Source organism: Methylomonas rhizoryzae (assembly GCF_008632455.1).
In the GTDB taxonomy this organism is placed as follows: domain Bacteria; phylum Pseudomonadota; class Gammaproteobacteria; order Methylococcales; family Methylomonadaceae; genus Methylomonas; species Methylomonas rhizoryzae.
Genome location: NZ_CP043929.1, coordinates 1,556,131 through 1,612,720, shown reverse-complemented (window position 1 = coordinate 1,612,720; position 56,590 = coordinate 1,556,131). Strand labels below are relative to the sequence as shown.

57 protein-coding genes, 2 tRNA genes and 1 CRISPR repeat array (2 of these 60 running past the window's edge) are annotated in these 56,590 nt (G+C 54.8%); of the genes, 33 read left to right on the top strand and 26 right to left on the bottom strand.

Annotated features, from left to right (window positions below):
* Window positions 1-934: direct repeats of the CRISPR family, unit length 37 nt; unit sequence ATTTAAATAACAGACCTTATAAAGAAGGGATTAAGAC (it extends 1,697 nt beyond the left edge of the window).
* Window positions 935-1,067: 133 nt separating this feature from the next.
* From cas2 (F1E05_RS07460) to cas2 (F1E05_RS07445), 4 genes are read left to right on the top strand one after another with little or no spacing between them, the layout of a single operon-like run.
* A complete protein-coding gene (gene cas2 / locus F1E05_RS07460; RefSeq protein ID WP_150047698.1) occupies window positions 1,068-1,352 on the top strand; it encodes a CRISPR-associated endonuclease Cas2 in 285 nt (94 codons plus the stop codon).
* Between the two features lie 3 nt (window positions 1,353-1,355).
* Window positions 1,356-2,312 (top strand): CRISPR-associated endonuclease Cas1, encoded by a 957-nt coding sequence (cas1, locus tag F1E05_RS07455; RefSeq protein ID WP_150047697.1) that lies wholly within the window; start codon window positions 1,356-1,358, stop codon window positions 2,310-2,312.
* The gene (locus tag F1E05_RS07450; RefSeq protein WP_150047696.1) at window positions 2,312-3,055 is read left to right on the top strand and encodes a CRISPR-associated endonuclease Cas1; all 744 of its coding nucleotides are present in this window, start codon (window positions 2,312-2,314) and stop codon (window positions 3,053-3,055) included. Before cas1 ends, F1E05_RS07450 begins: the two co-directional genes overlap by 1 nt.
* The gene (gene cas2 / locus F1E05_RS07445) at window positions 3,055-3,366 is read left to right on the top strand and encodes a CRISPR-associated endonuclease Cas2 (RefSeq protein ID WP_150047695.1); all 312 of its coding nucleotides are present in this window, start codon (window positions 3,055-3,057) and stop codon (window positions 3,364-3,366) included. The genes F1E05_RS07450 and cas2 (F1E05_RS07445) overlap by 1 nt, the downstream gene beginning before the upstream one ends.
* A 59-nt stretch (window positions 3,367-3,425) precedes the next feature.
* On the opposite strand, the gene F1E05_RS07440 is transcribed toward cas2 (F1E05_RS07445), so the two are convergent.
* From F1E05_RS07440 to F1E05_RS07380, 13 genes are all read right to left on the bottom strand, one after another.
* Window positions 3,426-3,502 (bottom strand) — tRNA-Arg (locus F1E05_RS07440).
* A 687-nt stretch (window positions 3,503-4,189) separates the two neighbouring features.
* Window positions 4,190-6,535: a type II secretion system secretin GspD gene (gene gspD / locus F1E05_RS07435; protein ID WP_150047694.1), complete on the bottom strand. Its 2,346-nt coding sequence runs from the start codon at window positions 6,533-6,535 to the stop codon at window positions 4,190-4,192.
* Window positions 6,525-7,133, bottom strand: coding sequence for a hypothetical protein (locus F1E05_RS07430; RefSeq protein WP_150047693.1), 609 nt, complete (start codon window positions 7,131-7,133; stop codon window positions 6,525-6,527). The genes gspD and F1E05_RS07430 overlap by 11 nt, the downstream gene beginning before the upstream one ends.
* Entirely contained in the window at window positions 7,130-7,708 is a 579-nt protein-coding gene (gene gspM, locus F1E05_RS07425) for a type II secretion system protein GspM (RefSeq protein ID WP_150047692.1), read from the bottom strand. The genes F1E05_RS07430 and gspM overlap by 4 nt, the downstream gene beginning before the upstream one ends.
* Window positions 7,701-8,882 carry a PilN domain-containing protein gene (locus F1E05_RS07420; RefSeq protein ID WP_150047691.1) on the bottom strand — a complete coding sequence of 394 codons (1,182 nt, stop codon included), beginning with the start codon at window positions 8,880-8,882 and terminating at the stop codon, window positions 7,701-7,703. Before F1E05_RS07420 ends, gspM begins: the two co-directional genes overlap by 8 nt.
* Window positions 8,860-9,864: a type II secretion system minor pseudopilin gene (locus tag F1E05_RS07415; RefSeq protein ID WP_150047690.1), complete on the bottom strand. Its 1,005-nt coding sequence runs from the start codon at window positions 9,862-9,864 to the stop codon at window positions 8,860-8,862. Before F1E05_RS07415 ends, F1E05_RS07420 begins: the two co-directional genes overlap by 23 nt.
* Entirely contained in the window at window positions 9,851-10,549 is a 699-nt protein-coding gene (locus F1E05_RS07410; RefSeq protein ID WP_150047689.1) for a prepilin-type N-terminal cleavage/methylation domain-containing protein, read from the bottom strand. The genes F1E05_RS07415 and F1E05_RS07410 overlap by 14 nt, the downstream gene beginning before the upstream one ends.
* The gene (locus tag F1E05_RS07405; RefSeq protein ID WP_150047688.1) at window positions 10,546-10,971 is read right to left on the bottom strand and encodes a type IV pilus modification PilV family protein; all 426 of its coding nucleotides are present in this window, start codon (window positions 10,969-10,971) and stop codon (window positions 10,546-10,548) included. Before F1E05_RS07405 ends, F1E05_RS07410 begins: the two co-directional genes overlap by 4 nt.
* Window positions 10,958-11,440 (bottom strand): GspH/FimT family pseudopilin, encoded by a 483-nt coding sequence (locus F1E05_RS07400; protein WP_150047687.1) that lies wholly within the window; start codon window positions 11,438-11,440, stop codon window positions 10,958-10,960. The genes F1E05_RS07405 and F1E05_RS07400 overlap by 14 nt, the downstream gene beginning before the upstream one ends.
* A gap of 6 nt (window positions 11,441-11,446) precedes the next feature.
* Entirely contained in the window at window positions 11,447-11,890 is a 444-nt protein-coding gene (gspG, locus tag F1E05_RS07395; protein ID WP_150047686.1) for a type II secretion system major pseudopilin GspG, read from the bottom strand.
* Between the two features lie 20 nt (window positions 11,891-11,910).
* Window positions 11,911-13,128, bottom strand: coding sequence for a type II secretion system F family protein (locus tag F1E05_RS07390; RefSeq protein WP_150047685.1), 1,218 nt, complete (start codon window positions 13,126-13,128; stop codon window positions 11,911-11,913).
* 200 nt (window positions 13,129-13,328) lie between these two features.
* On the bottom strand, window positions 13,329-13,871 hold the full coding sequence (locus F1E05_RS07385) for an Lcl C-terminal domain-containing protein (protein ID WP_150047684.1): 543 nt from the start codon (window positions 13,869-13,871) through the stop codon (window positions 13,329-13,331).
* 201 nt (window positions 13,872-14,072) lie between these two features.
* Entirely contained in the window at window positions 14,073-15,467 is a 1,395-nt protein-coding gene (locus F1E05_RS07380; protein ID WP_190303274.1) for an Ig-like domain-containing protein, read from the bottom strand.
* A 644-nt stretch (window positions 15,468-16,111) separates the two neighbouring features.
* On the opposite strand from F1E05_RS07380, the gene lnt reads away from it, so the two are divergent.
* From lnt to F1E05_RS07360, 4 genes are all read left to right on the top strand, one after another.
* Window positions 16,112-17,623, top strand: a complete 1,512-nt coding sequence (gene lnt, locus F1E05_RS07375) for an apolipoprotein N-acyltransferase (RefSeq protein WP_232056810.1) — start codon at window positions 16,112-16,114, stop codon at window positions 17,621-17,623.
* Window positions 17,624-17,717: 94 nt separating this feature from the next.
* A complete protein-coding gene (locus tag F1E05_RS07370; protein ID WP_150047682.1) occupies window positions 17,718-19,211 on the top strand; it encodes a hypothetical protein in 1,494 nt (497 codons plus the stop codon).
* 118 nt (window positions 19,212-19,329) lie between these two features.
* Entirely contained in the window at window positions 19,330-19,863 is a 534-nt protein-coding gene (locus tag F1E05_RS07365; RefSeq protein WP_150047681.1) for an SRPBCC family protein, read from the top strand.
* 22 nt (window positions 19,864-19,885) lie between these two features.
* Window positions 19,886-20,458, top strand: coding sequence for a hypothetical protein (locus tag F1E05_RS07360; protein WP_150047680.1), 573 nt, complete (start codon window positions 19,886-19,888; stop codon window positions 20,456-20,458).
* A 116-nt stretch (window positions 20,459-20,574) separates the two neighbouring features.
* Here the strand turns inward: F1E05_RS07360 and F1E05_RS07355 are convergent, their stop codons facing one another.
* The gene (locus tag F1E05_RS07355; protein ID WP_150047679.1) at window positions 20,575-21,231 is read right to left on the bottom strand and encodes a response regulator; all 657 of its coding nucleotides are present in this window, start codon (window positions 21,229-21,231) and stop codon (window positions 20,575-20,577) included.
* Between the two features lie 327 nt (window positions 21,232-21,558).
* Here F1E05_RS07355 and F1E05_RS07350 point away from each other — a divergent pair, with 327 nt between their 5' ends.
* The 13 genes from F1E05_RS07350 to F1E05_RS07285 all read left to right on the top strand — a co-directional run bounded on the left by F1E05_RS07350 (window position 21,559) and on the right by F1E05_RS07285 (window position 33,500).
* Entirely contained in the window at window positions 21,559-23,367 is a 1,809-nt protein-coding gene (locus tag F1E05_RS07350) for a methanol/ethanol family PQQ-dependent dehydrogenase (protein WP_150047678.1), read from the top strand.
* Window positions 23,368-23,500: 133 nt separating this feature from the next.
* Window positions 23,501-24,346 (top strand): methanol oxidation system protein MoxJ, encoded by an 846-nt coding sequence (moxJ, locus tag F1E05_RS07345; RefSeq protein WP_150047677.1) that lies wholly within the window; start codon window positions 23,501-23,503, stop codon window positions 24,344-24,346.
* Window positions 24,347-24,359: 13 nt separating this feature from the next.
* Entirely contained in the window at window positions 24,360-24,836 is a 477-nt protein-coding gene (gene moxG, locus F1E05_RS07340; RefSeq protein ID WP_150047676.1) for a cytochrome c(L), periplasmic, read from the top strand.
* A 162-nt stretch (window positions 24,837-24,998) separates the two neighbouring features.
* On the top strand, window positions 24,999-25,277 hold the full coding sequence (locus tag F1E05_RS07335) for a methanol dehydrogenase [cytochrome c] subunit (RefSeq protein ID WP_150047675.1): 279 nt from the start codon (window positions 24,999-25,001) through the stop codon (window positions 25,275-25,277).
* A gap of 201 nt (window positions 25,278-25,478) precedes the next feature.
* Window positions 25,479-26,498 carry an AAA family ATPase gene (locus tag F1E05_RS07330; protein WP_150047674.1) on the top strand — a complete coding sequence of 340 codons (1,020 nt, stop codon included), beginning with the start codon at window positions 25,479-25,481 and terminating at the stop codon, window positions 26,496-26,498.
* A gap of 308 nt (window positions 26,499-26,806) precedes the next feature.
* On the top strand, window positions 26,807-27,433 hold the full coding sequence (locus tag F1E05_RS07320; protein ID WP_150047672.1) for an MxaP protein: 627 nt from the start codon (window positions 26,807-26,809) through the stop codon (window positions 27,431-27,433).
* A 4-nt stretch (window positions 27,434-27,437) separates the two neighbouring features.
* Complete coding sequence (locus F1E05_RS07315; RefSeq protein ID WP_232056809.1) at window positions 27,438-28,277, top strand: DUF58 domain-containing protein; 840 nt, start codon at window positions 27,438-27,440, stop codon at window positions 28,275-28,277.
* On the top strand, window positions 28,274-29,209 hold the full coding sequence (locus F1E05_RS07310; protein WP_150047671.1) for a nonribosomal peptide synthetase MxaA: 936 nt from the start codon (window positions 28,274-28,276) through the stop codon (window positions 29,207-29,209). Before F1E05_RS07315 ends, F1E05_RS07310 begins: the two co-directional genes overlap by 4 nt.
* A complete protein-coding gene (locus F1E05_RS07305; RefSeq protein WP_408631329.1) occupies window positions 29,179-30,192 on the top strand; it encodes a vWA domain-containing protein in 1,014 nt (337 codons plus the stop codon). The genes F1E05_RS07310 and F1E05_RS07305 overlap by 31 nt, the downstream gene beginning before the upstream one ends.
* On the top strand, window positions 30,189-30,779 hold the full coding sequence (locus F1E05_RS07300) for an MxaK protein (protein ID WP_150047669.1): 591 nt from the start codon (window positions 30,189-30,191) through the stop codon (window positions 30,777-30,779). Before F1E05_RS07305 ends, F1E05_RS07300 begins: the two co-directional genes overlap by 4 nt.
* A gap of 54 nt (window positions 30,780-30,833) precedes the next feature.
* Window positions 30,834-31,757 (top strand): vWA domain-containing protein, encoded by a 924-nt coding sequence (locus F1E05_RS07295; RefSeq protein WP_150047668.1) that lies wholly within the window; start codon window positions 30,834-30,836, stop codon window positions 31,755-31,757.
* A 331-nt stretch (window positions 31,758-32,088) separates the two neighbouring features.
* Window positions 32,089-33,024 (top strand): response regulator, encoded by a 936-nt coding sequence (locus F1E05_RS07290; RefSeq protein ID WP_150047667.1) that lies wholly within the window; start codon window positions 32,089-32,091, stop codon window positions 33,022-33,024.
* A complete protein-coding gene (locus F1E05_RS07285; RefSeq protein WP_232056808.1) occupies window positions 33,021-33,500 on the top strand; it encodes a GNAT family N-acetyltransferase in 480 nt (159 codons plus the stop codon). Before F1E05_RS07290 ends, F1E05_RS07285 begins: the two co-directional genes overlap by 4 nt.
* 8 nt (window positions 33,501-33,508) lie before the next feature.
* Here the strand turns inward: F1E05_RS07285 and F1E05_RS07280 are convergent, their stop codons facing one another.
* From F1E05_RS07280 to glgB, 5 genes are read right to left on the bottom strand one after another with little or no spacing between them, the layout of a single operon-like run.
* Window positions 33,509-34,312, bottom strand: coding sequence for a spermine/spermidine synthase domain-containing protein (locus F1E05_RS07280; RefSeq protein WP_150047666.1), 804 nt, complete (start codon window positions 34,310-34,312; stop codon window positions 33,509-33,511).
* A 27-nt stretch (window positions 34,313-34,339) separates the two neighbouring features.
* Window positions 34,340-35,449 (bottom strand): alkene reductase, encoded by a 1,110-nt coding sequence (locus F1E05_RS07275; protein WP_150047665.1) that lies wholly within the window; start codon window positions 35,447-35,449, stop codon window positions 34,340-34,342.
* Window positions 35,450-35,480: 31 nt separating this feature from the next.
* Window positions 35,481-36,305, bottom strand: a complete 825-nt coding sequence (locus F1E05_RS07270; RefSeq protein ID WP_150047664.1) for a type II and III secretion system protein — start codon at window positions 36,303-36,305, stop codon at window positions 35,481-35,483.
* A 15-nt stretch (window positions 36,306-36,320) separates the two neighbouring features.
* On the bottom strand, window positions 36,321-37,754 hold the full coding sequence (gene glgA, locus F1E05_RS07265; protein ID WP_150047663.1) for a glycogen synthase GlgA: 1,434 nt from the start codon (window positions 37,752-37,754) through the stop codon (window positions 36,321-36,323).
* A gap of 4 nt (window positions 37,755-37,758) precedes the next feature.
* The gene (glgB, locus tag F1E05_RS07260) at window positions 37,759-39,948 is read right to left on the bottom strand and encodes a 1,4-alpha-glucan branching protein GlgB (protein ID WP_150047662.1); all 2,190 of its coding nucleotides are present in this window, start codon (window positions 39,946-39,948) and stop codon (window positions 37,759-37,761) included.
* 215 nt (window positions 39,949-40,163) lie between these two features.
* Here glgB and glgC point away from each other — a divergent pair, with 215 nt between their 5' ends.
* The 3 genes from glgC to malQ are packed head-to-tail and all read left to right on the top strand — an operon-like array spanning window position 40,164 to window position 44,612.
* Window positions 40,164-41,444 carry a glucose-1-phosphate adenylyltransferase gene (glgC, locus tag F1E05_RS07255; protein WP_150047661.1) on the top strand — a complete coding sequence of 427 codons (1,281 nt, stop codon included), beginning with the start codon at window positions 40,164-40,166 and terminating at the stop codon, window positions 41,442-41,444.
* A complete protein-coding gene (locus F1E05_RS07250) occupies window positions 41,434-43,119 on the top strand; it encodes a glycoside hydrolase family 57 protein (protein WP_150047660.1) in 1,686 nt (561 codons plus the stop codon). The genes glgC and F1E05_RS07250 overlap by 11 nt, the downstream gene beginning before the upstream one ends.
* 14 nt (window positions 43,120-43,133) lie before the next feature.
* Window positions 43,134-44,612: a 4-alpha-glucanotransferase gene (malQ, locus tag F1E05_RS07245; protein WP_150047659.1), complete on the top strand. Its 1,479-nt coding sequence runs from the start codon at window positions 43,134-43,136 to the stop codon at window positions 44,610-44,612.
* 126 nt (window positions 44,613-44,738) lie between these two features.
* Here malQ and F1E05_RS07240 read toward each other — a convergent pair whose 3' ends face one another.
* The gene (locus F1E05_RS07240; RefSeq protein ID WP_150051842.1) at window positions 44,739-45,515 is read right to left on the bottom strand and encodes a hypothetical protein; all 777 of its coding nucleotides are present in this window, start codon (window positions 45,513-45,515) and stop codon (window positions 44,739-44,741) included.
* A gap of 7 nt (window positions 45,516-45,522) precedes the next feature.
* Window positions 45,523-46,398: an Hsp33 family molecular chaperone HslO gene (gene hslO / locus F1E05_RS07235; RefSeq protein ID WP_150047658.1), complete on the bottom strand. Its 876-nt coding sequence runs from the start codon at window positions 46,396-46,398 to the stop codon at window positions 45,523-45,525.
* 75 nt (window positions 46,399-46,473) lie between these two features.
* On the opposite strand from hslO, the gene msrA reads away from it, so the two are divergent.
* The 5 genes from msrA to F1E05_RS07210 all read left to right on the top strand — a co-directional run bounded on the left by msrA (window position 46,474) and on the right by F1E05_RS07210 (window position 51,010).
* On the top strand, window positions 46,474-47,106 hold the full coding sequence (gene msrA / locus F1E05_RS07230) for a peptide-methionine (S)-S-oxide reductase MsrA (RefSeq protein WP_150047657.1): 633 nt from the start codon (window positions 46,474-46,476) through the stop codon (window positions 47,104-47,106).
* A 323-nt stretch (window positions 47,107-47,429) separates the two neighbouring features.
* Entirely contained in the window at window positions 47,430-49,280 is a 1,851-nt protein-coding gene (locus F1E05_RS07225; RefSeq protein ID WP_150047656.1) for a methanol/ethanol family PQQ-dependent dehydrogenase, read from the top strand.
* Between the two features lie 176 nt (window positions 49,281-49,456).
* Window positions 49,457-50,308, top strand: coding sequence for a quinoprotein dehydrogenase-associated putative ABC transporter substrate-binding protein (locus F1E05_RS07220; protein ID WP_150047655.1), 852 nt, complete (start codon window positions 49,457-49,459; stop codon window positions 50,306-50,308).
* A gap of 88 nt (window positions 50,309-50,396) precedes the next feature.
* A tRNA-Asp gene (locus tag F1E05_RS07215) sits at window positions 50,397-50,473 on the top strand.
* Between the two features lie 108 nt (window positions 50,474-50,581).
* Entirely contained in the window at window positions 50,582-51,010 is a 429-nt protein-coding gene (locus tag F1E05_RS07210; RefSeq protein ID WP_150047654.1) for an Hsp20/alpha crystallin family protein, read from the top strand.
* Window positions 51,011-51,030: 20 nt separating this feature from the next.
* On the opposite strand, the gene F1E05_RS07205 is transcribed toward F1E05_RS07210, so the two are convergent.
* Complete coding sequence (locus tag F1E05_RS07205) at window positions 51,031-51,546, bottom strand: NUDIX hydrolase (RefSeq protein WP_150047653.1); 516 nt, start codon at window positions 51,544-51,546, stop codon at window positions 51,031-51,033.
* A 68-nt stretch (window positions 51,547-51,614) separates the two neighbouring features.
* Between F1E05_RS07205 and F1E05_RS07200 the strand changes: the two genes are divergently transcribed.
* A complete protein-coding gene (locus F1E05_RS07200) occupies window positions 51,615-52,229 on the top strand; it encodes a TetR/AcrR family transcriptional regulator (RefSeq protein ID WP_150047652.1) in 615 nt (204 codons plus the stop codon).
* Here the strand turns inward: F1E05_RS07200 and lplT are convergent.
* From lplT to F1E05_RS07180, 4 genes are all read right to left on the bottom strand, one after another.
* The gene (gene lplT / locus F1E05_RS07195) at window positions 52,186-53,358 is read right to left on the bottom strand and encodes a lysophospholipid transporter LplT (RefSeq protein ID WP_150047651.1); all 1,173 of its coding nucleotides are present in this window, start codon (window positions 53,356-53,358) and stop codon (window positions 52,186-52,188) included. The two genes, F1E05_RS07200 and lplT, sit on opposite strands and share 44 nt — an antisense overlap.
* Before the next feature lie 113 nt (window positions 53,359-53,471).
* A complete protein-coding gene (locus F1E05_RS07190) occupies window positions 53,472-53,990 on the bottom strand; it encodes a 3'-5' exonuclease (RefSeq protein WP_150047650.1) in 519 nt (172 codons plus the stop codon).
* Window positions 53,991-54,219: 229 nt separating this feature from the next.
* On the bottom strand, window positions 54,220-54,537 hold the full coding sequence (locus F1E05_RS07185; protein ID WP_150047649.1) for a hypothetical protein: 318 nt from the start codon (window positions 54,535-54,537) through the stop codon (window positions 54,220-54,222).
* Between the two features lie 193 nt (window positions 54,538-54,730).
* The gene (locus tag F1E05_RS07180) at window positions 54,731-54,985 is read right to left on the bottom strand and encodes a nitrogen fixation protein NifZ (RefSeq protein WP_150047648.1); all 255 of its coding nucleotides are present in this window, start codon (window positions 54,983-54,985) and stop codon (window positions 54,731-54,733) included.
* Window positions 54,986-55,182: 197 nt separating this feature from the next.
* On the opposite strand from F1E05_RS07180, the gene F1E05_RS07175 reads away from it, so the two are divergent.
* The 3 genes in view from F1E05_RS07175 to nifS are tightly spaced (at most 18 nt apart) and all read left to right on the top strand, a layout consistent with a single transcriptional unit that may run on beyond the window.
* Window positions 55,183-55,539, top strand: a complete 357-nt coding sequence (locus F1E05_RS07175; protein WP_150047647.1) for a HesB/IscA family protein — start codon at window positions 55,183-55,185, stop codon at window positions 55,537-55,539.
* Between the two features lie 18 nt (window positions 55,540-55,557).
* The gene (gene nifU, locus F1E05_RS07170) at window positions 55,558-56,469 is read left to right on the top strand and encodes a Fe-S cluster assembly protein NifU (protein ID WP_150047646.1); all 912 of its coding nucleotides are present in this window, start codon (window positions 55,558-55,560) and stop codon (window positions 56,467-56,469) included.
* On the top strand, window positions 56,462-56,590 hold the start of the coding sequence (nifS, locus tag F1E05_RS07165) for a cysteine desulfurase NifS (RefSeq protein ID WP_150047645.1). The gene runs 1,086 nt beyond the window's last position; the window shows 129 of its 1,215 coding nt (coding positions 1-129); its start codon is at window positions 56,462-56,464; the stop codon falls past the right edge of the window. The genes nifU and nifS overlap by 8 nt, the downstream gene beginning before the upstream one ends.

Sequence of the window (56,590 nt, the reverse complement as noted above, 5' to 3'; positions counted from 1 at the left end):
CAGACCTTATAAAGAAGGGATTAAGACCAACGCGAGCGTTAATCCGAGTGTCTGTGTAACATTTAAATAACAGACCTTATAAAGAAGGGATTAAGACCGTGGTTGTTAATCAATGTGTCACCCGGAACAAAATTTAAATAACAGACCTTATAAAGAAGGGATTAAGACCGTCGGGAGTGGCTACCGTGTCGCGTTATGTGACATTTAAATAACAGACCTTATAAAGAAGGGATTAAGACGTCTCTCATCTTTCGTGCAGTTTCTAAAATCTCAATTTAAATAACAGACCTTATAAAGAAGGGATTAAGACATCGAATAAATCATCAGGGCAATTAACCGCGGATTTAAATAACAGACCTTATAAAGAAGGGATTAAGACGTAGTCCGACGACTTGACGCTCGTGCCCCAAACATTTAAATAACAGACCTTATAAAGAAGGGATTAAGACAGGTCAGCTGCAGACCTGGAGTTTGGCACATTTAAATAACAGACCTTATAAAGAAGGGATTAAGACACAACGGTGCTACGCAGTCCATGGTGTTGTTTATTTAAATAACAGACCTTATAAAGAAGGGATTAAGACTTTTGATTGAATTAAAAATCCGGCTAGGTCGTAATTTAAATAACAGACCTTATAAAGAAGGGATTAAGACGCATTTTTGGCAGCAATTTCAGCGGCTTGACGATTTAAATAACAGACCTTATAAAGAAGGGATTAAGACGCGTTAACTCAAAAGACATCGACTTAACGTATTATTTAAATAACAGACCTTATAAAGAAGGGATTAAGACTCGACACCGCAGACTTACCGTTAAGGCCGAGCATATTTAAATAACAGACCTTATAAAGAAGGGATTAAGACAAGGCATTTCGTTAATTGTTGGTTCACAGCGCCATTTAAATAACAGACCCTATAAAGAAGGGATTAAGATGGAAAAAGCTGTCGTAGGAGCGACGCGTCGTCGCGATTGAAACCCTGCAAATCGCGACTGGCGTCGCCCCTACCTCAATCCTCGCAAGCTTGCCAATGCCGGCCGACGGCTCGGTTCCGGGTATATTGCGGCCATGACTCAACGGCATCTCTATCTGGCGGCTTACGACATTTCCTGCAACCGGCGCCTGCGCAAGGCGCTGTATGTCTTGCGCGCTTATGCGTCGGGCGGACAAAAGTCGGTGTTCGAGTGCTTTTTGACCGATGCGGAAAAGCGCCAACTGCTGGAAGAGATAGCCTTCGTCATAAACCCTGAAGAAGACCGCTTTATCGTGTTGCGCCTGGCGGGCGCCAAACACGTGCGCACCTTGGGCAAGGCGGTTCCGCCTCAGGATGGATCGTTTTATTACGTGGGGTAATGGATGAGCAGTTTGTATCTGGATCGCAAGAATCTGGGCATCAAGTTGGATGGTCAGGCGTTGGCTTTGTATGAGGATGGTGCGCGCAAGGGCTCGGTGCCGTTGCATTTACTGGACCGGGTGGTGCTGCGTGGCAACGTGCAACTGGAAAGCCGGGTGTTGGGTGCTTTGAGCGAGCGAAATATCGGTTTGCTGGTGCTGTCCGGGCGCAATACCGAAGCCACGGCGATGCTGGCCGGGCGGGGCCACAGCGACAGTAGCCGGCGTTTGGGGCAATATCGCACCAGTATGGATGAGGATTGTCGGATGCCGCTGGCGCGCTGGCTGGTGTTGGTCAAAGTGCGTGCGCAACTGCGCCTGATTAAACGGGCACTGGCGGAGCGGCCTGATTTGCGCCACCCGTTGACCAGCGCTAGCCAAACCCTGGCCGGTATCCTTGGTCGGTTACGCGATGAACAGTCGGCTTTTACGCTGGACAGTTTGCGCGGTTACGAAGGTGCTGCCGCAGCTGCGTATTTTGGCGGTTTTACCCAATTGTTTGCACCGTCGCTCAATGTTAACGGCCGTCATAAGCGTCCGCCGCCCGATCCGGTTAATGCCTGTTTGTCGCTAGGCTATACGCTGTTGCATTACGATGCGGTGAGAGCCTGTCATATCGTCGGCTTGGACAGTATGTTGGGGTTTTACCACGACGTCAGTTTCGGCCGCGAGTCGCTGGCTTGCGATTTGATGGAACCGTTGCGGCCGCTGCTGGACGGCTGGGTATGGCAGATGTTTCGGGAGCGAACCCTGCGCTTGGAGCATTTCAGCGACGACAATGGTCGCTGTTTGCTGAACAAAACCGGCCGATCACATTTTTATGCGTTTTATGAATCGCATGCGGCGGCAGCCCGGCGTTTGCTGCGTCGTTATGGGCATGCATTGAGCAAGCGTTATCAACTGGCCTATGAGTCACGCTGATGCGGCCGCTATACATTGACGGCTCGACGGGTTGCCGCGTGGTGCTGGATGAGCCTGCGCTACGGGTGTCCTTGGCGGATAAGGCCGATCAGTTGTTCCCGCTATCCAGAGTGTCGCGCGTGGTGTGCAAGGGTTTGGTGGATTGGTCGATGTCGGCATTATTGGCTTGCGCCGATGCCGGAATTACGGTGTTGTTTTTGGAGAAAAACGGCGAAATGCGTGCCCGCTGGTTGGGACGTGCCAGCGAACGCCAATCCTTGACGCAGCGTTTAGTCGATTTACTGGCCCGCGCCGATGGTCCGGGGCTGTTTGAAAACTGGACCTTGGCCATGGAAAAAATGGCTGCCCGCAGTTTTGCCCGGCGCGTCGGTTTGTTGGATTGGCGGGAAGTGCCGGTGCCGACATTACGTCGGCAACTGTTGGTTAGTTTGGGCAGCGAGGGGCGGTACCGTGCCAATCTGCTGGAAAATATCTTGCACGCCGAGTTGCTGGTTTGGCTGCCGGAAGCCGGATTTTGCGCAGACGATGAAGCATTAATGGTCAACGATCCGGATTTATCCGGGTTTATAAGCCGTTTGCTGTTGTGGGATTTTTATCCGCTGTTGTTGGCTTCTAGTACCGAGCCGGATGCCTCGTCGATGCGGGCCATGGCGGAACTGTTTCAGCAGCGTGCCGATCGTGGTTATTTATTGTTCCGCAGTACCATCAACAAATTGCAGCAGTTTTTGTTGTCGGTGAGCTGATGGCCGATAGCCAGCTGGGTTTGTATTTGATTGCCTATGATATTGCCGATCCACGACGATTGGGCAAAGTCCATCGGATTTTGAAGAAACAAGGCTTGCCGGTGCAGTATTCGGTGTTTACCGTGGTAATGAAGCGCCCAAAACTGCGTCGCTTGTTGGAACGGATTGAACAAAAAATCAAAGCCAACGAGGACGATGTGCGTTGTTACCGCTTACCCATCAATACGCAGGCTGTGACGCTGGGACAGCAGTATTTTCCCGAGGATGTGCTGCTGTTTACCGGCGGCGTTAACCGAATTTTTGGCAGTTAGGCAAAGAGGCACATCCAGGGCACAGAGCCAAAATGCGGCTTGGGGGGTAGATGTCAAAATGGCGCGCCCTAGAGGATTCGAACCTCTGGCCTCGGCCTCCGGAGGGCCGCGCTCTATCCAGCTGAGCTAAGGGCGCAATATGGAACGGAATATGTAGGCCGCAAATTGCATCGATAAAGTATAGGCACGGTTGATTGCCTCATCGTTGCTTGCGAACCTGATCCCTGCTTAAGCAAGAGAGGGGATTATACGCGGTTGCGAGGAAGTTTTCAGCTTGTTTGTAGAGAACAAATGGGATCATGGCCGATGGGGATGGTGAACGGCATTCCCTACGACGCGGGTTCGAGGCGATATTTGCCCATCGCTCAAACCCGATCTTCCATCCAATCCCCTTGTTTCATACCCCCCTGCGACGCTAGCCAATCTCGTCGGAATAGGAGGGTAGCGATAAAATCGCTCCTTGCGCGTTCATCAATCCCGCGTATTTCTAACCCAATCGTGTTTGCAAAATTCATCGCGGAAGCGATGCCAACCGGCCTCGGATATTAACGCCGTTTATCCGTCATAAAAAGGCATAGTAAATTGTCTCTACACATAGTTGGGCACTATACATAGGGGTCTGGACAAGACGATCATGCCTTGCCCTGCCAAACGGTGAATTTTCCGAGCACTGAAATCCAACCAAATAACCGGACTCAACATTACATCCCAGTGGCTTTCATTCCAACCTCAGAATGCAAATAGCCGTTATTCGCTTGTCAGAAAATCCGGCCTATTGCAATTATCGCCGACGAAACCCGCGCCGGGCCGGATGCCTTTTCACTTACTGCACCACCGGCTGTGCCGATTCCCTAGGCACGTCGTATATTGCCGACAATTTACGGCGGAATTCGTCGGTAATCAATTGCGCATCCACCCGGCTGTTGACCACCCGCGGGGTGATCATCACCACCAGTTCTTTTTTGTCTTTGTTGCGCGTGGTAGCGCCGAACAGCGGTCCCAGCAGCGGAATCTCGTGCAACAACGGCACGCCGGACTTGTTATAGGTGTTGTCTTCTTTAATCAAGCCCCCCAATACCAAAGTTTCCCCGCTTTGTACTGCCACCTGGGTTTGAATTTCGCGTTTTTGGATGGTGGGAGAATCGATGCTTTCGCTGGTATCGGTTTTTACCGCCTGATCGACGCTTTGCAACACATCCATCAGCACCAAGCCGCCGGCGTTAACCCTTGGCCGCACTTGCAAATTGACCCCGGTATCTATCATTTGTATCGAGCTGGTCTGCACGATGCCGTTTGTGGTCGTGGTGCTGCTGGTATTACTGGTCACGGAAGAACGAATCGGCACCGAGTCGCCGACCCGTATCGACGCTTCCTGGTTATTCAATACCATCAGCGACGGCGACGAAATCACGTTGACGTTGTTTTTACTGGCGGCGGCGTTCAACACCGCCTTGATGTCGCCGGTATTGCTGGCGAAAGCGTAGGAAAACCCGCTAGTCGCTGCAGCGGTACCGATGTCGCTCAAACTGATGCCGCCGCTGTCTTTACCGGGCGAACCGCCGGAAACTTCGTTGATGCCGCCGTTCTGGTGACTGAAAAACCACTCGATACCGTATTGCAAGTCGTTGTTCAGCGTGACTTCGACGATGGTCGCGTCGATCAACACTTGCAACGGCAGTACGTCCAACTGTTTGATGACTTTTTCGATTTTGGCGTACTCTTGCGAACCGGCCACAATAATTAAAGCATTGTTGGTTTCGTCCGGAATAATCCGCACGTTGGCCATTTCCGGATTGAGGTTGTTGAAACCGGTACCGCCCAGGGTATTCACGTTGGAACCGGCGATTGTGCTGCCGCCGAACCCGCTGTTGTTGCGCTCGTTGTTGCGGTCCGCCAAGGCCCGGTTGTCCGTGCCCGACGTCGTGCGAGCCGAGGAACTGCCGGTGCCGCTACCGGAACTGCCGATAGTGGAACCGGAACTTGCGCTTGAACCGGAGCCGGAGCTGCTGAATCCGGAACTGCCGCTACGATTGCTGGCCGATGTGGAACGCCGCCCGGAGGCGATGGATGCCGAGTTGGAACCGCGAACACCGCCGGTACCGAAGATGTTGCCCAAGGTATTGGCCAAATCCACCGCGTTGACGTGCTGCGCGCGATAGACGTTAACGCCGTTATTGGCGTCGTTATTGGTGCGGTCCAGGCGGTACACCCAGGTTTCGATGTCGCGCAAGTATTTGGGGTTGTGGGTAATCGCCAAAATCGCGTTCAGCCTTTCGATTTCGAAAAACCGGAAAAAACCGTTGCCGCCGGCATTATTTGCCGCGGGTTTGTCGCCTTCCGCCGCGATGCCCTGCCGCCCGAAGATTTGATCCAGTTCTTCGATGATTTTGGTCGCGTCGACGTGGGCCGGAGTAAACAGCGCAAACGAGCGGCCTTTCAGCATGTCGATATCGAAGGTTTGCACCACGTCCAAAATTCTGTCCAATTCGTTGGCGGAACCGGACACCACCAGGATGTTACGGTTCGGATCGGCAACCACCAGCGATTTTTCCGGCAACAACGGTTTCAATATATCGGCAATTTCATTGGCCGATACGTTGCGGACCGGAATGACCCGCGTCTGGTAACCGGACGGCAAACGCGAACTGCCCAGGGTTTTGAAAGAACTGCTGAACACCGCTTCGTTGGTGGGCTTAATCAAATAAATGCCGTTTTGGTCTACCAACGCCGCGTTGTTCAAGCTGAGTATCATCTCCAGCGTCGGGATCAAGTCCTGCTTGCTGAGCATTTGCGTGGTTTGCAGCGTGACCTTGCCGGTCACTTGCGGGCTGAGCGTATAATTTTTGCCCAAAATATCGCTCAAAATCACTTTCGCGACTTCGCCAAGATCGGCATCGTCGAAATTCAGGCTGTACTCGCCTTTTCCGCCGCTAAGTTTAGGGGCGAATGCCGAAGACCCCGAGCCTATGCTGGCTTCCTCGTTCGGAAACACTTCGACCTTGGTCACTTTTTGCTCGACTTTCGGCTGCTCCGGCGCGGGATCGTCCGGCAACGGCGTTACCACGGGCAACGGCATTTTTTGGTGCAACTGCGGGCCGAGAAATTCACAGCCCGTCATCGTCAGCGCTAACGCCAACAACGGCGTTATTCGACTTGTGTTACGTTTCATCGTCTTTGTTCTCGGGGGGTGGGGTTCGTGCCGGAACCGGCGGTTTCCCTGGCGCAGGGGCCGGCGCATTTTTCTTGGGCGGTTGTGCGGCGGGCAATTGCGGACGCGGTTTTCTGAGCATCAGCGATTTTTGCTGCTCGTTCTGCTGCAATATCACCCGGTCGGATTGGATGTTTTGCAACTGCCAACCGGAAATCGCTTGGTTTTCGTACAATTTGACAAATTTTTTGGCCTCGTTCTGCTTACGAAACAAGGCGTATTTACGTATTTTGGTTTGATAAATGCCGATCAACTGCCAGTCGTCGATTTCGCCGGTTTCGGCCGCCTGCGGCGCGTCCTGCGGATCGGGTTCCGGCGGCAACGGTTTGCGGCCCTCTAAAAACAGCGGACGCTCGATGACTGCCAAGTAATTTTCCGCGCTACGTTGAGGTAACTTCAATGCCGGCAATTCGCTGGTATCGTATTCGCTAGCCAGTTTACGGTTGAGCATGGCCGCCAGGTCTTCTTGAGCCATCACTCCCAAGCGCCATTCTACCGCCAATACCACGCTCAGCAAGCCGCAAGCCGACAACTGCCATTTCAGTAATCTGCTGTTCACGATCCCGGGCTCCGCATGAAACTGACCACCTGAAAACTGACATTCAGCTGCTCGCTGGCTTCGACTTTATTGGTTTTGCGGTTACGGGTGCCGCGTACCGGGTTGATGTCCAACTGATCGACCACCAACACCGGAATTTCGGATTCGATTCGCAACAACACGTTGACCAAGGCCTCCATGGTCGCGGTCATCCGCACCTTGACCGCGACCCGGAAAAAACCGTCGGACAATTTGCCCGGCAAGCCCTGAGTGCTGGTCAGCTGGCCGCCGGCTTCCGACACCGCGGTCTTGACGATGTTTTGCAGCTCGGCGGAGGCCAAAGCCTCGGTGTTGCTGGTGCTGAAATAGCCTTGAGCGGTAAAGGCCTGTTTGATGGCCTTTAAATTTTCCGCCACGCCGGCCTCGCGGCCGGCGATGGTCTGCTGCCGGTGCAAGCGGAACATCAAATCGTTTTTTTCGTCGTTGTACGCGATGCCGGCCGACAACACCGGAACAATGATTGCGAACACTAACACCGCCACCACAGTCAGCAACAAGCCCACCGCCAACCAGCGCTGAAACCGCACTTTACTCATCGGCCGTCTCCGCATTGTCGAGGCCGACGGCCGAATCCGGCTTGAGCTCAGCCTCGCCCGCATCCTCCGCGTCGGGACTCGCACCGTCCGCCGCCGGCATGGCGACGTCCATGCTGATCTGGAACCGTTCACGGCCGGTGTTCTTGTCCTGGGTCAACGGCGATACGAAGCTGACATTGTTGAAATAGGTCGAGTCTTCCAGCAAGCCGATCAGAGTCGAGGCGGCAGGCGATTGCCCCTGAATTTGCAAATGATTGTCGGCGAAATTCAGGTGGGTGAGCCAGGTATCGTCGTTCAGTAAGCGGCTCAACTCGTCCAACACGCTCAGCAACGCCGGAGACCGGCGTTTGATGTCGATTAATTTTTGGGTTTCCGCATGCAAGGCGTCGATTTCGGTTTGTTGCGCATCGACCGCACGGTTTTGCTTTTCCAATTGTTTGACTTTTTCCTTCAAAGTATCGACCGCTTGCGCTTGCAGCCATACCGGCCAGATCAACACGGCCAGAGACAACAACAAGATCGCGGCCCACGCCAGCCAATGTACGGATTGACTCAACGCGCTGGGGTGTTGCCGATACTGCTCGGGTAACAGATTGAAGCCGGCGCAAGCCTCGCCGTATTCTTCCACGGCGGCTTGATATTCCACTTTGTGCGGACGTAAACCGAACAAATCCAGTTGCCTAAGCGGTTCGTCCAAGTTGGCTTTCGGTATCGCCACCAGCAATACCTGAATCTGACCGAATTCGGTCTTACCCAAAGGCATGGCGGAAAAATATACCTGATCGGCGCTAAACGGCGTGTAACGGTCCAGTTCGAAACCGACCACTTGTTGCAGGTTTTCCTGGGCGGCCAGCGGCAAATAAACCGTTTTAGCCAGAGCTTGCCCACTAGCCAATCGAAACACCAATTCGGCCTTGTCCAAAGCCGGGTATTGGCTTTTGAATGCTTGAAACGCCTCCGGCGCCGCGAATTCGAAACGCTGTCTGACCAGCGAAACGCCGTCTTCGTCAGCGTAATCCAGTTCGAATCCGTTCGCCGCCGACCGCAACAGCACGCTGCCGTAGCGGTCGCTCAAGCGGCGGCGCAAAGACTTGGGCACCAAGAATGCCAGCTCGCGCGCCCACCACCGGAAAAACCCTTTCAGGTCGATTTCAATCGCTGTATCTAAATTCATCTTGAACGTTAATTACCGCGTAATCCATTGCCTCGTCGAACAACGATTGACCTTGAAGATTCGCCCTCCAATCGAGCACCGCAAAAGCGCTCTCGCCGTCGTCTATATCTTGGGTTTGCGCAACCGTTTCCAGTGCCGCCGAAGCCCGGTCGGGCAACAGCGCTTCGGCAATAATAGTATAAGTTTGGTTCTCGCCTAAAGGCGCGGCCTCGGCTTCGTCCCCGTCCTCTTCTTCGTCGAGCCGATTTTCCAGGGCTTGATCGCGAATATTCTGCTGCTTTAAACCGCTAGCCAAAATATCCAGCAATTCCGGAGCCGCGTTGCGCACGTCGAGTTCCGCGGCGCCGGAATACACCGTGAGGTAAGGACGCATACGCTCGAATAGAGCCGGATGCATGCCCAGTACCAGTTGCAGTTCTTCCAGGGTTTGAAACGCGGTATTGCTCGGCCCGTAGGACCGGCCGGCCAAGCGATATTGACGCCGCTCGGCCCCTTGCATCCGCGTTTCGTCGTCCGCGTCGCGCCAATCCAATATAGCGTTCAGCAAGCGTTGTTGCTCGAAACCGTCGTTACCTATCGCCCATTGCAACAAGGCTGACAATTGAGCCTCGCCGGCGGTATTGATATCGACTTTGCCGCTTTCGGCGAAAATTCTAATCCTGATCGCCTCGTCGCCGCGCAGAATTTGATAAACAGTCCCGTTCGCCAGCCAACGCCGGCGGGCGTCCGGTTGCTGCAGATGAAACTCGGCCAGGATTATACCGCTTTCCGCCAGAGCCAACGCTCTGGCATTAGCTTGAATCGCATTGCTGACGCTGCTTTCCCGCCGCATGGTCATCGCAAAACTGCCGGCCATCAAGGTCAGCAAGGTCAAAATCCAAATCACGATCACCAAAGCCAAACCGGATTGCCGCCGATAACGCCCCGGCAGCAGATCGGCTCTCGGCGCCCGTAGCGCCACTGTCCTTTTATTCGTCGCCATCGTCCGCATCGGCGCCGTCATTCTCGTCGTTATCCGTATCGTCGTCCGCCACTTCGTCCGGATTGGCGGCTTGGGTAATTTTCAAGGCAAAAATCATGTCCGGCCAATAGCTGCCGTCTTGCAACAAAATCGATACTTTAATCAGCTTGGGCAAGCGGTCGGCCGCATCCCATTTATCCCGCCAGACGCGTTCGGCGACGTCTTCGGTTTGGCCGAAATAGGCGAATTTGAAATCCGCGACCCCGTCCAGCAACACTTCCGGCGGTTCCGGCGGCGGTAATTCGTCGCTGTCCCGGTAGGGAGTCAGCGTGACCAGCAGCGCCCCCGGCCGCTGCGGATCGGCAAAAATATCGAAGATTTGCAAACCTTTACGCGCGGAACTGGCCGGCAGTGCCCCTACGAAACGCATGCGTTGCGGCAAGCCAAGAAAGGCATGGTCGGTTTCCGATGCAAAAGCATCATTGTTTTCCGGCGCTTGCACCGGCCTGACCGCGGTTAAATGCCGTTTGAAAAACTGGTAGACCACGGCTTTTTGATTGACCTGCTCGATACGCCGCTCGCCGGCCGACCAGCTTTGCGCGGCGATGCGTAAACTGCCGAACAGCAATACCACGATGACGCCCAACAAGGTCATCGCAATCAGCACTTCAATTAAGGTAAAACCGCGGCTGCCCGGTGTCCTCACAGCGGCGCCTGCTCCCTGAACAACTTCAGATTATCCAATTCCAGCCAGCGTTGCCGCAACGCGTCCTCTCCCCAATTGACCCGCACGTTGACCGCCAGCAATTCCAACCCCGGCGGCGTTTCCTGCTGCTGCGATTTGAACCGGGCCTGATTGACCGGCGGACCGGCGACCCGGGTAATCCGAATGCGCCAATAAAACCGGTTGCCTTCGACGCCGTTGGTTTCGCCTACTTGCAACGGGGTTTCCACGCCGGTTCTGGCCATCAGGGATTCGGCGATTTGCGTCGCCAGCATGTACTCTTCCGATACGACCGCCGCATTGACCCCGGAGCCGAAAATACGCAACACGATGGTCAAGGCAATCGCCATCACCGCGAACGCGACCAGAATTTCCAGCAAGGAAAAGCCTTTATGCCGCCGCATGCCACACAGGCCAAACCGACAAGTTGACCGCGCCGGTAATCCAATTGACGTCGATTTGCCGGCTTAGCTTGCCCGACTCCAATACGATACGCCCGCCGGTCGACGAGCCGTCGCCGAAAAACAAAATCGCGCCTTCTTGGCCTTCACGGAACTGGTCTTCGGCGACGGTCAGCGAAATTTCTATTCCTTCGTCCAACCAATAGATTTTGCCGGCGTTGCCGATGCGGTAACTGTTGTTTTCCAGGTTGACCGCGACGGCGACCGGGCGCCGGGTCATCAAAGCCAGACCGTGAGCGTAACGCAAAGCGGAAGCAATATCCCTGGCCGCAGCCTGCAAGCGGGTGTTTTGCCCACCGTTGTTGATATTACTGGCGACCACGCCGAAACCGACTACCATCACGAACAACACGATAATCAGCTCCAGCAAGGTAAAACCCCGCTCGGATTTAACGGCCGAACGTAGCGGCACGGCGGCTTATTCCCAGCTGTTGATGTCCTGGTCTTCGCCTTCGCCGCCCTCTTTTTCGTCGGCACCGTAGCTAAACAAGTCGAAACTGCCGTGCTGGCCGGGGTAAACGTAGTGGTAATCGCTCAACCAAGGGTCTTGCGGCACTTTTTCCTTACGCAAATAAGGACCGTTCCAGCGTTTGGCGTCGGTCGGTTTTTCGATTAAAGCGTCCAGACCTTGTTGCTGGGTGGGATAGCGGCCCACGTCCAATTTATACATATCCAGTGCCGACGCCAAATCCTCGATCTGCACCTTGGCGGCCTTGGTTTTGGACGCGCCCATGTGTTTCATGACCTGCGGCCCAACGATACCCGCCAGCACAGCAAGGATGCCCAACACCACTAACATTTCCAGCAGGGTGAAACCGAACGAACGGCGCGGATGGTATTGCGGGGTAAACCTGTTTTTCATGTAATTCCTCCTGATTATGGTTATACGGCAAGATCGTTGACGCTCAAAATAGCCAACAATATCGATACGATGATGCCGGCTATCATTAGCCCCAAGGATATGATCAACGCCGGTTCCAACAGAGCCAGCATGCGCTGAATGGTCGTCTTCAGTTGCTTATCGTAAATCACGGCTACGCGCATCAACATTTCTTCGAGCCGGCCGGTTTCCTCGCCCATTTTAATCATTTGCACCGCCAATTTGGGAAACAGCGCTTGTTTACCCAAGGCTTCGGACATGGTGCGGCCTTGTTTCAGCTGCTCTTCGGCTACTGCCAGCAAATCCGCCAACACGCCGTTGGTCACGGTCTCCCGCACGATGCCCAGGGATTTCAAGATAGACACGCCGTTGCCGAGCAAGGTACCGAAGGTCCGGCTGAAATTGGCGGTTTCCATGCAGATGACAATATCGCCGAACAAGGGCATGCGTAAAAAGCGCCCGTCCCACTGTTTGCGGCTAACGGGATCGGTCAATTGCGCTTTGGCGAATTGCACGCCGGCCGCTGCCAGCAAGGCCAACAGCCACCAATAGCCCTGTAAAAACTCGGCCAAGCCCACCACGATCTGGGTCGGTATCGGCAAAGCCTGGCCGGCGCTGTCGAACATTTCCTTGAATTGCGGTACTACGAAAGTCAGCATCACGAACAAGGACACCAAGGACATCAGCAACAAAATGGCGGGATAAATCAAGGCGGTGCTGACCGTATCTTTCAGTTCCTGGCTGCGCTCCAGATAGTCGCCCAAACGCTGCAGCACCCCGCCTAAATTGCCGCCCATTTCCCCGGCCCGTATCATATTCAAGTAAAACTTGGAGAACACGCCGGTCTGGCTTTCCAAAGCGTCGGCCAAGGCCTTGCCGGCTTTGACTTTTTCCAATACGTCGGCCACCAGTTTGTTCAGTTTGGGGTTTTCTTCGGTCAATTGCAGCAAGATGGTCAGCGAGCGGTCCAGCGGCAAGCCGGACTCCAGCAAGGTTGCCAGCTCGCCGGTCAGCATGCCTATTTCCTTGTGTTTCAACCGCAACGCCGAGGATTTCAGCCGAAATCCGAGAAAGGTTCGGTCTTTAGCCGGTACTATCCGTATCGGTATCAAGCCCTGCCGCTGCAATTCCAACAGCAAGGCTTGCTCGTCCCGGGCGTCGCGCACGCCTTCTTCGCTCAACCCTTGGTTGTTAACGGCTTTATAAGAAAATAACGGCATTCCGGTAGTGTATCGTTTGCGGGTTTAAGGTGCGGAAGGGATTAACCGGATTTTACATGCAGCGCGCCCGTTAGCGGGAGAATTTCGCCGCCGCCCGGCAAAGGCCTGAATCCAAGCCATAAAAAATCCGGATCGAGTCCGGATTTTTTATGGCTATGCCGGCCCGCAACCATCCGCGCGCCGGCACACAAAGCGGGATATCACTCTCTGTCGCGCACCAACAAGACCGCACCGCGCAACGGCGAATCAACCGCCGCGGTTTTCGGGCTGGCCCCGTCGCTGCCGTCGCTGAAGCGCACGCCCCAGGCTTGTCCGCCGTCGTTCGCCACCGTGGTGGAAGACCAATAAAACAGCGAAGCAAACGCCGGAAACGCTTCCAGATTGATGGCCGGGTTGGAGCATTGCACTTCCACTAAACTGCGGAGTTCTTTCAAGTTGGGCAAGCGCCAGTTGGTTTTGCCGACGAAGCCGCCGGCGTCGTTCAAGGTTTTAACCTTTGTTAATGCTTCTTCCCAGGTAAAAGTTTCGGCACTGTCGGTTTGGCAAGCGTCGCCGCTTTGCCCTTCGCTGCAGCGTTTCCACATCAAACCGGTTTTCATGTCGGTCAGGGTTCCGTCACCGTGTTCGGTGAATCGCTCGTTGGGGAAAGAGGCGCTAATCGAGTCCGTTTTGCACGTTTGAGCCTGCACGTTCAAGGCCAATCCCAAGGACAGGCATAACAGGCTGTTACTAAGCTTTGACATAATTTTGTTTACTCCAAATTTGAAATTGAATCGACCTTGGGCGCTTGAAACCACTTCTGAACCTTCAGCAGACTATGAAAGTATTCCATTGCCGCAGCTATCGTATAACGACTAAGCTTAAGCGGCAATCACCCCGGCCGGTCTCGTGGTAGTCAAAAAATAAGCTGACTTAAGGCCGCGACTGAAAATTTCCGGCCGAATTTAGTGAGCACCGCGCACCAGACGCACCCGTCCGGGGAACAACTTGGCACCAGCCGCGACGTAGCCTTGGCCGAAATCCACCGACCATGCGTAATCGCCGCTTGGCGCATAAGGATTATTCGACCAGTACATCCCGCCGACGCTGTTGGCAAAAAAACCGCCGTCTATCGCCGGTTTTTTGCCGTCCAATGCCGCCAACCCGGCCAATTCTTCGACATTGGGCATGCGCCAATCTTCGAATCCGCACAAGGCTTGAGCATTGACCGCTTGTACATAGGCTTGGGTATCGCAAGTCGAACCGTCGCAGGCACCGCCGTCGGCCTTACCGGCAAAACCGGCGTTGTTGCCGGTATCGGTTTGATACCAGGTATAGGTGTTGTCTTTGTCGTGCAAGCCGCTTTCGGTTTTGTTTTCCCAAACCAACCCGGTCACCTCGTCGCGCACGCAAGCCCATTGGCTGCCTGCCGCTTCGCTGCCGGCTGCATCCCAGGCGGCGTTTTGCGTGGCCAACGCTTGGCCGTTGCCACCCAATTTGGTGAAGCTGAAACCGGCGTAACCGTCGGTATTGCTATTGCTCAACACATCGGCGCCGTATTCGGCATCCTGGCCGGGGAAACCGGCTTGCGGGCAGTCCAAACCGTTGTCGGTGGCGTTAGCGCATGTCACGACCCCGGTATCGTTGAGTTTCACTTGCGCGACCTCATCCACTGTGTCGGTCACGTTTAAATCGATTCTGGCCACTTTAGAGACTTTTTTACCGTCTCTAACCCGGAAGGTAAAAAAATCCGCGCCTTGGTAATCGGCTTTTTTAGGCGTATAGGTGACCGTATCGCCGTCCAAAACAATTTTGCCTTTTTTGGGCTTGCGGACTATGCGAAAAGTCAAGGGATCGCCCTCGACGTCGCTGCCGTGCAAATCGAAACTATAAGCAGCCCCCATCAGCACATTTTGCGAGGCGGCTGTGGCCACTGGACGGTCGTTGACCGCCTTTACGGTCAAACTTACCGTAGCCGCCGCCGAATCCGTCGTACCGTCGTTGGCCAGGTATTGAAAGCTGTCGCTGCCGTTATAGTTCGCTTGCGGGGTATATTTGGCGACTTTACCGTTCAAGCTTACCGTGCCGTGCTGCGGATTTTGGCTGATGCTGTAGGTCAGCTTGTCTTTATCCGCGTCGCTCGCTTTCAATACGATGCGCGCGGTTTTATCTTCCCTCAAGGTTTTGCTTCTGTCCAAAGCCACCGGCGCTTCATTGGCATAACCGGACAGTGGGGCCGTCAGCAACAGCGTCAGCAAACCCAGCGGTACGCCGGCGGTTTTAATTCGCCGCTCAACAACAGCAACGCAAGAGCCGGTTTTCGACTCCGCATTTTTCGGTCTATCAAAAAGTGTGTTCATGCTCGTCAGTTCAAAATAAGTTGTGGATTTTCGCCGCCCTTCCCGCGGGAAAGGCTGACAGCCGGTTGTATCCATCCCGCCGGGCCTAAGCCCTGCGGGCGCGGATTAATGTCGCCGCCGACCAGGTGCGTTGACATGAGATTGGGTTTGCGAAGCAGCCGCTGTTTCCCCGCCGGGTCTTTCTAACCACATCAGTGGCCGGCATTGCGCATGCCTGACCGATTGCCGTTAGCGCACCAGACAAACGCTCGATGACCCGGTTTTGCCAGTCTATCCATGGCCATGGCAATCGCGTTCGGAATTGTAGGAAGCGTAAACGTCGGTTCCGTGAAGGCTGCGTTAAGGTTGCGTGAATTGCATTACATTGCGCTGACAAACAATCCTCCCTGCGTTATGCCGGGGCGAATGCGGACCAACGCGACCGGCCGGCGTTTCGAATAAGCGCAAGCGCCAAAGTTTTGGCCTATCGAGAATTCCGGCGATAATGCCCGGTTGGAGCGGCCGGCTGACTTCGCAAACATGTCCGATAGACTAAGACGACGATGCGTTCGCAATACCCCAGCCCGATTAGCCCCGTTCCCGGCGAAAGCAACAAAACCCGAAGCCGATAAGACTTGGAATTAGCCCGATACTGATCGAATCGCATGCTCAAAATACGCACCTGGAAACGGGAACTGGCGGCACTGTTGGCCGGAACCTGGATGACCTTTAGCTTTGCCCCCTATGATTTTTACTATTTGCCGCTATTGTCGTTAGCGGTGTATTACCGTTGCTGCCGCACACTCCGGCCCGGCAGCGCCGCCTGGCTGGGATTTGTATACGGTTTGGGCTATTTCGGCAGCGGGCTTTGGTGGTCTTACATCAGCATCCACGATTTCGGCGGCGCACCCGCCGGCGTAGGCGTGTTGTTGACGACCTTGGTCGTAGCGACCTGGTCGCTGTTTCCGGCGCTTAACGCCTTCATTTGCGCCCGCCTGTTCAAACTGCCGGGGGCCTATTTTCAAATCTTGGCCGGAGCGCTGACCTGGGCGGCGAGCGAATATTTACGCGGAACTTGGGCTTTCAACGGTTTTCCGTGGCTGCTGTCCGGTTATAGCCAACTCGAAAGCCCTTTGGCCGGCTACGCGCCGCTAACCGGCGTGTTCGGTCTAGGTTTTTTGCTAAGCGTCTCGGCGATTTCGCTGGAAAAGGCGGCGCGCCGCGAACTACCGGCGATTTCCGCAATCGTCCTGCTCGGCGTAATCTGGAGCGGCGGTTGGGCTTTGCGCGGTATAGAGTGGACACAGGCGATAGGCGGCCCGATCCGGGTAGCGTTAATCCAGGGCAACGTCTCCCAGGATCAAAAATGGCAAGCCGATCAACGCACCCGCACACTCAATCTATATCGGCAAGCAACCGAACAACTCTGGGGTAAGACGGATGTCGTCGTTTGGCCGGAAACGGCGGTACCGGCCTTTTTGCACGAAGTGGAAGCCGATTTTCTGCTGCCTCTACATAATGCCGCCCGCGAACACGGCACGGACATCGTGTTGGGCTTGCCGACTCAGGACGGCAGCAAACGCTATTACAACAGCATCCTGACCCTGGGCAACACCGCCGCGCTGTACCACAAGATCCATTTATTGCCGTTCGGCGAATACCTGCCCTTACAACCCTTGTCCGGCTGGTTGCTATTACAAATGGATATTCCGCTCGGCGATTTCGCCGCCGGCAGCGAAAACCAAGCCTTGCTCCGGGCCGGCGGCTTTCCGTTTGTTGCGACCATCTGCTACGAAGACACGTTCGGCGAGTTGGTCGGCCGCCAAATCGAAGCCGCCGCTTATTTGCTCAACGTCACCAACGATGCCTGGTTCGGCGATAGCGAGCAACCGCACCAACACATGCAGATGGCGCAAATGCGGGCGCTGGAATACGGCCGCTATTTGCTGCGCGCCACCAATACCGGTTTGACCGGCATCGTAGCACCGAACGGCACACTGATCGCACAAGCACCGATGTTCAGTCCCACAGTGGTCAGCGGGGAAATTTTGCCCATGGGCGGCTTGACTCCTTATGCCCGTTTGGGCGATAAGCGCTTGTTTGCGGGGTTGCTACTATTGACGCTCGCGGCATACGCGGCCGCAGCGCGTTTATCCGCCAAGCGGCGGCGCGATTAAGCATTGAAGGCGTTCGCGAATGTAAGCAATCGCTGACATCGAATCCTGCATAATGCATTAGACTTGAACTTATTGAAAAGCAAACGCTAAACCGATGGCCGACAACATGTTTCCCGCCGATGTGAATGCCAATGCAATAGCCGCTTGGCTCAGCGAATTAGGCGGCCTGCCGCAAGTACAGGCCGCTCATCAACTGCACCATGCCTTAAAGGAATTGAAATCGGCGCCTATCGCTCCCGAGCAGTTGCTGCAAACTTTGCAGCAACTCAGTCCGCTCACCCTGCATTTTTGTCACAACTTGCCGGCTGCCGCCCTTGCCGAACCGCTGCAAAACGGCAAAGCCCTCAAATTGGCCAAGTTAATCCTGCAGTTGCCCAAACAAATGAGTTTATTGCTCTGTCAACTGATAGAGAGCAAATCGCTAAGCGCTGCCACTAGCGGTCAGGCGGTTTATTACGCACTGCAAATGATAGGACACGCACTGCGCTGCCATGCGTTGTGCCGAGAAACGCCGTCCACGACCTTGTGGAAAAAAACCGCCTTTCTTTATCGTCACAGCGTTGCCGACCCGGTGTTCAAGCAGATTCAAACCAGCAAGATTCCGGAATTTAAACCGCAAAGCACGATAGAGTCGGTTCTGAAACGCAACCTGCTGTTCAGTTTATTTACTCATCAAGCACTCTGCGCCGAGGAAACCGAAGCGGCGTTCGGGTTAGCCGGCCAGTTGGCCGAGCTGTTGCAGATCAGCCCGCAACGGCAAAACGACACGATTTTTTATTGGGAAGTGGACAAAATTTATGCGCCTATGCTGCTCCCGCACCCGCGCAAACCGGTATCCTTCAGTGCGGTGTTTTTAGAGGTACAACGCCTGGGACAGGAGTTGCAACTCGGCACCATGCACACTCGCTTGAGTACGGCCAGCCTGAACCGGTTGGCGCTAGCCTTTACCGGCCACCGCAAAGTATTTAACGCCATCGTGCCCGGCCCGCCGCTGCCTTCGAGACTGATAGGCGGTTTCGCCGACATCTGCAACTTCGTGCAAGAATTGAACAAGCTATTGCGCATCATGGACTTAAGTGCACAATTGCGAAACGACGACGCCCGAAGCTACGGATATTCGCTGGTACCGTTGGAACACCAACGCAGCACCTTCGCCATGCCGCCCAACTTATTGCAAAAACAGCAGGGTGGCCGGCAAGTCAACGTGATGAAAACCACTTCCGGCGCATACCTCATTGCCGAAAACCGCAACCTGGATTTTCGCACCGGCGATTTAGGCCTGCTATACCGCGAACAGCACCCGTTGACGCTATCCATCATCCGCCAACAAGTCGACAATCAAAACGCCTGTCAACTGCTGTTGGAACCCATTCCGGGCACCTGCACCTGTTACCCTATCGCCGGAAACAGCCACGCCTTGTTAATCGGCGAACAAGGCCCCAACCCGCAAGTATTTTTGCACGGCGGCAAATACGCGGTCGGCGACGAAATTCAATTCAGCTTGGGTCCCAAAATCCGCCTGACCGCCTGCCTGGAATCTACCCCGTACTACAGCCGGTTCAACTGCCAATTTCCTGCCCCGGGCTAATCGGGCCGTCTGCGCCGCCGGCGAAAAAGACAATATCCCGGACCAACTCGGGAGCTTTTCCCAAGGCTGCCGCATCCCGGCAACCGATAATATCGGCTCTCATCAACACGGAGCCATCATGCAAGCATTGTTCGCGTTTTTAAGCCTTATCGCCATCGGTTTTTCGGCACACGCCCACGGCCCTACTCCGCAAAAAGCCAAGCAATCGGTCACCATAGCGGCGTCTGCCGACAAGGTCTGGCAAACCGTCAAACAGTTCGACGCGATAGCCTCCTGGCACCCCGGCGTCAAAAGCAGCGAAGGCGACGGCAACAACCAATCCGGCGGCAAGCGCACCTTGGTGTTCGCCAACGGCGGGAGTATCGTCGAGGAGCTGGATTATTACAACGAAGCCGAACGCGAATACAGCTACCGGCTGAAAACGGAAAATCCGGCCGCTTTTCCGACCAGCTCCCACAGCGTGGAGCTCAAAGTCGCCGCGGGAGAAGCCCCCAACACCAGCGTAGTCACGTTGAAAAGCCGCTTTTATCGCGGCGACACCGGCAACACCCCGCCGGATAACCTGAACGATGCCGCGGCAGTACAAGCCATGACCGAATTTTTCGAGCAGGGATTAAACGGCTTGAAAAGCCGGGTCGAATCTAAACAATAACCTAACCCCAGGGGAGGAATCCATGCGCTCAATCATACCAATTCGCTTTACGCTCGGTTGCGCGGCAACCTTATGCGCCGTGACAGCCCTAGCCGCCGACGGCTACGAGCCGGAACCCTATCACCCTCAGGTCAGATATTCCGCGCCACCGGAAACAGAGAATTCAAGCACTGCCGAACCTGAAAGCGCGAATTCAACCGTCTCCGCTTTGCCGGCTCAAACGCCGGCCGAGCCACAGGCAGGAGCCGCGCTTCCTGCCGCCGCGCAAGCCGCCCAGCGCCTGCCGCCCGAAACGCAAGCCGACAGTCGCGAAGTTCAACCACAAAACCAATCCGCAAGCAGCCCGCTCTCGCTTGAATGGCTGATAGCCGGCTTGGCAGGCATAGGTCTGGCGCTATGGGCAACGGCCCGCCGACGCAACGGTTCCGCTCGATTGCCGGAAGCGGCCGCCGATGACCAGGTTACCGGAGTGGAACACTATCTGCGGCGACTCGCCGCGCCGCAAACCGGCGTCAGCAAATATTTGGAAAAATTGGCGGCCGCGCAACCCGCGACCGGGGTCAGCAAATACATCACCCGGCATCGCAACGATTGAACGGTACCGCCTGGCTAGGCACGCATAAACGCCGCCGGATTGCCGGCGGCGTTTGCTTATCCCCGCCCAAAAAACATAGCTTGCAGCAGTTTTGTTACAGTCCGCCGCTTGTAGCTTCAAGCCTGACCGCTTTTAACGATGCCGTGTCGGCAAGCGATCAGGACCAATTCCGACAAGGTTTTAACGCCCAACTTTTCCTTGACGGCGGTACTGTGATTACCCACCGTTTTATAACTCAAACATAAGCTTTCCGCGGCTTCCCGGGTGCTCATGCCGGATGCCAACAAACAAAAAATATCGAATTCGCGCGGCGACAAGGATTTGATCCTGGCCGATTCGTCCAGGTCCACCGCCATGCTGACCGCCAATTGTTGAGCAATGGCCGGCTCCACGAAGGTACCGCCTTCCGCAATCAAACACACTGCGGTAACCAAGGTCTCGGGCGCATTATTTTTGGTGATGTAGCCTCTGGCACCGGCTTTAATCGCCCGGGTCACATAAACCAATTCATCGTGAATGCTGAACACCAATATCTTGCATTGGCTATGCCGGCTCAACAAACGCCGTATGCTCTCCATACCGCCCAAGCCGGGCATGGACAAGTCCATCACCACCACATTGGGATGGTGGCGCGAGTACAGTTGGCACGCGGTCTCGCCGCGATCGGCTTCGTAAATGGCACCGATACGCTCGGAAAGCGACAAATAAGTCTTGTAACCGGCACGAACCACCGCGTGGTCGTCCACCAGCAACACGTCGATTTTACCGGTCAAACTTAACACTCCTCTATGACAAGGCCGGCGGTTACCGGCTTGTTAAAAATGGTGCCGAGTTTCGCCGCGTTTAACCATGGGAGCTTTTCCTTTTTACAATGTTATCCGCCCTTTTCGAAGCGGGATTTTTTCCGCCGCTGAATTCGCTTTTTTCCCACAGAATCCATGGATAGTTCCGTAACGGCCTGCGGCGGCCTTTCTTTACCATGTGCGCCAGCGTGGCGGACCGGTTATTTCTGTGATGCGGTTTGATCAACAAAGCTGATTTCTTTAAACGATCGGCCGGGCCGCCGCGCCTCTTAACGATAAGAACATCCTGGAGGAAACATGCAACAACTCGATTTGCGCACCGTAGGGAAAACGGCGGCGCTGGTGGCGGGCGGCATTTTGAGCGTGGCACAGCCCGCTTCGGCCAATAAAGAACTGGAGCAACTGTCCAAGCAGAATACCAACTGGGTCATGCAAACCAAGGACTACGGCTCCACCCATTTCAGCGAAATGATCGACATCAACGCCAACAACGTCAAAAACCTGAAGGTGGCGTGGTCGTTCTCGACCGGCGTATTGAACGGACACGAAGGCGGCCCGCTGGTAGTCGACGGCATCATGTACGTGCATACCCCGTATCCGAACAACGTGTTCGCGATCAGCCTGGAGGAGCCGGACAAGATTTTATGGCAGTTCAAGCCCAAGCAAAATCCGGCGGCCCGTGCGGTCGCCTGCTGCGACGTGGTCAACCGTGGTCTGGCCTATGCGCCGGCCGGCAAGGATTATCCGGCCACGATCTTTTTGAATCAGTTGGACGGCCATGTCGTGGCGCTAAACGCCAAGACCGGCGAGCTGCGCTGGAAAATGGAAAACTCCGACATCGCGATGGGCTCCACCTTGACCGTGGCGCCGTTCGTGGCCAAGGATAAAGTTATCGTCGGTTCCTCCGGCGCCGAGCTGGGCGTGCGCGGTTACGCCACCGCCTACAACATCAAGGACGGCAAGCAAGAGTGGCGGGTCTATGCCACGGGTCCCGACGAAGACATCAAATTATCGAAAGACTTTAACAGCCACAACCCGCATTACGGCCAGTTCGGTCTGGGTCTGAAAACCTGGGAAGGCGACGCCTGGAAGATAGGCGGAGGCACCAACTGGGGCTGGTATGCCTACGACAGCGATCTGGAGATGCTGTACTACGGTTCCGGCAACCCGGCGCCGTGGAACGAAACCATGCGTCCCGGCGACAACAAATGGACCATGACCATCTGGGGCCGCGACATCAACAGCGGCGAAGCCAAATTCGGCTACCAAAAAACCCCGCACGACGAGTGGGACTACGCCGGCGTCAACTACATGGGCTTGTCCGAGCAAGTGGTAGACGGCAAAAAACGCAAACTGCTGACTCATCCCGACCGCAACGGTCTGGTCTATACCCTGGACCGGGAAAACGGCGATCTGATCAACGCCTTCAAGATCGACGACACCGTCAACTGGGTCAAGAAAGTCGACCTGAAAACCGGTCTGCCGGTGCGCGATCCGGAATATTCGACTCACATGGACCACCAAGCTACCGGCATCTGCCCGTCGGCGATGGGTTACCACAACCAGGGCATCGAGTCTTACGACCCGAACAAGCAGCTGTTCTTCATGGGCGTCAACCACATCTGTATGGATTGGGAACCGTTCATGCTGCCTTACCGGGCCGGCCAATTCTTCGTCGGCGCGACTTTGAACATGTATCCGGGTCCTAAAGGCACCCTGGGGCAAGTCAAGGCCATGAACGCGGTGACCGGCAAAATGGAATGGGAAGTTCAGGAAAAATTCGCGGTTTGGGGCGGCACCATGGCCACCGCCGGCGATTTGGTGTTCTACGGCACTCTGGACGGCTACATCAAGGCCCGTCATTCCAAAACCGGCGAAGAGCTGTGGAAATTCAAACTGCCTTCCGGCGTCATCGGTCACCCGATTACCTATAAACACAACAACAAACAATACGTTGCGATTTATTACGGTGTCGGCGGCTGGCCCGGCGTTGGCCTGGTATTCGACCTGGCCGACCCGACCGCGGGTCTGGGCGCGGTGGGTGCGTTCAAGGAATTGGCGCATTACACCCAAATGGGCGGCGGCGTGATGGTGTTCTCGCTGTAGATCGGACTCGTTCTCACGCTCCGCGTGGGAATGCACGCTGAACCGCTCTGCGGTTCGGGATGCGGGAGCGTCCCCGTGAGGGTTCCCACGCAAGAGCGTGGGAACCATACCCTAAGTTATCTAAAGCATACCCATGAAAGCATCAATACACCTATTAACCTCGCTGACCTTGGGCCTGGGTTTGGTATCCGCCCAAGCCGAACAACCGGTGTTGAAAGTCTGCACCGCCGAAAACGAAATGCCCTACTCCAATCAAGCCGGCGAAGGTTTCGAAAACAAGCTGGCGCACTATGTCGCCGAACAATTGGGCCGCAAGCTGGAAACGGTAAGCTGGACCGATCCGCGCTATTACATAAGAGATTATCTGGATAAAGGTCTGTGCGACGTGGTGATGGGCGTCGACGCCGGCGATCCGCGCTTGCTGACCACGGCGCCGTACTACCGCTCCGGTTACGTGTTCATCAGCCGCGAACAAGACGGTTTGGATTTGCAGAACTGGGACAGTCCGGCGCTAAAGACCGCCAAACGCATCGCGTTTGCGCCCGGCACCCCGGCGGAAACCATGTTGCGGGCGATCGGCCGTTACAACGACATGTTCAACTACCAACAGGAACTGGTCGGCTTCAAGTCCAAACGCAACCAGTACGTCAAGTACGACAACGACAAACTGGTGAACGAAGTAGCCTCGGGCAAAGCCGAAATCGCCATTCTGTGGGGCCCGGCCGCCGCGCGCTATGTCAAAGCCTCGGCCACCCCGCTTACCATGACCCTGATTCCGGACGACGCGCACCGCGCCGACGGTCAGCAAGTGGGCTTTCAATACAGTACCGCCATCGGCGTGCGTAAAGGCGAAATCGCTTTACTGGAGCAATTGAATCATTTGATCCGCACACATCAGGACGACATCGAGGAGCTGCTGGCGGAAGAAGGCATCCCGCTGCTGGAACAACCCGAAGTCGCCCTATCCATGAACCCTTAGGAACTTTGTTTAAATGAAATCGAAAAACCTTTTGACCGGCGCTGTTCTGGGCTTGTCGTTGGCCGCTTTATCCACTGCCCAAGCCGACATTACCCTGCGCCACGCCTTGACCGGCGAAACCCTTGATTTGAGTTTCGCCAAGAAAGGCGGCAATACCGAGCAGTTCAAGCAGTTCATGCAAACCGGCAAAAACCCTTACAACGGTAACGCCGAAGCCGTCAAAAAAGGCGAAAGCCTGTACATGACCGGTTGCTCAGGCTGCCACGGCCACGAAGCCGAAGGCAAACTGGGGCCCGGTTTGGCCGACGACTACTGGACCTATCCGCGCAACGCCACCGATCAAGGCTTGTTCGAACTGCTGTTCGGCGGCGCCAACGGCATGATGGGTCCGCAATACGTCAACTTCAGCACCGACGACATGCTGCACATCATGGCCTTTATCCGCCACATCTATAAGGGCGACCCGAAGAAGGCCGATTGGTTGAAGTGACGCCGCGTGTTTGACTTGTTCCCACGCGCTGCGTGGGAACACCGTTTTACCGCGTTGCGGTGACTATTTTGCCGCAGCGCGGCTAAGCCCTGAATTCCCACGCGGCGCGTGGGAACTAGGACGCTAGGAAACTCATATCCAACAATTCATCAGGAGATCAGCATGAACAAACTAATAATGTTAGGCACAGTATTACTGGCTTTAGGGCTATCCGGCGCCGCCAACGCCTACGACGGCACCAAATGCAAGGAAGCCGGCAATTGCTGGGAACCTAAACCCGGTTATCCGGCGCAAGTAGCCGGCAGCAAATACGATCCTAAACACGATCCGAACGAGTTGAACAAGCAATCGCAATCGATCAAGGAAATGGAAGCGCGCAACGCCAAACGGACGGACGTGCTGAACAAAACCGGCAAATTCGTTTACGACGTCGAGGGTTAACCCGGCGCCCCCCAAGTTCCTTCCCCAATCAGGCCCGCTAAGGATGCGAGCCAGGCTACGGCTGAATTTAAAAGTCGCAGCCGCAAGTCCCCGGCGCGGACGCCGGGGCGGTTTCGCCCCCGAAACTTAAGATTGAAACTCACTCTCCGGGCTCCGCCCGGAGTCTTTTTCCGGCAAACAGCCATCAGTCCAGCGACAGCCATGAGCACGGACACCGAACTACAACAATGGCGCGACCAAGCATTGCGCCTGGAACAACAACTCAACCGCACCGTGATCGGCCAACAAGCGCCGGTACGCCAGCTGATCATCGCCGTGTTCGCCCGCGGCCACGTGATGCTGGAAGGTCAGGTCGGGGTCGGTAAAACCACGTTGTTGCGCGCCGTCGCCCAAGGCTTGGGCGGATACTATCAACGCATCGAAGGCACCATCGATCTGATGCCGGCCGACCTGATTTACTACACCTACCTGAACGGCGAAGGCCGGCCTTGCGTCGATCCCGGCCCACTGTTGAAACAAGGCGAACAGCTGGCGATATTTTTCTTCAACGAAATCAACCGGGCCCGCCCGCAAGTGCATTCCCTGCTGCTAAGGGTGATGGCCGAACGCAGCGTCGGTGCCTTCAATCGCGAATACCGCATGCCGCACGTGCAAGTATTCGCCGACCGCAACCGCGTCGAGCGCGAGGAAACTTTCGAGCTGCCGGCCGCCGCCCGCGACCGCTTCATGATGGAGATCGGCATAGACGCGCCTTGTGAAGACGCGGTAATGGACGCCTTGATCTTCGATCCCCAATTCCACGACGTCGACGCCTTGGTTGCCGGCGTCGAATCCACCGGCGTGCCTTATTACCAATTGAACGACATCGGCGCCGCGATTCAACAAGCCGTCAAAAGCAGCCCCACCCTGCACCGTTATGCGCTGGATTTGTGGAAGGCCTGCAGCCGGCCCGGCGATTTCGGCATCCGCTTGAGCGACGTCGAGATGAATCAATTCATCCAAGCAGGCGCCAGCCCGCGCGGTATGAGCTATTTCCTGCGCGCCGCCAAAGTGCGCGCCTGGTTACAAGGCCGCGATATGCTGTTGCCGGAAGACATGCAGGCGGTTTTTCAAGTGACGATGGGGCATAGGATATTTTTAAATCCGGTTTACGGGTATAGGAAGGAGGAGTTGATGCCGGAGTTAGTGAAGGGGATTTTGGGGAATATTGCCGCACCATGATAACGCTGACGGATTGTTAGATTGTGTAGCCCGGAATAAACCGATAGGCGTTTCCGGGAGAAGGCTTTTATGGATTGTTGGCTTGCGATTTGGTGTTGCTGCGCGACGGCTTGGTTTTGCAGTCGGGTCTCGGCCCGACACGAGGTACTTTCTTTTGCTTGCCCAAAAGAAAGTACCCAAAGAAAGCGGCATCGGGGCCGCCTTGCTTTTGGATACTGTTCTTCGGCGGAGCAAAGAAAAGTATCGCGCCCGCCGGTGCGCGAACCGGCATTAAAAACCGTCGCGATAGCGACACATAATAAAAACCTATGAACCTCAAAGAACTAACCAAACAAATCATCCCGAAATCCGGCCTAAACCACTACGCCGAAACCTACCTTACCTGGGCCGGCGTAGGCCTGATCGGCACTTTGGTCGCACAAAGCTTGGACAGTCAGGCCGACGTGGCCTACGCGGCCTATTACACCAGCGCGGTCAACGACGCCGTGGGTTACCACTTCTGGATCTTGCTGGCGGTGATCGGCCTATTGCTGTTCGGCATCATTCTGCCGCTGCTGTATCTCGCCCGCCATTGGCCGCAAGCAACTTTGCTGTCCGATCCGCTACGCCGCCTGTGCTATACGTTTTTTTTGGTCGCCTTCGACGAGGGCGGTTTGATGATAGGAATTTTGCTCGCCAATTTCCTGCACACCAGCGAACGCTCGACGCTGCTGGCGGAAAAGTCGTTCTTGTTCAGCGACGTGGGCGTACCGGCCATCTTGGCCCTCGCCTGCGCCAATTCGCTGTTGTGGCTGTTAGGCGAATCGATCTACCACCGGCAGGACAACAGTTGTTCGGGTCTGGTTAAGTTGGTTATGGACTTGCCGATCAAATACTTGGCCCCGGGTTATCTGTGCGGCGCCGGCGTTGCGTTGTATTTGATTTTGAATCAATAAGATTGTGACTAACGAAATCGCCGGTTTCCAATACCGCTTGACGCATGCGCTACCTGGTGTATTTCCGGGCGCCCATCCCGGACAAATGCTGGGCGCCGGCCAGTTATTCAAGCGCCATGAACCGCTGATAGCCAACCCAGACCCGCGCCGCATCGATCTGCGCGCCAGCCTGCTGGACCCGTTCGGCGGCTACCGGGTACGGGTTTACCAACAACCCAGCCAGTTGACGGTTTACGTCATTGCCGATTTGTCGGCTTCCATGGGCAACAAGCTGACGTTAGTCGGCGATTTCGTGGCGGCCGCGGCGCAATCCACTTACGAATACGGCGACCGTTTCGGCTTTATCGGTTGTGGCCCGTCAGCGACGCCGGATTGGCTGGTACCTGCCTGCAATCTGCCGCACACCTTACGCAAATTAGCGGAACAGTTACGTCGCTATCGGGTTGGCGGCGACGCCCGGAGCTTGCGCAGCGTCGCGCCTTTGCTGCCCAAGCGGCGCAGCCTGATTTTTTTGCTGTCGGACTTTCATTTTTCGTTGACCGAACTAAACGCTTTGATACCACCGCTAGCCGGGCACGCACTGGTACCCGTAGTGTGTTGGGATCCAAGCGAATACGCCACCCTGCCGAACTGGGGCTTGGCTCGTCTGAAAGACGCGGAAACCGGCCGCGACCGCAGCGTGTTTTTGCGTCCCGAATTGAAACAACGCATCGAACAGGCTTACCAACGGCGCCGCGTGGCGCTGGGCCGACGCTTGCGAGACTTCGGCCGCGAACCCTTGTTCCTGGAAGGCCGTTACCGGTCCGCCCCCATTAATCGCTATTTCCTGCAACACGCGTTATGACACTGTGCAACGCCATGACCAACCGGACCGGACTACTACAATCTCGTACCGGCGCGGCCTTGCTAGGGGCCGCTTTGCTGGCCGGCTGCTCGTCGTCCCTGCCACCGGCAATCGATGAATTCGCTTTTCAAACGCCACGTCCATACGGATATCTGATAGGCGACGTCATTCACCACCGCATCGAATTTCAAACCCGCAAAGACACCACGCTGAACCCGGCCAGCGTGCCTGCGCCCGGCGATTTGAACCGTTGGCTGCATCTCAGCCGGGCCACTATCGCGCACCAAGAGGACACGGGCCATACCGTGATCGATTTGACTTATCAAGTGTTCTACGCCGCCAACGAAGTAAAAATGCTGAATATTCCGGGATTTCAATTGCAATTCAATCAAGCCGGTAAAACGCTGGAACACAGCGTGCCGGCTTGGCCGTTCAGCTTGGCGCCGTTACAGGAACTGGCGGTACGTAAAGACGCCGACGGCCTGCCTTATCGCCGCCCGAATGCCGCAGCCGAACCATTGTCCGCGGCCGGCCCGCTAAAGCTGCTCTCCGCCAGCCTAACCGGCGCATTCGCACTCGCCGCCTATCTGGCTTACCGATATGGGATATTTCCGGTCTGGCCTAAACGGCGAATCTTCAAACGCTTGCAACGTGAATTGGCCAAGGTGCCTATCGCCGATCCGCAACGCGGCCTGGCGTTGCTGCACCGCGCCTTTAACAGCTTGTACGGCAAGCCGCTATTCGCCCACGGTTTGGAGGGGTTTTACCAGGCACAACCGGCGTACCGCCGTGCGGCGCCATCCATCGTTTGGTTCTTCGAATTGTCCGACCGGGTATTGTTCGGCGGCCAAAGCCAAGTCAGCGCGGAGGACTGGCGCAAATTGCAGGAACTCGGCCGCCTATGCCGACAAATCGAATGCGGGCGACTATGAACGCGCCGGCATTCGACACCCCATGGATTTTAGCCGGACTGCTGCTCAGTCTGATACCCCTGCTACGCAGCGGCATGCAAGCGAACGTCTACCCGTGGCTGGATATATTGCCGCCCGATCCCTGGTCGCAAGCCTTGACGCTACTGATACGGCTATTGGGAGCTGCGGCGCTGGCGGCATTGATCCTGGGGCTGGCAGGCATGCACCTCGAACAGCAACGGGTGGAACGCATAGGCCACGGTGCGCATATCGTGTTGTTGCTGGACCGCAGCAACAGCATGGACAACAGCTTCGCCGGCGGCGCTCCGAGCGGCGGCGAGGAATCCAAAGCCGCCGCCGCGCGTCGCCTGTTGAGCGAATTCGTAGCGCGGCGCGAGCAAGACTTGATCGGACTGGCCGAATACAGCACCTCTCCCTTATTCGTCATGCCGTTGACCGAAAACCGCGCGGCGATACGCGCGGCGATAGCCGCCAGTTCCGGCCCGGCCCTGGCTTATACCAACATCGGCAAGGGCTTGGCCTTGGCGCTCGGCTATTTTCGCCAGCAACCGGTCAGCGGCGCCCGCATCGTGTTGTTGGTATCGGACGGAGCGGCGGTGATTGCGCCGGAGACCGAAGCCGCTTTGCGCGTGCAATTCCAGCAGCAGCAAGTAGGTTTGTATTGGTTGTTTTTGCGCACCGCCAACAGTCCCGGCCTGTTCTCGGAACCGGAAGACCCGCGCGACGACAACGCCCAAGCCATGCCGGAGCGTTACCTGCACCGCTTTTTCAGCAGTCTGAACATTCCCTATCAAGCTTACGAAGCGGAAGATCCCGGCGCCATGCAACGCGCCATCGCCGACATCGACCGGCTGGAACGCTTACCGCTGCATTATCGGGACACCGTCCCCAGACGCGATTTGACCGGCCGGTGTTACGCCTGGGCGGCAGGGTTGATCGGCTTGTTGTTAGGCATCAAATTACTGGAGGTAAGAACGGCATGAGAAGCATACGGCATACCTTGCTGTGGGCGGCTTTAGCGGCTTGCTTGTTTCTGGCGGCCGTCCAAGCCGCAAACCTTTACCGCATCCGAACCGTCAATCAAGCCATTGCCGATTGGACGGCCGCCGGTACCGGGCAAAGCGCCGAAACGCCGGACACCGAACCGGACCGCTACGCCGCCGTCGAACTGCAACTGGCTTATGCGAATTATTTGTACGGCAAGCGCCGTTACGACCAAACCTTGGCGGTGTTGAGCCGCATCGTCGACCTCGGCGCGGAGGTAGGAAACGGCAACCGTCTGCAAGCGCGCATCCGTTATAACTTGGGCAATCTCTACCTTTCGCAGGCACTGGCCGAAATCGAGACCGGCCGCCTCAATCAAGCCGTACCGCTATTAACGTTGGCCAAGCAGGCATACCGGCAAGCATTGACAGCGGACGACGGCTTCTGGGACGCGAAATTCAACTTGGAAACGGCGATGCGGCTATTGCCGGAATTAGATCGAATCAGTCCCGCAACGGACGACGATGCTGCCCGCCCTTCCGAATTGTGGACCAGTCTGCCGGGCTTTCCGCGCGGCTTGCCCTGAAAATCCAAGCTCTATCTTTGCCCACTGTTTCGCACTATCAGGCCCGCCATCCGCATGCTCAAGCTGCTATTCGATTATCGTTTCACTACGCTGCTGTTGGCGCTGCTGGCAATGGCGACGCTGTTCGCCTTTCCGACCCGGCAACAAGAAGGGCCGATTTACCGCCTGACCTTCGTGATCGACATTACCCGCAGCATGAATGCGGAGGATTACACGCTGGCCGGCCAGCCGGTCAGCCGTCTGGCCTTCGTCAAACACCGTTTGAGCGAATTGATACTCCGCTTGCCGTGCGGTTCGGAAATCGGTTTGGGCGTGTTTACCGAGCGGCGTTCCACCCTGTTGTTTGAACCGGTCGAAGTCTGCTCGGCTTATTCGGAACTCGAGCAAAGCATCAAGGCCTTGGATTGGCGCATGGCTTGGGCGGCCGACAGCCGTATCGCCGGCGGCTTGTCGAGCGCACTGCAATTGATGCAGGGGAAAAACGCCAAACTGGTATTCGTCAGCGACGGGCAGGAGGCTCCGCCTGTCAACTCGCGCTATCGCAGCGATTTTTCCCCACTTAAAGGCAAAGTCACCGGCTTGATTCTAGGTAGCGGCGGGTTACAGGCCGTACCCATCCCTAAATTCGACGAAACCGGCCGGCGCATAGGCCATTACGGTCCGGACGAGGTACCGCACCGTTCCAGTTTCGGTATCTCCGACCTCAACCCGGAACAAATAGAAGGTTACGACGCTAGAAACGCACCGTTCGGCAAACACGCCGCCAGCGGTAGCGAACATCTCAGCGCGCTGCAAGAAGCGTATTTACAGCAATTGGCCGGCGAAACCGGGCTAAGCTATCGGCGTCTATCGTCCGACAGCGATTTGTTGCAACTCGTCGAGTCCGCCGACTTAGCGATTGACACGTCTCAGGCTCGCGACATCCGTCCATGGTACGCGCTGACCGCGCTCATCATGTTGTTAATAGCTGTGGCTTGAAAGCGAGCTGGCTAGTTTATTCTCTAAGCATAGAGGCTTATCCAAACCGGTAAGTATAAGTAAAAAACACGCTTTATCCCCAAAAAATCAACAACATTACTAACGTTGATTATATTCTGCAAGCAAGTTATCCTTTAATCGAGAGCCGAGCGTTTTCTTAAGCTGCAACACCTGTATGTTCTCCAGCAACAGATAAAGATTTGGTATTTAGCGCTGCATCCGGCTATGCCAACTTACAGGTTGAAATTAGCCTGATAGAATTCGGCGTTTATTTCGTACGCCTAACCGGCGTACGGCTTTTATCAGTATGACTTAAGCTTGGTCCGGGCCGATGAAGCATTCGCCTATCGCAGAAAGAAATCCGGTGTTGTTGGTCGTCGACGACGAACCCTTCAACCAATTTGCCATATCCGAATTTTTGGAAGGCAGCGGTTGTCTGTTGGAATCCGCACAAAGTGCGGAAGAAGCATGGGATACACTCGTCGATAATCCCGACAAATTCGACGCGGTTTTGCTGGACAGATTTATGCAGGGCATGGACGGCCTGGATTTACTCCGCCGCATCAAGCGCCACGACCGTTTGAAGCTATTACCGGTGATTCTGCAAACCTCCGCCTCGTCTGCCGAGCAAATAGCCGAAGGCCTGTACGAAGGGGCGTTTTACTATCTTGCCAAACCGTTCAAGCCGGAAGTAATCCGCGCAGTCGTTGCCACCGCGGTACGCGACCGCTCCGAGCGTCTGCATATGCGCGAATCGGAACAAAACTGGCATACCTTAACCCATCTGACTCAAGCGCAATTCAGTTTTCGCACCCCTCAAGAAGCCCGCTACATCGCCGATTGGCTGTCGCGCTTGTGCCCCTCCCGGCAACTGGCTCACTTAGGTTTGGTAGAACTGATGCTGAATGCGGTAGAACACGGCAATCTGGGACTTACTTACGACGAAAAGACGCATTTTCTCGCCCACTCGGCCTTGCCGGACGAAATCGAGCGCCGGCTTGATTTGCCGGAATATAAAGAAAAAGTAGCCAGCATCCATTTCAGCCGCGCCGATCGCTGTTTGCGCTTTACCATTCAAGACCAAGGTCAGGGCTTCGATTGGCAGCCGTTTCTAGAAATGAGCATGGAACGCATCATGGACAACCACGGCCGCGGCATCGCCATGGCCCGCAGTCTGGCGTTCAGCCGTTTGGACTATTTAGGCTGCGGCAACTGTGTAGCGGCGGAAATCAGCCTGGCCTCCGCCGAACCCTACCCCCCGGCATGACGGCAGCCGACCACAGCCGGGCGGATATTGACATTGAAACCGCCGCCGCAGCCGATATAGCGGAGTTATGCCGCTTGCTGGGACTCTTGTTCGCACAGGAAACGGAATTCGCCGCCGATGTTTCCCGCCAACAGCGGGGTTTGCAAACGATATTACAGCATCCGGAACTGGGGACCTTATTGGTGGCAAAACAACAAGGCCGTATCGTCGGCATGGTCAATTTATTGTTTACCGTGTCCACCGCCTTAGGGGCACGGGTTGCACTATTGGAAGACGTTGTGGTGTTACCGGAATTGCGCGGCTGCGGCGTAGGTTCGCGCCTGATCGAGGCGGCAATCGCCACGGCCCGGACAACGGGTTGCAAGCGCATCACCTTGTTAACCGACGCCGACAACCAAACGGCACAAGATTTTTATCGTAAACACGGTTTTGCCCCATCCAAGATGTTAGCGATGCGCTTGTTGCTCGACGACTAACTTCCCGCTCATTTATTGACGATTCTGCCGATACTTCTCGGATTATTGCGCTTGATATCCAGCAAATAGGCCGGAAACTCCAGTTGATAGCGCTGTTCCAAGCGCATAGCCCTATCCGCCAAGGTTTTATAAGTCGGTTTGGGGAAATCCCGGCCGAAAGCAAACGCTATGATATTGCCGCGGTTGCGCACCGGCAGAAACACCTGGCGCCAGTCGAACACCCGGCCCAAATTCCAACTGACTTGCTTGAACAAGTCCTGTTGAGTCCCCCAAAGATTGATAGCCAACATGCCGTGGCTTTTCAATAGCGTTCGACAATTGTCGAAGAATAGTTCGCTGCTGACTTCCGGTGCCATGCCGTCGTGGTCGTAGGCATCGATCATCACCAAATCGTATAACGAATCGTACTCGCGGCTTTGCTGCGATACATGTTGGGCGCCGCAACCGATTTTGATTTTCAAGCGCGGATCGAACGGCAAACCGAAATGGCTACGCGCCACCTTTAACACGCTACTACGAAACTCGACGACGAACAGGCGGCAATCGGCAAACTGACGCAACATGAATTTGGCGATGGTACCGCCGCCCAAACCTATCATTAGAACGTCGCGCGGCTGCTCCTGGAACAGCAGCAGCGCCATCATCGCTCTGGCATACAACGAGTGCAACCGATCCGGCGCGCTGATCAGCATACTGCTTTGCCGGGCCGAAGAACCGAAATGCAGCGCGCGTTCGCCGCTTTTTTCGACCACTTCGATCACGCCTTCTTCATCGAAGCTTTGGTGCACCACCAAGCCGTCGTATTTGTACATAGGGAAATTCCGTTTAGCGACTGCGCATCAGCCGGCGGTTGCAGCGTACGCCGGCCAATCGGTATACCCCGCCGACCAGCCTCCGTACCAAACCGCTTTATCGGCTTCGGCCAGCGGCCAATCAGCCTTAAGCCGCTCCACCAAATCCGGATTGGCGATAAATGGTCTGCCGAAGCAAATCAAATCGGCACGTTGCTCGCGTCGGGCTGCCAAGGCCAGTTCACGGGTGTATAAATTATTGGCCATATACGGCCCTTGAAACAAGGCTCTGATCTGCGCCAGATTGATACCGGCCGGCACCTCTCTGGACAGCCGGGTAGAACCTTCCACGCAATGCAGATAGGCCAGACCGTAAGCGTTGAGCTGGCCGACCAAATAACCGTAGGTGGCCATCACGTTGCTATCCAGTGGCGTATTGCCGGCCGCCGGGGTGACGGGCGACAAACGGATGCCGACTCGGCTGCTGCCCCAAACGGCAGCGACCGCATCCACCACTTCCAACACCAACCGGATACGATTTTCAATACTGCCGCCATAGCGGTCGGTGCGCAAGTTGGTGGAATCGCGAATAAATTGCTCCAGCAAATAGCAATTGGCACTATGAATTTCCACGCCGTCGAAGCCGGCTTGCCTAGCGCATAAGGCCGCGTGTTGATACTGTTCGACTATGCCGGCGATTTCGGCGGTTTCCAACGCACGCGGCGTGGAAACCCGCTGCATGCCCTGTTCGGTAAACGTTTCGCCGTCGGCGGCTATCGCTGAAGGCGCCACCGGCAGGGCGCCGCCGGGCTGTAAGGACGCATGCGAAAAACGTCCCACGTGCCACAATTGACAGACGATGGTTCCGCCTGCGGCGTGCACCGCTTGGGTAACCAGCTTCCAGCCCTCGATTTGCGCCGCGGTATAAATGCCGGGGGTGTAAGCGTAACCTCTAGCTTGCGGCGAAATATTGGTCGCCTCACTGATAATTAGGCCGGCGCCGGCCCTTTGCGCGTAATACTCGGCTTGTAACGGACCGGGGATACCGTCGTGGCTGATGCGGCAGCGGGTCAGCGGTGCCATGACGATGCGGTTATTAAGTTGCCAAGCGCCTATCGCGACGGGCTGGAATAAATCGGTATCGGCAAAATCGGTCATCGGCTTAATCCTTTCGAGCGAAACGGAGCGATCAATCGAGCAAATCGACTTTGACTAGCGTGCGCCACTGCTGCTTGCCGCTGCGGTCATTGAATCCGTCCGGACCCGTGGCAGTAGTTTGCCGATCGGCGCCGGTGCCGGCTAATTCGATCCACTGACCCAGTTTAGTTCGAATCGACGTTTGTATGTCGTTTAAATCGACGCTACCGTTCGCCGACAGGCGCGCCGACCAAGGCGCCAGATCCAAACGCACGTCGCCGTCCGCCAGCAGGTAAGGCACTATGGTAAAACCCGCACCGGCCGACTGCGCCGTGGTTCCGCTCTCTACCCCGTAAACGCCGGCATATGCGGATACCTTGTTGCCTGAACGCCATTGCTCGCTTTGAATACGCGCCGCCCGACCTTCCGCCACTTGCAAGCGTTGCTCGTTGCGCTGGCCACCCAAGTCGCGGGTATCGGCGTTCATGCCACGCATGCCGCGAGCTGGGCTACCGGCAGCCGCATTCAACTCATCCGCGCTGCTTACACTATTGTGCAGCACGGTAATGCGCAAATTACGCAACGGAATATCCAGCTTTTTGACGATGCGGCGAATTTGCTGCAGCCGCTGCGGACCGGCGTTGATCAGCAATTGCTTGCCGCCGGCGGCATTGACCGCTTCCCCCGGTTCGAGCAGCGGGGCTAATCCGGCTTGAATTTCGCCGGCGGGCCGATGCTGCAGTTGGACGACTTCCATCCGATTGGCATCCGCACTCGACCAAAAACACATCAGCGACGCGGCCAGCAGTAAACCCCGCAGCCGGCCAACCCGGTTGCCGACCATCCGGGATTTAGGAAAACAAGCCGCGCGCGTCATGGCAGTAACCATAGGCTAGATGCCTTGATAGAGCGCCAAGTAGTGGTTGGCGCTGTTTTCCCACGAAAAATCCTGGGTCATCGCGTTGCGTTGCAGCTTGTGCCACAAGGATTTATTGGTATGCAGCAATAAACTGCGTTTGATGGTTTCCATCAACGCGCCGGGCGTCGCCTCGGCAAACGCAAACCCCGTGGCGGTATTATCCGCCAGGGTGGTAGGCAAGGTATCTACGACCGTGTCCGCCAAACCGCCGGTTTTGCGCACGATGGGCAAGGTGCCGTAACGCTGGCTGTACATCTGGTTCAAGCCGCACGGCTCGAAGCGCGACGGCATTAAAAACACGTCGGCGCCGGCTTCGATTTGGTGAGCCAAGGTTTCGTCGTAACCGATGTTCACCGAGACCTTATTCGGATACAAACGGGCAAAATCCTGCAAGCGCACCTGTATGCTTTTGTCGCCGCTGCCCAACAACACGAACTGCAACGGCAAGCTGGTCATTTCTTTCAAACAACTCAGCACCAAATCGATGCCTTTTTGTTCGACCAAGCGGCCTATCAAGCCGAATAGCGGCAAGTCGGACCAAACCGGTAAGCCCAAGCGTTCCTGCAAAGCGGTTTTATTCTTGAGTTTGCCGGTCAAGTTCTTTACGCTGTAAGTTTGCGCGATTTGCGTGTCGGTTTCCGGATTCCAGACCGCCGTGTCTATGCCGTTAATGATGCCGGACAACTGATGCTGGCGATGGGCCAGCAATCCTTCCAGCCCGTACCCGAATTCCGGCGTCTGGATTTCCTGGGCATAAGTCGGACTCACCGTGGTAATCCTGTCGGAATAGCTCAAGCCGCCTTTGATGAACGACAGCATGCCGTGGTATTCCAAACCGTCCGGATGCCACAGCTGACCCGGCAAATTCAGCGCGGCAAAGGCGCTGCCCGGAAACACGCCCTGATAAGCCATATTGTGGATGGTAAATACCGTTGCCGGCCGGTAGTGTTCCAAAGACAGCAAAGCCGGCACCAGACCGGTTTGCCAGTCGTTGCAGTGCACCACGTCGGGCTTCCAGTTCAGGTAAGCCCTATCCATCGCGACTTCCGCGACGATGCGGCAAAACAACGCGAAGCGATCGCCGATGTCAGGCCACGGATTGCCGTTTTCGTCGGTGTAAGGGTTGCCGGGCGCACCGAAAAACGGCGGATAATCCACCAACCAGACGATCACGTCGCTATCCGGCAAACGGGTTTCCAGCAAATTGACGTCGCAATTATTGACTCGTACCGTGCACAGGTAGCGGCCCGGCTCGCAATTTTTTATCGCCTGGTAATGCGGCATGATAACCCGCACGTCCTGGCCCAGGCCGGTTAAGGCCAGCGGCAAACTACCGGCCACGTCCGCCAAGCCGCCGGTTTTGATCAAAGGATGGGTTTCGCTGCTCGCGAATAGAATTTTTTTCATGTCCTTATGCTTGATGTTGTAAAACGATGGCGGCCAAGGGCGGTAAGGTGACGTTGATCGAATGGTCCAAATTCATCCAGGGCTGCGGTTCGGAATGGACGCTGCCGTTACCGACGTTGCTGCCGTCGTAATATTCCGAATCCGAATTGAAAATCTCCCGATACACGCCCGGCCGCGGCACGCCTATTCGATAGTGATAGCGTGGTACGGGGGTAAAATTCAAGATGACGATCATTTCCTCATCGGCGGATTTACGCCGGAAGCTGATGATGGATTGTTGATAATCGTGGCAATCCACCCATTCAAAACCGTGGTGATCGAAATCGAAATGATGCAACGCCGTATGTTCGCGGTACAGGGTATTCAGATCTTTGACCAGCGCCTGCAAACCGCGGTGGTGGGCGTAATCCAGCACGTACCAATCGAGCACCCGCGAGGCGCTCCACTCGGTACCTTGACCGAATTCGCACCCCATGAACAGCAATTTTTTGCCGGGATAGGCATACATAAACGTGTACAACAAGCGCAAATTGGCAAAGCGCTGCCATTCGTCCCCCGGCATTTTGTTCAGCATCGATTGCTTGCCGTGCACCACCTCGTCGTGCGAAAACGGCAAGATGAAGTTTTCACTAAAGGCGTAGAGCAAACCGAAGGTCAGCTGATCGTGGTGGTAAGAACGGTGGACGGGCTCCTGTTTCATATATTCCAGGATGTCGTGCATCCAGCCCATGTTCCATTTCATGGAGAAGCCCAAGCCGCCGGTCCAGGTCGGCCGGGTCACTTGCGGCCAGGAGGTGGACTCCTCGGCCATGATCACGGTGCCGGGATGTTGCTCATGGGTAACCGCGTTCATGTGGCGCAGAAAATCGATCGCCTCCAGATTTTCGTTGCCGCCGTACATATTCGGTATCCAGTCGCCGGCTTCCCGAGAATAATCCAGGTACAACATGGATGCCACCGCGTCCACCCGCAATCCGTCTATGTGGTACTCCTCCAACCAGAAAAACGCGCTGGACAGCAAAAAGTTTTTCACCTCGTTGCGGCTGTAGTTGTATATCAGCGTGCCCCAATCGCGATGCTCGCCTTTACGCGGATCTTCGTGTTCGTACAGCGGAGTGCCGTCGAAACGGGCCAAGGCGAAACTGTCTTTCGGAAAGTGCGCCGGCACCCAATCCAGCAATACGCCGATGCCGTTTTGGTGGCAATAATCGACAAAGTAACGGAAATCGTCCGGCGTGCCGAACCGGCTGGTCGGGGCGAAATAGCCGGTGGTTTGATACCCCCAGGAAATGTCCAACGGATGCTCGGTAATCGGCAACAGCTCGATATGGGTGAAGCCCATGTACACCACGTATTCGACCAATTTTTCCGCCAGCTCGCGGTAATTCATGAAGTTGCCGCGCGAATCGCGTTGCCAGGAACCCAAGTGCACTTCGTAAACCGACATCGGCTTGTGCAGCCAGTCGTGTTTAGGCCGCTGCTCCATCCAGTCGTCGTCCTGCCATTGATACGCGTTTTCCGCCACCACGAGTGCGGCGGTTTGCGGCCGAAATTCGAATTGCTGACCGTAAGGATCGGTTTTAACCAAAATTTGCCCGCTATGGTTGTTGCGGATTTCGAATTTATACAAGCAACCGACGTCCAGGCCGGGCACGAACAATTCCCAAATCCCGCATCCGCCCAGATTGCGCATCGGATGACAACGGCCGTCCCAGCGATTGAAATCGCCGATTACACTGACCCGCTCGGCATTCGGCGCCCATACCCCGAAATACACCCCCGCCACGCCGTCCACCGTCATCAGGTGCGCACCTAGCTTTTGGTAGATGTGCCAGTGTTTGCCTTGTCCGAACAAATGCCGGTCGAATTCCGACAATACCGGCAAAAAGCTGTAAGGGTCGACGTGCGACCGTTCGAAACCGTCTTTGTCGCTCCAGCATAAACTATAGTGATCCGGAATCTGATCGCTCGCACTCGGATAGTATTCGAACACATCCGTACCGCTGATGCGGCGCATGGCGGGGCCTTTGAACGAGCCTATACACACGGTTTCGGCGTATGGTAAATAAGCTCTGATGATGGATTTATCGCCGACGCTGTGTCTGCCGAGAATGGAAAAGGGATCGTGGTGCCTCGCTTCGATAAGTCTAATGATGTTGGCATCAAGCGTGGGTTTAGTGCTTGCCTTGTTCATTCTGCAGGGCCTCGGGTGTGATTTTTTAATTGTTAAGAAACAGGAAGCGGTAATGTCTGGAGGAATTGCGACATTTGCATCGATGGATTTTTTACTTTTGTGCGAAGAGTAACGATAATGGCGCGGCGCGGCAAGTAGAAGTAGAAAACCCGGCCTCCGAAGCTGCGCGGCTTTAGGACATTCGGAGCAGCCGTTCATAATTGGAGAAGGATACTATGTCTGTCGTCATCAACAATGCCTCTACGAGACGCATCAACGAACTGACCCGCAACACCATAGCGTTAATTTTGGCGGGTGGCCGCGGTTCCCGCCTAAAAGATATGACCGATTGGCGGGCTAAACCGGCCGTTCCGTTTGGCGGCAAATTCCGGATTATCGATTTTCCGTTGTCCAATTGCATCAATTCCGACATCCGCAAAATCGGCATATTGACCCAATATAAAGCGGACTCTTTAATCCGCCACATTCAGTTGGGTTGGGGGTTTTTACGCGGCGAATTCGACGAATACGTGGACTTGATGCCGGCCCAACAGCGCCACGACGAACACTCTTGGTACCAGGGCACCGCCGATGCGGTCTATCAAAACATAGACATCCTCCGCGCCCGCAATCCGGAATTCGTCCTGGTGCTGGCCGGCGATCACATTTATAAAATGGATTATTCGGCGATGTTGGCCGACCACGTCGCCAACCAAGCCGATTTGACCATAGGTTGTATCGAAGTCCCGCTGGAAGACGCCAAAGCTTTCGGGGTAATGGACGTCGACGACAACCGCCGGGTACGGGCTTTCGTGGAAAAGCCGGAAAATCCGCCCATCATGCCCGGCCGCGAGGACACCGCGCTGGCCTCCATGGGTATCTACGTATTCAACGCCGCCTTTCTATTCGAGCAATTGATCAAAGACGCGGACACCAAAAGCTCCAGCCGCGATTTCGGCAAAGACATCATTCCGTCGGTGATCCACAAATACCGGGTCAACGCCTACCCCTTCCTGGATCTGCAAAGCGGCCAGCAGGCCTACTGGCGCGACGTGGGCACCATAGACGCTTATTGGGCGGCCAACATGGAGCTGATCGGGGTAAAACCGGATTTGAACCTTTACGACAATACCTGGCCGATTTGGACTTACCAAGCCCAAACCCCGCCGGCCAAATTCGTATTCGACGACGACGACCGCCGCGGCCAAGCCATCGACTCCATGGTATCCGGCGGCTGCGTCATCTCCGGCTCGACCGTGCGCCATTCCTTGTTGTTCTCCTCCGTCAGGGTCAATTCTTACTGTACGGTCGAAGATTCGGTGGTACTGCCGGAGGTCAACATCGGCCGCCATTGCCGGATCAAGAAGGCCATTATCGAGAAGGCATGCCAAATACCGGAAGGCACCGTCATCGGGGAAGACAGGGCCGAAGACGAAAAACGCTTTTACGTCAGCGAGGGCGGAGTCGTCTTGGTAACCAGCGAAATGCTGGGCCAAAGACGGCACTATGTCAGATAAGCCCATCAAGCTGGTGCTGTGCTGGCACATGCACCAGCCCGAATACCGGGACTGCCACAGCGGCGAATTCAAACTGCCTTGGACGTATTTGCACGTCATTAAAGACTATGCCGACATGGCTTTTCACCTGGAAGCCGTACCCGGAGCCAAAGCGGTCGTCAATTTCGCGCCCATCTTATTGGAACAAATCGAAGACTATTCCAATCAGGTCAACGCCTATTTGTACGACGGGATCAAAATCAACGACCCCTTGCTGGCGGCCTTGGTGGAGCCCAGCGTTTCGGCCGATGCGGAGCGCCGGCTGGGCTTGCTGCACGATTGCTTAAAAGCCAATCGCGACCGGCAAATCAACCGCTATCCGGCCTTTCGCAAACTCACCGAAATATCGGAATGGATCCAAAGCCACCAGGACGCGGTCAACTACCTCAACGCCCAATTTTTCTCCGACTTGTTGGTTTGGTACCACTTGGTCTGGATGGGTGAAAGCGTAAAACTGACCGATGCTCGCGTGCAGCGTTTGCTTGCGAAAGGCGGCGGATTCTCGATGCACGATCGCATCGAAGTATTGGAAATCATCCGCGACTTGCTTTCCGGCATCCTATACCGCTACAAAGCGCTGGCCCGTAAAGGCCGCATCGAGCTATCGGTAAGCCCCTACGCCCACCCCATCATGCCCTTGCTGCTGGACTTGAACAGTGCGCACGAAGCGATGGCGCCTATTGCCATGCCCAAACTGCACCATTACCCCGGAGGAGACGAGCGGGTGAAATGGCACTTGCGCAAAGGCATTGAAACCTTCCGGCATTTTTTCGGTATCGAACCGACGGGCTGCTGGCCCTCGGAAGGCGGCCTCAGCCAAGCAACCTTGAAATTGTTGGACGAATGCGGATTTAAATGGACCGCCAGCGGCGGCAACGTACTCCGCAACAGCCTGAATGCCACGGGCAACCTTTCGCCCGGCATCCATCATCCGTTCCGGCTTGCCGATACCAATGTCGCCTGTTTTTTCCGCGACGACGGCTTGTCCGATTTAATCGGCTTCGAATATTCGAAATGGCACGCCGACGACGCGGTAACCGACTTGATTCAGCATCTGGAAAACATTGCCGACTATGCCGAACGGGAAGCGGTAGTCTCCATCGTAATGGACGGCGAGAATGCCTGGGAATATTTTCCGGAAAACGGGTATCATTTTCTTAGCGCGCTGTATCGGCGTCTTAGCGAACACCCGCGCATCATGCTTACCACGTTTTCGGAATGCTTGAATCAGAACGTTTGCGTTTTACCCTTATCCCGATTGATCGCCGGCAGCTGGGTCTACGGTACGTTTTCCACCTGGATAGGCGATGCGGATAAAAATTGCGGCTGGGACATGCTGGGCGACGTCAAACACGCGTTCGACCAAGCCGTTGCCGAAAACCGTTTGGATCAGCATCGTTTAATGCTGGCGGAAAAACAACTGGCCGTCTGCGAAGGCTCCGATTGGTTTTGGTGGTTCGGCGACTATAACCCGGGCGAAGCCGTCAGCGATTTCGAACGCCAATACCGCTTGAATTTAACCAACTTGTACCGCCTGCTCGGCGAAGAGCCGCCACCCTACCTTGCGCTGTCCTTCACCCGAGGTTCCGGCGAACCCGCGCTGGGCGGAGCCATGCGGCGCAGTAATCAATATTGACTTTATAGGATTCTATGAGTGCTCTCTTACAACAACGCCGTGCCGGAGTTTTATTGCATATCAGCTCGTTACCCGGGCCGAATGAAAACGGTGAATTAGGGCAAGAGGCATTTAACTTTGTCAATTTCCTGCACGACGTCGGCGCCAGCGTTTGGCAAACATTGCCGTTAGGCATGCCGCACGGCGACGGCTCGCCCTATCAATGTTTGTCGGCCCATGCCGGCAACCCGGCCTTGATCAATCTGGACTGGCTGGATCGCAAAGGCTGGATGCCGCCGGCGGAAAAATCCGCCGACTGCCACAGCGGGCAACTCTATTGGAAAAGCTGCGTAATCGGCAAAGCTTTTCAGCAATTCGGCAAAGCGGCCGGCAAAACCGACAAGTTAGACTTCGAGCAATTTTGCCGGGATAAGGCGTATTGGCTGGACGATTTTGCGTTGTTCATCGCCTTACGCAACGTATTCGGTCACAAATGCTGGTTCGAATGGCCGGATGCCCTGAAAAACCGGCATCCGCAAGCCTTGAAGGAGTCACGCAAATTGTTGAGCGCGGTAATCGAGGGCATCAAGTTCGAACAATATCTGTTTTTCAAGCAGTGGCACGAATTGAAAGACTATGCCCGGGACAAAGGCATTTTACTGTTCGGCGACATTCCCATTTTCGTGTCTTACGACAGCGCCGACGTTTGGGCGAACCGAGAGGTTTTCAAGTTAAACAAATCCGGGGAAATGGAAACGGTAGCCGGGGTACCGCCGGATTATTTTTCCGAGCTAGGACAGCGCTGGGGCAACCCGCACTACAACTGGGATTATTTGCGCCAAACCGGCTACCGCTGGTGGTTGCAACGCATCGAAAGCCAAAACGAATTATTCGACATCTTGCGCATAGACCATTTCCGCGGCTTGGAGGCGGCCTGGGAAATACCGGCCGGCGAAGAAACCGCCATTAACGGACATTGGGTTAAAGCGCCCGGCGACGAGTTGCTGACAGCCATCGCCCGGGAGTTTCCAGCCTTGGCCTTGGTGGCGGAAGACTTAGGCATCATTACCGAAGAGGTGGAAGCGCTAAGAGATCAGTTCGGGTTACCGGGGATGAAAATTTTGCAGTTCGCATTCGACGGCAACCCGCACAATCCCTATTTACCCATGAATTTTAGCCATAACTGCGTGGCCTACACCGGCACCCACGACAACGACACCACACTTGGCTGGTTCGAAAACCTAAACGACGGGGACAAGCAGCGTATTTACGACTATTTGGGCTGGTCCAGCCTGCCCATGCCGTGGGCCTTGATGCATGCGGTACTGGCATCCGTGGCTAATTTGGCGGTCATCCCCTTGCAGGACATATTGCTGCTGGGCTCCTCAGACAGAATGAACACCCCCGGCACTACCGAAGGCAACTGGCATTGGCGATTCAACTGGCAGCAATTAACGGAAGAAAAAGCCGGCCGATTCGCGCATTTTTTATCCATGTTCGGCCGCAGAGCCTAACAAGCCCGCAGCCGGGGCGACAAACCAAGGATGGTTTTGGTAGCGAAGATGAAGCCGTCGCGATAGCGACCCGAACCGACAACCTCTAAAAGGCAGTCTTTCAATTTCGAAAGCATGGGGAGTTCCTCAGTGAGCAGCCAAGGCGACTTGTTTATCCTCATCCTCTTGTAAATCCCGATAGTTGATGGATATTTTCAGACCGGCAAACCGACCGGACATCTTGACCAGCTCGTCGCTCTTGTTATCAAAAGCCAGCCTCACTTCGCTTAGCGTTCTGTCCTCGTAGCCTTCTTCCACATCGCGCGCGTCCAACCGAAATTTGTAGGCATAGATTTGCCGTTCGTCTTGTTGCTCTATTTCCAAGGGTTGACCCAATTGCGCCAACACGGCCGATTTTTTCGGCAAATCCGCCGCCACTTTATCGATCAGCTCGGCCTTGGCTTTCAACTGTTTTTTACCTTCGTTGATTTCCGCACCGCCCAAGGAGCGGAAGGAAGCCTCTAAAAACTCCGGCGGTGCAATTTGTAAAAACAACTTGGAAAACGACCACTCGACCACCTTATCTTCGCGGTTAAACACCAATTCGCAGTAAAAACTGATTTCCGGCTTAACCAGTCTGTCGTTCTGATCGATTTTTCTAAACAAATAGCGCCAACGCTTACCCTCGACGGTTTTCTGTTCGCTGCTTGCCTGTAGTTTCGCCAGTGCGACAAAATCGTCGCTGTATAATTTGGGATCCTTGAAATGCACGGTAAAGTCGTCTGCCGAAGTCACCGCGAAATAACGGTCGAACTCCTCCATTTGCAAATAGGTTTGATAGGCGTGCAGCCATTCCAGACAACCCGTCAACGTCAACGACAAAACGGTTGCCAGACCGATTCTAAGCAATAGTCTTTTGTTCATCCGCTCCTCAGTGCCGGGTAGGCGATTCATTATCGTTCCCCGAATTAGCCAACAAATTTTCGATGTCGATGTTATCGAAGCGATACTGGGAACCGCAAAATTGGCAATCGACTTCGATGTTGCCGTGATCGTGCAAAATAGCCTCCAATTCCGGCCGCCCTAGCGCGTACAAGGTGCTGCCGATTTTCACGCGGGAACATCCGCAGCGAAACATAACCGGTTCCGGCGCATAAATCCGCACTTGCTCTTGGTGAAACAAGCGATGCAACAACGGCTCGCAATCCAGGTTGAACATTTCCTCGGCAGTCACGGTGTCCGCCAGAATCTCGATACGTTGCCAATCTTCGTCAGTCGACTTTTCGTCCGGCAACTCCTGCAGTAACAAACCCACCGCAGAGTGTTGGTCCGCGAACAGCCACAATCGCGTGCGCAACTGCTCCGACTGGGTGAAATAGCTGCGCAACACCGCCGCTAACGATTCCTCCTGCACCCCGACTATTCCCTGATAAGGCTCGCCCTGCTCCGACTCTATCGTCAACACCAGGCGCGCATTCTCCCCCATCATTCCGGCCAAGCTTGTACCCTGCACCGTCTCGGCGCTACGGACCAAACCGCGCACGGTTCTGTCGTGAGTCGCTTGCGCTACGATCGCTCTTACCTCGCCTGAGCCTTGCACTTGCAAAATCATCGTGCCCTTGTATTTGATGGTCGCGGACAGCAGGGTTACGGCGGCCAGCGCCTGGCCGAGTTGCGACTCGACCAGCGGGCCGGCCAGACACTGATGCTGTTTGGCTTGCTGCCAACTTTGCTGCAAGCGCACCCATTCGCCGCGCACGCCCAGATTTTCGAATAAAAAACGCAGTAAGCAGTCTTGTTGTTTCATGTTGTTATGGCATATTTTCGTCGATTTGCTGATTATAATCCCGATCTTCCCTTAGCTTCGAATACGGTGATCGCTATGCGCTCAATTCTCGCCAAGACCACGCTGCCGACGGCTGCACAAGCACTGCCGGGCAGAGTTGCTCCGATACCCACCGCCGAACGCCACTTCGTCACCGGGAATCCCCTCAAAGAACCGTTCCCTGACGGTCTGGCCGTAGCCCAATTCGGCCTGGGCTGTTTTTGGGGCGCGGAACGCCGCTTCTGGCAACAAGAGGGCGTTTTCTCAACGGCCGTGGGCTATGCAGGAGGATACACTCCCAATCCCACTTATCAGGAATTGTGCAGCGGCCTTACCGGACACAACGAGGTCGTCAAAGTCGTGTTCGCTCCCGACAAAATCAGCTACGACCGATTGCTGCAGGTGTTTTGGGAAGCACACGACCCTACCCAAGGCATGCGCCAAGGCAACGACATCGGCACCCAATATCGCTCCAGCATAGACGTGTCTGACGAAAACCAATTCCAACTAGCCTCGCACAGCCTCGCCGCGTACCAGAGTAAGCTCACCGAAGCCGGGTTCGGCAAAATCACCACCGAAATCCGCCGCACAGTACCGTTTTACTACGCGGAAGAAGAGCACCAGCAATACCTGGCAAAAAATCCGTTGGGATACTGCGGCTTGGGCGGTTTGGGGGTATGTTACGACTAAGGCATTTAAAGATCCCGCAAATTTGCCGCATTTTGGCGTCGGCAAACGCAGGCAGAAGATTGCAAGTAAACGACCGCTTCTTAAACAATGGCCGATAGATAGCGACTACCCTAGCCTACAGTCCGCATAAGCCCAGAGTTTTTCGGGTTGACTTTTGGGAAAAAATCCTTCAATTTACGCATCTGGTTTGGCTATCCCATTACGCTCGGAAACAACCGAAAGGTCAGGCGGCAGTCATCCAACTCAGAGCTTTAAAACTAATATTAGTCTTAACAAACAAAAACGTACTCTGTCTACTTGAGCAGATTACCGGGAGGAAACATATGAAGCCTGTAAAAAACTGGCTGCTTGCTTCGACTATAGCAACAATAATTGCAACACCTGCAGTTTCTAATGCTAACAGCGATGTAGAAAAATTAACCGAAAACCCTGCCAACTGGGCAACGTGGGGCGGTGACTACGCCGGCACTCGCTATAGCAAACTCTCTCAAATCAACACCCAAAACGTTAAAAATCTGCAACCGGCTTGGTCCTTCTCTACCGGCGTTCTGCGCGGTCACGAAGGCGGTCCTTTAGTGGTCAACGGCGTGTTGTACGTTCACACTCCTTTCCCCAACACCGTTTACGCAATCGACCAAAAAACTCAGTCCGTTATCTGGGAATATACCCCGACCATGGACGCCGACGTTACCATTCCGGTCATGTGCTGCGATACCGTTAACCGCGGCTTGGCCTACGGCGACGGTAAAATCTTCCTGCAACAATCGGACACCGTGCTGACTGCTCTGGATGCCAAAACCGGTAAACGCGTATGGAGCGTGCAAAACGGCGACCCGAAACTGGGTATGACCAACACCAACGCACCATTGGTTGTTAAAGATAAAGTTCTGACCGGTATTTCCGGCGGTGAATTCGGTGTGCGCGGTTTCCTCGCTGCCTACGACATCAAAACCGGCCAATTGGCGTGGAAAGGCTACAGCATGGGTCCTGACAAAGACACCCTGATCAAACCGGGCAAATCCACCACTTGGCAAGACGGCAAAGTCACCCCGCTGGGCCCTGACTCTTCCACCAGCACCTGGAAAGGCGACCAATGGAAAATCGGCGGCGGCACCACCTGGGGCTGGTACTCTTACGATCCTAAACTGAACCTGGTCTATTACGGTTCAGGCAACCCATCCACCTGGAACCCTGTACAACGTCCGGGCGACAACAAGTGGTCCATGTCCTTGTGGGCTCGCGACGCCGACACCGGCGAAGTCAAATGGGTTTACCAAATGACGCCGCACGACGAATGGGACTACGACGGTATCAACGAAACCGTTCTGGTAGACCAAGAAGTCAAAGGCAAAATGCACAAAACCATTGTGCACTTCGACCGTAACGGCGTAGGTTATACCCTGGACCGCGAAACCGGCGAATTGTTGGTCGCAGAAACCTTCGACAAATCCGTCAACTGGCTGACCCACGTCGACATGAAAACCGGCCGTCCGCAAGTCGTGCCTGAGTTCTCCACCGAACACAACGGCGAAGACGTCAACACCGTGGGTACTTGCCCTGCCGCGTTGGGTGCGAAAAACCAACAACCGGTTTCCTATTCTCCGCAAACCGGCCTGTTCTACATTTCAGGCAACCATTTGTGCATGGAGTACGAACCGTTCGAAGTTAGCTACACCGCGGGTCAACCCTACGTAGGTGCTACTCTGAACATGATGCCGGCCGGCGCCGACGCCATCACCGGTAAAAAAGACGGCACCACCAACCTGGGCCAATTCACCGCATGGGATGCTAAAACCGGCAAAATCGTTTGGTCCAATAAAGAGCAATTCTCTGTTTGGTCCGGTTCTGTAGCCACCGCCGGCGGCGTCGTGTTCTACGGCACCCTGGAAGGCTACCTGAAAGCAGTCGATGCCAAAACCGGTAAAGAATTGTATAAATTCAAAACCCCATCAGGCATCATCGGTAACGTCAACACCTGGGAATTCAACGGCAAACAATACGTTGGCGTTCTGTCGGGTATCGGCGGTTGGGCAGGTATCGGTATCGCAGCAGGCTTGGATAACGGCGATTCTTCATCCAACACCGAAGGTTTGGGCGCTGTAGGCGCATACAGAAGCTTGAACTCTTACACCAAGTTGGGCGGTACTTTGACCGTATTCGCACTGCCGAACTAAGATCTAACCCGATAGATCCGTTCGAACCAGCCTTGGTCGAGTAATCGACCAAGGCTTTTTTATGTGTTACTGTCTGCGGGCTGATTTAGCCACATCGTTTTCAGCTAAATTATCGCACCGCACTCGAGCGGCGAAATTGGTGATCGGCACTACTCGTATAGTTTAAGGAAATCGCGATGACTCAATACTCAAGAGCTGCAATAGCTTGTTTACTTTGCACAACGGCGTTAATTCCGAAGGTGCAAGCCGGTGAAAAATTTCGGGTCTGCGCCGATCCGTTGCACCCGCCTTATTCGACCAAAGAACTCACCGGCTACGAAAACAAAATAGCCGCGTTGTTTGCCAGGCAACTGGGCCAGGAAATCGAATATACCTGGCTGCCGGAAAGAATCGGCTTCATTCGAAATACGCTGAAAGCGGAAACCGACGACGGCGGTTATAAATGCGACGTGGTCATGGGGGTTCCCGCCGGTTACGATTTAACCGAAACGACCAAACCGTATTTCCATTCCACCTATGTATTGCTAATCGCTAAAGGCCGTGGCTGGGACGACATTTCCGCTCCCTCGCAATTGGCCAATTTACCCTTGCAACGCCAGGAATCTTTAAAAATCGCCATGTTCGATCGCGGCCCCGGTACAGAGTGGTTGCAACAAAACGGCTTACTCGATCAAGGCGTGCCCTATCAAAGCATGACAGGCGATAGTGAACACAACGTCGCCATGCAAATCGAGCAAGATTTGCGCAAGGGAATTATCGACATGGTCATTCTCTGGGGCCCTATGGCCGGCTATGTACAGGCGCAAAGCCCTAAAGACAGCTATATTGCGTTACCGATGACATCCGCACCCGGCATCAAATTCGAGTTTTCTATCGCCATGGGGGTAAGACAGGGGGACAACGATAGAAAACAACAGCTCAATACCTTGATCGAGCAGAATTTAACGGAAATTCAAAAAATCGTAGCGTCATACGGTATTCCAATTCTTCCGATCCCCGAACAACCGTCTCGTCAAGACGACGATTGAGTCTATGCAACGCCGAATTTCATCTCCCGAACACTCTGTATAAATTGACGCAACTGAGTACTCCTGTATAATGACCCAGCTAAACAGCGGAGCGGTAGTTCAGTTGGTCAGAATACCGGCCTGTCACGCCGGGGGTCGCGGGTTCGAGCCCCGTCCGCTCCGCCATTAGTCCCTGCCAATATCGCTACAAGTACGCCCTTGAATTTGTAGCGTTAGCCCCCATAATTTCCTTGCATTCGGTAATTGTTTTACACAACGCATAGGAGAATCGATATGAATAGCTTAAGTCCATTTGCCAGTCGCGGCTTATTCGACGAATTATTTCGCGATGTGAATCCCGGATACTTTATAAAGCCCTTACATGGCGACCCATTACCGGCCCAAATCAAGGTAGACATTAAGGAAAACCCGGGCGAATACATCGTCGAGGCCGAGATTCCCGGCGCCGGCAAAGATAATATCCACGTAAACATCGAAAACAACGTAGTCAATATACGCGCCCAAGTCAGCCAAGTAGACAGTCAAACAAAGGACGATAAAGTATTGCGTAGCGAACGCTACTTCGGCGAAATATCCCGCAGCTTCCAATTACCCGCGGATATCGACCAAGCCGCCAGTAAAGCGCGTTATGAAAACGGGGTATTGACCTTGAATTTATTAAAAAAACAAAAACAAGTCGGCCAGCGCATGACCATAGAGTAATTCCGGATACGGACGGGCTGTCAGGGCCCGTCCGGTTTAGCCGTGACGACACGATAATGCCGCCAAATTGTCTTAAACGTCACGGTCATTAGCGGATCGTCTTTATCTACTCGGCAATCGATTTCAGCTAAACCATACCAGCGGATTTCGTCGATCTCGTCGCCGGAGACAGTAAACGGTCCGGGGTGCACGCAACGATAGACACGAATAAACTCCATGCCTAAACTCGGTAGCGCCTCAAGCTTAAACAGGGTTGTTAACGGTGCCGATATACCCAGCTCTTCCCATAACTCCCTAGGCGCACTGCTGTCGTAATCCTCGCCGGCATCGACGTGACCGGCAGCCGAGCTATCCCACAGTCCTTTATTCAAATCCTTGCTATACGACCTCTTTTGCAACAACAACTGGTCTTTATCGTTAAACACCAAAACATGCACAGCCCGGTGTTTTAACCCCAAACGATGGACGTCCGCTCTGCTACGCCGCCCTATCTCTCTATCAAACTCATCCACTACCGCAAGCATTTCATTGTGCATGATAGCTATCGCTTCTAATCCAAAGGTCGTGTATGGTAATGGCATTTCTCACTTAGCGCAGTGCGGTTATGGCTAGAAGAAGCGAACACACCCAAGAACAAATCAAGGAAATGGTGCTCCAAGCCGCCGAAACCATCATCGTTGAGGAAGGTTATCACGCGCTGACGGTACGCAAGATTGCATTGGAAATCGGCTACACGGTCGGCAGCATTTATATGGTATTCGAAAACATGCACGATCTGACCATGCATGTCAAAGGCCGCACGCTGGACGAATTGGCGACAACCTTGCAGCAAGCGGGCTATGCCGGCGACAACGCCGAGCAACGCATTTTGACGCTGGCTACGGCTTACGTTGATTTCGCCCATCAACATTTCAACCGTTGGCAGATGATTTTCGACAAAATCGACGATCAAACCAGTCCGGATTGGTATCAAGCAAAAATAACCGCAATGTTTACGCTAGTGGAAGATTTGCTTAAGCAACTCGAGCCCAACGGCTCGACCAAACATATTCGCCTCACCGCCAGAGCGCTATGGAGCGGCGTGCACGGCGCCTGTATTCTGGCACTAAACGGTAGCCTGGGACGAGTAGGCGCGGAAGACACCGCAGCTACCGTGACCCTATTAGTCCAAAACTTCATTCGCGGTTGGCGTTTACCCTCTCTGCCGGCAAACGCATAACCACCCCAAACGTCATCAAAAACAACAACGCGCCTAATCCGAATAAGGCAGCCGTAGGCCCAACGTTGAACGTAGCGGCTAACGTATAACCGCCAACCGACAACAACATCGCGACATTTTGAAAAAAATTCTGCATCGCCACTGCACCTCCGCTGCCTATGCTTTGGTAACCGATTTCCTGCAACGCAGCATTGATAGGCACCACAAACATACCGCCCGCGGTACCCATCAATAACAATACTATGCGAGCCGGCCATATGGAGCCGGTAAAACTCAAGCCGACTATCAACAACGCCATCAAATAAGCCGGTATTCTGACCCGGCGTAAATGTTCCAGCGGGATCAACCTTGGCACCAAAGCGGAGCCGACGATTATGCCCAAGGCTAAAAACAATGTCAGATCGGCTATATCGCTGGCGTTATGGGTCATCAACACCAAGGGTGCCCAGGCAACGATAATGACCCTGACGCACGCCGCGGTCGCCCAAAATAGTGACGCCCCCAAAACCGCAAAACGCGAACGCGGAGACGCCAAAAACTGACAAATTTCCCGGTAAAACAATACGATCTTGGAACCAACCGGCAGCGTTTTCCTGACGGTTGCAGGTAACAAGCAGGTTGTCGCCGCCGATACTAAAAACAAGACCATCGTGCCGGTCAAAGCCATGCCAATCGATTGATCCGCGGCTTTGGCACCTACCACCATACCGGTCAGGATAGCTAAGATAGTCGAGCCTTCGATCCAACTGTTGGCTTTGACCAAATCGCGATGACCGGCGAGCTCCGGGAGAATCCCGTATTTGGCCGGGCTATACAAAGCGGCCCCTACACCGACTACGCAATAAGCCAGCAAGGGTTCAACACCTAACAACAACAAACCTGCGCCGGCAGCCTTGATCAAATTAGCGACAATCAACACCTTGTCCTTCGGATGACTATCGGCACATGCACCGACCCAAGGCCCTAGCAACACGAACGCGACCAGAAACACGCTTTGCAGCGCCGGCACGTACCAAGCCGGGGGCGTATCGCTTTGTATCACCATCGCGATGACGGTAAACAAAATGGCGTTATCGGCAAATGCCGACAAAAATTGGGCGATTAATAGCGGATAAAAATATTTGCTCATCGGCGGGGGGTAATTCCGAAATAAAAGCTAGGAAGCAGCCCCACAGCATAGCATGGCACCGAGATCGGCGAAGCGATTCGAACGATAGGCCAATGTTTTAGATCGGAAGACCGTCAACCTACGGGCGTCCTTTCTTCCTTGGTCAACTCGAAAGTGCGGAAAAAAGTTTCTTGAATAATCAGGGCATCGGTACTGGCCCGATGCCGCGGCAACGACAATTCCGCCAAAACTTGCCGGTTAACATCGTTCCAAATATCCATTTGCGCTTCCCGCAAAATCATTTCCAAGGCACTCAAGCTGAAATCCGGCTCCATGCCGGCGTAAAAATACAGCTTGGACAACCAAGCTTTATCGACCACCCAGCCGTCGCAATACACCACTCTATTCGCCAAAAAGGCGTTCAATTCCTGAGCCACTTGCCTTACGGGCTTGCCGTGTTCAATCAAATCGGCCCGCGTCAACCCGTGCAAGCTTTCAGCCGCATCGTCCCAATACTGCCAGACCGGCTCCGGCCTGATCAGCGCACAGTAACGATCCCCGGTACTTAGTACCACCCCCACTTCGATCGGAAAACTATCGAAACCTAAACCGGAAGCTTCAAAATCAATAATAGCGGGTCTGGAAATTCGCACTTCAATTCACTGCATCGACGAGAAGTAAGGGTAATACGGCGCCATTGTCGCAAACAGCACAAGCAAACGGCTGCAAAATTTCCCGGTTCGGCAAGCCCGAACGCTAAATCGGATACGCACGTACAGGCTGATGACCGCGAAAGTTTACTCGACTTGGCCGAGTCGAATTTTAAGAGATCCGGCTCGCTAGCTGAATACTAGTCAAACCGGATGACAAAGGACAGGTTAATTATTCCGCAACCGTGACCAGCCTGCTTTTCAGCTCGTTGGCAACCAAGGTATCGTAATGCCGCTGCAATACCGAATCAGTCGGGCGGGGAAACAGCGCCGACTCCACTTCGGATTGCAATTGGCTCAAAAAATGCCGCCGCAAAATTGAATCCTCGGGTATCGAAACCGATTTCGTTTCGGCACACAACGCGGTTTTGCCGACTATAGATTCTTTACCGGCCGCTTTACAGACCGACAGCAAAGAAAAACCCAACGGCGAAAACGCGCAAACAGCCAACAGCAACATTAATAAGGTAAACATCAGAACTTCGAACATCTCACACCTCGGCAAATAATCAAAACCGGGAAACCGGCAGCAAACGACAAGCAATTAAGATGCCTATTCAAATAAATCTCATGTCATTGATTCCTAAAATATAATCAATTCATGCCTTGCCCAATAACCCTACAATATGTATGAAATGCAGCACAAATCCACCAAACCGACCTACAAGCCGCTGCGAATCGTTTCAGGCGTCCATCACCATCAAATCGTCGCTCCAGCAACCTATCGGATTACCAAGATTCATTTCCCCGTCTTCGAAGCGCACCAAGAATACGCTACGACTGGGGTCTTCCTCCACGTAGCCTTTCATCACAATCACGCCCCGGCATCCTTGCTCGGCCAGCACTTCACCTTCCTCGCTACCCGGCATGCTGCCGTCGTTGATAATGCTGTGCGCCGCGTAAACCACGTCGCCTAAATCCAGGTCTTCTATATTCATTCAATTCTCCTGTCAGTTAGTTTGTAGCAAATCCGACAAAAACAATTCGTTTGTGCGTGTCGGACCCACCCCCATTGCCGGACCAGCCCCGCCGCCGCCAGCGATTTCAGACAGTTAAGCCTTTAGGCAGCGTATGGCATGCTGGTTGCTTCTAACGTTACAAGATCAATGCCAACCCGTTTCAGGAGATGAGAAAGATGATTACATTAACCGAAAGCGCCGTAAAAGCCGTGGGCCGTTTTATTTCAAATTCAGACAAGCCTACCGGCGGCTTACGTATAGAAGTTACCGACGGCGGATGCTCCGGATTGTCGTACGGCTTGAAATTAGAGGAAACGCATAGCCAAGACGACACCATAATCGATTGCGGCGACGTCAAAGTATTCGTAGATCCGTTGAGCATGCCCAAACTGGACGGCATGTCGATCGATTTCGTCGATAGCCTGGAAGGATCGGGTTTTAAATTCGTCAATCCTAATGCAGTAAAAAGCTGCGCCTGCGGCTCGTCGTTCTCTACCGGCGAAAACGGCGGCACCCCTAAAACCTGTTCCTAAGACGCGGAGGAAATTATCATGTGGGATTATTCGGACAAAGTTAAAGACCATTTTTTCAACCCCAAAAACGCCGGTGCGGTCGCGGATGCCAACGCGATCGGCGAAGTCGGTTCCATCAGCTGCGGCGACGCCCTGCGCTTGACTTTACGCGTTAACGAAGACACCGAAGTCATCGAAGACGCCGGCTTCCAAACCTTCGGTTGCGGTTCCGCCATTGCGTCTTCTTCGGTATTGACCGAAATCATCAAAGGCCTGACCCTGGACGAAGCGCTGAAAGTCACCAACCAAGACATCGCCGCCGAACTGGACGGCCTGCCGCCGGAAAAAATGCACTGCTCGGTCATGGGCCGCGAAGCCCTACAAGCCGCCGTCGCCAACTACCGCGGCGAAGAATGGAAAGACGATCACGAAGAAGGTGCGCTGGTCTGCAAATGCTTCGCCATCGACGCGGTGATGATCGAAGAAATGGTCTGGGCCAACAAACTGCGGACCGTCGAAGACGTGACCAACTTCACCAAAGCCGGCGGCGGCTGCGCTTCCTGCCACGAAGACATCGAAGCCATTTTGGAAAAAGTGTTGAAAGAACAAGGCGAATCATTCGATCCAACCGCAGCGCCCGCCCCTAAACCTAAATTGACTGCGGTGACCGGTCCGTTAACCAGCGTGCAACGCATCAAGAAAATCGAAGAAGTGTTGGACGAAATGCGTCCGTCGCTTCGTGCGGACGGCGGCGACGTCGAACTGGTGGAAGTCGTCGGCAATACCGCTTACGTCAACATGAAAGGCGCTTGCAACGGTTGCGGCATGTCGTCCATGACCATAGGCGGCATCCAACAACGCTTGATGGAAATCCTGGGCGAATTCATCAAAGTCGTGCCGGCTTCGCAAATGCCGCAGTTGGTGAATATCGAGGGGGCTAGCCATGGCTGATATATATCTGGACAACAACGCCACGACCAAGGTGGACATGGCGGTCGTCGACACGATGATACCGTTTTTCACCGAGCAGTTCGGCAACCCGTCCTCCATCCACCGGTTTGCCGACGGCGTG

Bases quoted from the DNA above. Each gene is read 5' to 3' on its own strand.
- cas2 (WP_150047698.1), top strand. From the start codon at position 1,068: ATGACTCAACGGCATCTCTATCTGGCGGCTTACGACATTTCCTGCAAC.
- cas1 (WP_150047697.1), top strand. From the start codon at position 1,356: ATGAGCAGTTTGTATCTGGATCGCAAGAATCTGGGCATCAAGTTGGAT.
- F1E05_RS07450 (WP_150047696.1), top strand. From the start codon at position 2,312: ATGCGGCCGCTATACATTGACGGCTCGACGGGTTGCCGCGTGGTGCTG.
- cas2 (WP_150047695.1), top strand. From the start codon at position 3,055: ATGGCCGATAGCCAGCTGGGTTTGTATTTGATTGCCTATGATATTGCC.
- gspD (WP_150047694.1), bottom strand. From the start codon at position 6,535: ATGAAACGTAACACAAGTCGAATAACGCCGTTGTTGGCGTTAGCGCTG.
- gspM (WP_150047692.1), bottom strand. From the start codon at position 7,708: ATGAGTAAAGTGCGGTTTCAGCGCTGGTTGGCGGTGGGCTTGTTGCTG.
- F1E05_RS07420 (WP_150047691.1), bottom strand. From the start codon at position 8,882: ATGAATTTAGATACAGCGATTGAAATCGACCTGAAAGGGTTTTTCCGG.
- F1E05_RS07415 (WP_150047690.1), bottom strand. From the start codon at position 9,864: ATGGCGACGAATAAAAGGACAGTGGCGCTACGGGCGCCGAGAGCCGAT.
- F1E05_RS07405 (WP_150047688.1), bottom strand. From the start codon at position 10,971: ATGCGGCGGCATAAAGGCTTTTCCTTGCTGGAAATTCTGGTCGCGTTC.
- gspG (WP_150047686.1), bottom strand. From the start codon at position 11,890: ATGAAAAACAGGTTTACCCCGCAATACCATCCGCGCCGTTCGTTCGGT.
- F1E05_RS07390 (WP_150047685.1), bottom strand. From the start codon at position 13,128: ATGCCGTTATTTTCTTATAAAGCCGTTAACAACCAAGGGTTGAGCGAA.
- F1E05_RS07385 (WP_150047684.1), bottom strand. From the start codon at position 13,871: ATGTCAAAGCTTAGTAACAGCCTGTTATGCCTGTCCTTGGGATTGGCC.
- F1E05_RS07380 (WP_190303274.1), bottom strand. From the start codon at position 15,467: ATGAACACACTTTTTGATAGACCGAAAAATGCGGAGTCGAAAACCGGC.
- lnt (WP_232056810.1), top strand. From the start codon at position 16,112: ATGCTCAAAATACGCACCTGGAAACGGGAACTGGCGGCACTGTTGGCC.
- F1E05_RS07370 (WP_150047682.1), top strand. From the start codon at position 17,718: ATGGCCGACAACATGTTTCCCGCCGATGTGAATGCCAATGCAATAGCC.
- F1E05_RS07365 (WP_150047681.1), top strand. From the start codon at position 19,330: ATGCAAGCATTGTTCGCGTTTTTAAGCCTTATCGCCATCGGTTTTTCG.
- F1E05_RS07360 (WP_150047680.1), top strand. From the start codon at position 19,886: ATGCGCTCAATCATACCAATTCGCTTTACGCTCGGTTGCGCGGCAACC.
- F1E05_RS07350 (WP_150047678.1), top strand. From the start codon at position 21,559: ATGCAACAACTCGATTTGCGCACCGTAGGGAAAACGGCGGCGCTGGTG.
- moxJ (WP_150047677.1), top strand. From the start codon at position 23,501: ATGAAAGCATCAATACACCTATTAACCTCGCTGACCTTGGGCCTGGGT.
- moxG (WP_150047676.1), top strand. From the start codon at position 24,360: ATGAAATCGAAAAACCTTTTGACCGGCGCTGTTCTGGGCTTGTCGTTG.
- F1E05_RS07335 (WP_150047675.1), top strand. From the start codon at position 24,999: ATGAACAAACTAATAATGTTAGGCACAGTATTACTGGCTTTAGGGCTA.
- F1E05_RS07330 (WP_150047674.1), top strand. From the start codon at position 25,479: ATGAGCACGGACACCGAACTACAACAATGGCGCGACCAAGCATTGCGC.
- F1E05_RS07320 (WP_150047672.1), top strand. From the start codon at position 26,807: ATGAACCTCAAAGAACTAACCAAACAAATCATCCCGAAATCCGGCCTA.
- F1E05_RS07310 (WP_150047671.1), top strand. From the start codon at position 28,274: ATGACACTGTGCAACGCCATGACCAACCGGACCGGACTACTACAATCT.
- F1E05_RS07305 (WP_408631329.1), top strand. From the start codon at position 29,179: ATGCCGACAAATCGAATGCGGGCGACTATGAACGCGCCGGCATTCGAC.
- F1E05_RS07300 (WP_150047669.1), top strand. From the start codon at position 30,189: ATGAGAAGCATACGGCATACCTTGCTGTGGGCGGCTTTAGCGGCTTGC.
- F1E05_RS07295 (WP_150047668.1), top strand. From the start codon at position 30,834: ATGCTCAAGCTGCTATTCGATTATCGTTTCACTACGCTGCTGTTGGCG.
- F1E05_RS07290 (WP_150047667.1), top strand. From the start codon at position 32,089: ATGAAGCATTCGCCTATCGCAGAAAGAAATCCGGTGTTGTTGGTCGTC.
- F1E05_RS07285 (WP_232056808.1), top strand. From the start codon at position 33,021: ATGACGGCAGCCGACCACAGCCGGGCGGATATTGACATTGAAACCGCC.
- F1E05_RS07280 (WP_150047666.1), bottom strand. From the start codon at position 34,312: ATGTACAAATACGACGGCTTGGTGGTGCACCAAAGCTTCGATGAAGAA.
- F1E05_RS07275 (WP_150047665.1), bottom strand. From the start codon at position 35,449: ATGACCGATTTTGCCGATACCGATTTATTCCAGCCCGTCGCGATAGGC.
- F1E05_RS07270 (WP_150047664.1), bottom strand. From the start codon at position 36,305: ATGACGCGCGCGGCTTGTTTTCCTAAATCCCGGATGGTCGGCAACCGG.
- glgA (WP_150047663.1), bottom strand. From the start codon at position 37,754: ATGAAAAAAATTCTATTCGCGAGCAGCGAAACCCATCCTTTGATCAAA.
- glgB (WP_150047662.1), bottom strand. From the start codon at position 39,948: ATGAACAAGGCAAGCACTAAACCCACGCTTGATGCCAACATCATTAGA.
- glgC (WP_150047661.1), top strand. From the start codon at position 40,164: ATGTCTGTCGTCATCAACAATGCCTCTACGAGACGCATCAACGAACTG.
- F1E05_RS07250 (WP_150047660.1), top strand. From the start codon at position 41,434: ATGTCAGATAAGCCCATCAAGCTGGTGCTGTGCTGGCACATGCACCAG.
- malQ (WP_150047659.1), top strand. From the start codon at position 43,134: ATGAGTGCTCTCTTACAACAACGCCGTGCCGGAGTTTTATTGCATATC.
- F1E05_RS07240 (WP_150051842.1), bottom strand. From the start codon at position 45,515: ATGAACAAAAGACTATTGCTTAGAATCGGTCTGGCAACCGTTTTGTCG.
- hslO (WP_150047658.1), bottom strand. From the start codon at position 46,398: ATGAAACAACAAGACTGCTTACTGCGTTTTTTATTCGAAAATCTGGGC.
- msrA (WP_150047657.1), top strand. From the start codon at position 46,474: ATGCGCTCAATTCTCGCCAAGACCACGCTGCCGACGGCTGCACAAGCA.
- F1E05_RS07225 (WP_150047656.1), top strand. From the start codon at position 47,430: ATGAAGCCTGTAAAAAACTGGCTGCTTGCTTCGACTATAGCAACAATA.
- F1E05_RS07220 (WP_150047655.1), top strand. From the start codon at position 49,457: ATGACTCAATACTCAAGAGCTGCAATAGCTTGTTTACTTTGCACAACG.
- F1E05_RS07210 (WP_150047654.1), top strand. From the start codon at position 50,582: ATGAATAGCTTAAGTCCATTTGCCAGTCGCGGCTTATTCGACGAATTA.
- F1E05_RS07205 (WP_150047653.1), bottom strand. From the start codon at position 51,546: ATGCACAATGAAATGCTTGCGGTAGTGGATGAGTTTGATAGAGAGATA.
- F1E05_RS07200 (WP_150047652.1), top strand. From the start codon at position 51,615: ATGGCTAGAAGAAGCGAACACACCCAAGAACAAATCAAGGAAATGGTG.
- lplT (WP_150047651.1), bottom strand. From the start codon at position 53,358: ATGAGCAAATATTTTTATCCGCTATTAATCGCCCAATTTTTGTCGGCA.
- F1E05_RS07185 (WP_150047649.1), bottom strand. From the start codon at position 54,537: ATGTTCGAAGTTCTGATGTTTACCTTATTAATGTTGCTGTTGGCTGTT.
- F1E05_RS07180 (WP_150047648.1), bottom strand. From the start codon at position 54,985: ATGAATATAGAAGACCTGGATTTAGGCGACGTGGTTTACGCGGCGCAC.
- F1E05_RS07175 (WP_150047647.1), top strand. From the start codon at position 55,183: ATGATTACATTAACCGAAAGCGCCGTAAAAGCCGTGGGCCGTTTTATT.
- nifU (WP_150047646.1), top strand. From the start codon at position 55,558: ATGTGGGATTATTCGGACAAAGTTAAAGACCATTTTTTCAACCCCAAA.